At 66.0% G+C, this 54,977-nt stretch carries 61 protein-coding genes (2 of these 61 running past the window's edge); 30 read left to right on the top strand and 31 right to left on the bottom strand.

Annotated elements, in window-relative coordinates; all coding sequences use genetic code 11:
• The 4 genes from ACQPW1_RS38735 to ACQPW1_RS38720 form a co-directional block, all read left to right on the top strand.
• A protein-coding gene (locus ACQPW1_RS38735) for an SDR family oxidoreductase (RefSeq protein ID WP_433657692.1) crosses the window boundary here: on the top strand, positions 1-188 show its 3' portion. 622 nt of this gene lie to the left of the window's left edge; the window shows 188 of its 810 coding nt (coding positions 623-810); its start codon lies off the left edge, out of view; the stop codon is at positions 186-188.
• Between the two features lie 32 nt (positions 189-220).
• Positions 221-868 carry an isochorismatase family protein gene (locus tag ACQPW1_RS38730; RefSeq protein ID WP_433657690.1) on the top strand — a complete coding sequence of 216 codons (648 nt, stop codon included), beginning with the start codon at positions 221-223 and terminating at the stop codon, positions 866-868.
• 48 nt (positions 869-916) lie between these two features.
• On the top strand, positions 917-2,224 hold the full coding sequence (locus ACQPW1_RS38725) for a lysine N(6)-hydroxylase/L-ornithine N(5)-oxygenase family protein (RefSeq protein ID WP_433657688.1): 1,308 nt from the start codon (positions 917-919) through the stop codon (positions 2,222-2,224).
• A gap of 187 nt (positions 2,225-2,411) precedes the next feature.
• Positions 2,412-3,128, top strand: coding sequence for a hypothetical protein (locus tag ACQPW1_RS38720; protein ID WP_433657686.1), 717 nt, complete (start codon positions 2,412-2,414; stop codon positions 3,126-3,128).
• An 80-nt stretch (positions 3,129-3,208) separates the two neighbouring features.
• On the opposite strand, the gene ACQPW1_RS38715 is transcribed toward ACQPW1_RS38720, so the two are convergent.
• Positions 3,209-3,559 carry a winged helix-turn-helix transcriptional regulator gene (locus ACQPW1_RS38715; protein WP_433657684.1) on the bottom strand — a complete coding sequence of 117 codons (351 nt, stop codon included), beginning with the start codon at positions 3,557-3,559 and terminating at the stop codon, positions 3,209-3,211.
• 88 nt (positions 3,560-3,647) lie between these two features.
• Between ACQPW1_RS38715 and ACQPW1_RS38710 the strand changes: the two genes are divergently transcribed.
• Entirely contained in the window at positions 3,648-4,061 is a 414-nt protein-coding gene (locus ACQPW1_RS38710) for an ester cyclase (protein WP_433657682.1), read from the top strand.
• Positions 4,062-4,149: 88 nt separating this feature from the next.
• On the opposite strand, the gene ACQPW1_RS38705 is transcribed toward ACQPW1_RS38710, so the two are convergent.
• Entirely contained in the window at positions 4,150-5,130 is a 981-nt protein-coding gene (locus ACQPW1_RS38705) for a LysR family transcriptional regulator (protein WP_433657681.1), read from the bottom strand.
• An 853-nt stretch (positions 5,131-5,983) separates the two neighbouring features.
• Between ACQPW1_RS38705 and ACQPW1_RS38700 the strand changes: the two genes are divergently transcribed.
• Both ACQPW1_RS38700 and ACQPW1_RS38695 read left to right on the top strand, forming a co-directional pair.
• Complete coding sequence (locus ACQPW1_RS38700) at positions 5,984-6,874, top strand: hypothetical protein (protein ID WP_433657679.1); 891 nt, start codon at positions 5,984-5,986, stop codon at positions 6,872-6,874.
• 43 nt (positions 6,875-6,917) lie between these two features.
• On the top strand, positions 6,918-7,865 hold the full coding sequence (locus tag ACQPW1_RS38695; protein ID WP_433657677.1) for a CAP domain-containing protein: 948 nt from the start codon (positions 6,918-6,920) through the stop codon (positions 7,863-7,865).
• Between the two features lie 211 nt (positions 7,866-8,076).
• Here the strand turns inward: ACQPW1_RS38695 and ACQPW1_RS38690 are convergent, their stop codons facing one another.
• From ACQPW1_RS38690 to ACQPW1_RS38680, 3 genes are all read right to left on the bottom strand, one after another.
• Complete coding sequence (locus ACQPW1_RS38690) at positions 8,077-9,042, bottom strand: lipase family alpha/beta hydrolase (RefSeq protein WP_433657675.1); 966 nt, start codon at positions 9,040-9,042, stop codon at positions 8,077-8,079.
• 261 nt (positions 9,043-9,303) lie between these two features.
• Positions 9,304-10,461 (bottom strand): GDSL-type esterase/lipase family protein, encoded by a 1,158-nt coding sequence (locus tag ACQPW1_RS38685; RefSeq protein ID WP_433657673.1) that lies wholly within the window; start codon positions 10,459-10,461, stop codon positions 9,304-9,306.
• A 29-nt stretch (positions 10,462-10,490) separates the two neighbouring features.
• Entirely contained in the window at positions 10,491-11,552 is a 1,062-nt protein-coding gene (locus tag ACQPW1_RS38680) for an amidohydrolase family protein (RefSeq protein WP_433657671.1), read from the bottom strand.
• A gap of 113 nt (positions 11,553-11,665) precedes the next feature.
• On the opposite strand from ACQPW1_RS38680, the gene ACQPW1_RS38675 reads away from it, so the two are divergent.
• The gene (locus ACQPW1_RS38675) at positions 11,666-12,241 is read left to right on the top strand and encodes a TetR/AcrR family transcriptional regulator (RefSeq protein WP_433657669.1); all 576 of its coding nucleotides are present in this window, start codon (positions 11,666-11,668) and stop codon (positions 12,239-12,241) included.
• A gap of 110 nt (positions 12,242-12,351) precedes the next feature.
• On the opposite strand, the gene ACQPW1_RS38670 is transcribed toward ACQPW1_RS38675, so the two are convergent.
• Entirely contained in the window at positions 12,352-12,864 is a 513-nt protein-coding gene (locus ACQPW1_RS38670) for a mycothiol transferase (protein ID WP_433657667.1), read from the bottom strand.
• Between the two features lie 647 nt (positions 12,865-13,511).
• On the opposite strand from ACQPW1_RS38670, the gene ACQPW1_RS38665 reads away from it, so the two are divergent.
• Entirely contained in the window at positions 13,512-14,762 is a 1,251-nt protein-coding gene (locus ACQPW1_RS38665; protein ID WP_433657666.1) for a lipase family protein, read from the top strand.
• Between the two features lie 72 nt (positions 14,763-14,834).
• Here the strand turns inward: ACQPW1_RS38665 and ACQPW1_RS38660 are convergent, their stop codons facing one another.
• The 3 genes from ACQPW1_RS38660 to ACQPW1_RS38650 all read right to left on the bottom strand — a co-directional run bounded on the left by ACQPW1_RS38660 (position 14,835) and on the right by ACQPW1_RS38650 (position 16,969).
• Positions 14,835-15,554: a DsbA family oxidoreductase gene (locus ACQPW1_RS38660; RefSeq protein ID WP_433657664.1), complete on the bottom strand. Its 720-nt coding sequence runs from the start codon at positions 15,552-15,554 to the stop codon at positions 14,835-14,837.
• A gap of 63 nt (positions 15,555-15,617) precedes the next feature.
• Positions 15,618-16,382, bottom strand: a complete 765-nt coding sequence (locus ACQPW1_RS38655; protein ID WP_433657662.1) for an acyl-[acyl-carrier-protein] thioesterase — start codon at positions 16,380-16,382, stop codon at positions 15,618-15,620.
• Complete coding sequence (locus ACQPW1_RS38650) at positions 16,382-16,969, bottom strand: PadR family transcriptional regulator (protein WP_433657660.1); 588 nt, start codon at positions 16,967-16,969, stop codon at positions 16,382-16,384. The genes ACQPW1_RS38655 and ACQPW1_RS38650 overlap by 1 nt, the downstream gene beginning before the upstream one ends.
• A 154-nt stretch (positions 16,970-17,123) precedes the next feature.
• Here ACQPW1_RS38650 and ACQPW1_RS38645 point away from each other — a divergent pair, with 154 nt between their 5' ends.
• Entirely contained in the window at positions 17,124-18,122 is a 999-nt protein-coding gene (locus ACQPW1_RS38645; protein WP_433657658.1) for an AurF N-oxygenase family protein, read from the top strand.
• Positions 18,123-18,140: 18 nt separating this feature from the next.
• Here ACQPW1_RS38645 and ACQPW1_RS38640 read toward each other — a convergent pair whose 3' ends face one another.
• The 4 genes from ACQPW1_RS38640 to ACQPW1_RS38625 form a co-directional block, all read right to left on the bottom strand.
• Positions 18,141-19,445: a class I SAM-dependent methyltransferase gene (locus ACQPW1_RS38640; RefSeq protein ID WP_433657656.1), complete on the bottom strand. Its 1,305-nt coding sequence runs from the start codon at positions 19,443-19,445 to the stop codon at positions 18,141-18,143.
• A 101-nt stretch (positions 19,446-19,546) separates the two neighbouring features.
• A complete protein-coding gene (locus tag ACQPW1_RS38635; RefSeq protein ID WP_433657654.1) occupies positions 19,547-19,828 on the bottom strand; it encodes a twin-arginine translocation signal domain-containing protein in 282 nt (93 codons plus the stop codon).
• Complete coding sequence (locus tag ACQPW1_RS38630) at positions 19,825-20,406, bottom strand: MauE/DoxX family redox-associated membrane protein (protein WP_433657652.1); 582 nt, start codon at positions 20,404-20,406, stop codon at positions 19,825-19,827. Before ACQPW1_RS38630 ends, ACQPW1_RS38635 begins: the two co-directional genes overlap by 4 nt.
• A 122-nt stretch (positions 20,407-20,528) precedes the next feature.
• Entirely contained in the window at positions 20,529-21,743 is a 1,215-nt protein-coding gene (locus ACQPW1_RS38625; RefSeq protein WP_433657650.1) for an ArgE/DapE family deacylase, read from the bottom strand.
• A gap of 162 nt (positions 21,744-21,905) precedes the next feature.
• Here ACQPW1_RS38625 and ACQPW1_RS38620 point away from each other — a divergent pair, with 162 nt between their 5' ends.
• Together ACQPW1_RS38620 and ACQPW1_RS38615 are read left to right on the top strand one after the other, a co-directional pair.
• On the top strand, positions 21,906-22,133 hold the full coding sequence (locus tag ACQPW1_RS38620) for a hypothetical protein (protein WP_433657648.1): 228 nt from the start codon (positions 21,906-21,908) through the stop codon (positions 22,131-22,133).
• A 94-nt stretch (positions 22,134-22,227) separates the two neighbouring features.
• Complete coding sequence (locus tag ACQPW1_RS38615; RefSeq protein ID WP_433657646.1) at positions 22,228-23,253, top strand: ArsR/SmtB family transcription factor; 1,026 nt, start codon at positions 22,228-22,230, stop codon at positions 23,251-23,253.
• Between the two features lie 14 nt (positions 23,254-23,267).
• Here ACQPW1_RS38615 and ACQPW1_RS38610 read toward each other — a convergent pair whose 3' ends face one another.
• Positions 23,268-24,272 (bottom strand): LacI family DNA-binding transcriptional regulator, encoded by a 1,005-nt coding sequence (locus tag ACQPW1_RS38610; RefSeq protein WP_433657644.1) that lies wholly within the window; start codon positions 24,270-24,272, stop codon positions 23,268-23,270.
• A gap of 138 nt (positions 24,273-24,410) precedes the next feature.
• Here ACQPW1_RS38610 and ACQPW1_RS38605 point away from each other — a divergent pair, with 138 nt between their 5' ends.
• From ACQPW1_RS38605 to ACQPW1_RS38570, 8 genes are all read left to right on the top strand, one after another.
• Positions 24,411-25,427, top strand: a complete 1,017-nt coding sequence (locus ACQPW1_RS38605) for a sugar ABC transporter substrate-binding protein (protein ID WP_433657642.1) — start codon at positions 24,411-24,413, stop codon at positions 25,425-25,427.
• Positions 25,424-26,398: an ABC transporter permease gene (locus ACQPW1_RS38600; RefSeq protein ID WP_433657640.1), complete on the top strand. Its 975-nt coding sequence runs from the start codon at positions 25,424-25,426 to the stop codon at positions 26,396-26,398. Before ACQPW1_RS38605 ends, ACQPW1_RS38600 begins: the two co-directional genes overlap by 4 nt.
• A gap of 7 nt (positions 26,399-26,405) precedes the next feature.
• Complete coding sequence (locus tag ACQPW1_RS38595; RefSeq protein ID WP_433657638.1) at positions 26,406-27,191, top strand: ATP-binding cassette domain-containing protein; 786 nt, start codon at positions 26,406-26,408, stop codon at positions 27,189-27,191.
• The gene (locus ACQPW1_RS38590; protein ID WP_433657636.1) at positions 27,188-28,138 is read left to right on the top strand and encodes a ribokinase; all 951 of its coding nucleotides are present in this window, start codon (positions 27,188-27,190) and stop codon (positions 28,136-28,138) included. Before ACQPW1_RS38595 ends, ACQPW1_RS38590 begins: the two co-directional genes overlap by 4 nt.
• A gap of 16 nt (positions 28,139-28,154) precedes the next feature.
• Positions 28,155-28,544: a D-ribose pyranase gene (rbsD, locus tag ACQPW1_RS38585; protein ID WP_433657632.1), complete on the top strand. Its 390-nt coding sequence runs from the start codon at positions 28,155-28,157 to the stop codon at positions 28,542-28,544.
• 209 nt (positions 28,545-28,753) lie between these two features.
• Positions 28,754-29,686, top strand: a complete 933-nt coding sequence (locus ACQPW1_RS38580; RefSeq protein ID WP_433657630.1) for a DMT family transporter — start codon at positions 28,754-28,756, stop codon at positions 29,684-29,686.
• 68 nt (positions 29,687-29,754) lie between these two features.
• A complete protein-coding gene (locus tag ACQPW1_RS38575; RefSeq protein ID WP_433657628.1) occupies positions 29,755-30,450 on the top strand; it encodes a SanA/YdcF family protein in 696 nt (231 codons plus the stop codon).
• A 6-nt stretch (positions 30,451-30,456) separates the two neighbouring features.
• Positions 30,457-30,918, top strand: a complete 462-nt coding sequence (locus ACQPW1_RS38570) for an SRPBCC family protein (protein ID WP_433657626.1) — start codon at positions 30,457-30,459, stop codon at positions 30,916-30,918.
• Between the two features lie 5 nt (positions 30,919-30,923).
• Here the strand turns inward: ACQPW1_RS38570 and ACQPW1_RS38565 are convergent, their stop codons facing one another.
• A complete protein-coding gene (locus ACQPW1_RS38565) occupies positions 30,924-31,544 on the bottom strand; it encodes a TetR family transcriptional regulator (protein WP_433657624.1) in 621 nt (206 codons plus the stop codon).
• Positions 31,545-31,619: 75 nt separating this feature from the next.
• On the opposite strand from ACQPW1_RS38565, the gene ACQPW1_RS38560 reads away from it, so the two are divergent.
• The 3 genes from ACQPW1_RS38560 (at position 31,620) to ACQPW1_RS38550 (ending at position 33,124) form a co-directional block, all read left to right on the top strand.
• Positions 31,620-32,255, top strand: a complete 636-nt coding sequence (locus ACQPW1_RS38560; RefSeq protein ID WP_433657622.1) for a DedA family protein — start codon at positions 31,620-31,622, stop codon at positions 32,253-32,255.
• A gap of 113 nt (positions 32,256-32,368) precedes the next feature.
• A complete protein-coding gene (locus ACQPW1_RS38555) occupies positions 32,369-32,707 on the top strand; it encodes a hypothetical protein (RefSeq protein ID WP_433657620.1) in 339 nt (112 codons plus the stop codon).
• Between the two features lie 27 nt (positions 32,708-32,734).
• On the top strand, positions 32,735-33,124 hold the full coding sequence (locus ACQPW1_RS38550) for a VOC family protein (protein ID WP_433657618.1): 390 nt from the start codon (positions 32,735-32,737) through the stop codon (positions 33,122-33,124).
• Positions 33,125-33,187: 63 nt separating this feature from the next.
• On the opposite strand, the gene ACQPW1_RS38545 is transcribed toward ACQPW1_RS38550, so the two are convergent.
• A complete protein-coding gene (locus ACQPW1_RS38545) occupies positions 33,188-33,916 on the bottom strand; it encodes an LppP/LprE family lipoprotein (protein WP_433657616.1) in 729 nt (242 codons plus the stop codon).
• Between the two features lie 345 nt (positions 33,917-34,261).
• Between ACQPW1_RS38545 and ACQPW1_RS38540 the strand changes: the two genes are divergently transcribed.
• Positions 34,262-35,161, top strand: a complete 900-nt coding sequence (locus tag ACQPW1_RS38540; protein WP_433657614.1) for a serine hydrolase — start codon at positions 34,262-34,264, stop codon at positions 35,159-35,161.
• 1 nt (position 35,162) lies between these two features.
• Here the strand turns inward: ACQPW1_RS38540 and ACQPW1_RS38535 are convergent, their stop codons facing one another.
• The 7 genes from ACQPW1_RS38535 to ACQPW1_RS38505 all read right to left on the bottom strand — a co-directional run bounded on the left by ACQPW1_RS38535 (position 35,163) and on the right by ACQPW1_RS38505 (position 39,330).
• Entirely contained in the window at positions 35,163-35,657 is a 495-nt protein-coding gene (locus tag ACQPW1_RS38535; protein WP_433657612.1) for a group II truncated hemoglobin, read from the bottom strand.
• Between the two features lie 90 nt (positions 35,658-35,747).
• A complete protein-coding gene (locus ACQPW1_RS38530; protein WP_433657611.1) occupies positions 35,748-36,323 on the bottom strand; it encodes a hypothetical protein in 576 nt (191 codons plus the stop codon).
• Positions 36,320-36,832: a F0F1 ATP synthase subunit B gene (locus tag ACQPW1_RS38525; RefSeq protein WP_433657610.1), complete on the bottom strand. Its 513-nt coding sequence runs from the start codon at positions 36,830-36,832 to the stop codon at positions 36,320-36,322. The genes ACQPW1_RS38530 and ACQPW1_RS38525 overlap by 4 nt, the downstream gene beginning before the upstream one ends.
• Positions 36,833-36,838: 6 nt before the next feature.
• Complete coding sequence (locus ACQPW1_RS38520) at positions 36,839-37,096, bottom strand: F0F1 ATP synthase subunit C (protein WP_040742384.1); 258 nt, start codon at positions 37,094-37,096, stop codon at positions 36,839-36,841.
• 46 nt (positions 37,097-37,142) lie between these two features.
• A complete protein-coding gene (atpB, locus tag ACQPW1_RS38515; protein WP_433665455.1) occupies positions 37,143-37,910 on the bottom strand; it encodes a F0F1 ATP synthase subunit A in 768 nt (255 codons plus the stop codon).
• 26 nt (positions 37,911-37,936) lie between these two features.
• Positions 37,937-38,338 (bottom strand): hypothetical protein, encoded by a 402-nt coding sequence (locus ACQPW1_RS38510; protein ID WP_433657608.1) that lies wholly within the window; start codon positions 38,336-38,338, stop codon positions 37,937-37,939.
• Positions 38,339-38,754: 416 nt separating this feature from the next.
• Complete coding sequence (locus ACQPW1_RS38505; RefSeq protein WP_433657606.1) at positions 38,755-39,330, bottom strand: DUF2165 domain-containing protein; 576 nt, start codon at positions 39,328-39,330, stop codon at positions 38,755-38,757.
• 236 nt (positions 39,331-39,566) lie between these two features.
• Between ACQPW1_RS38505 and ACQPW1_RS38500 the strand changes: the two genes are divergently transcribed.
• Genes ACQPW1_RS38500 through ACQPW1_RS38485 form a run of 4 tightly spaced genes read left to right on the top strand, consistent with a single transcriptional unit; the run spans position 39,567 to position 43,319 of the window.
• The gene (locus tag ACQPW1_RS38500) at positions 39,567-41,411 is read left to right on the top strand and encodes a hypothetical protein (RefSeq protein WP_433657604.1); all 1,845 of its coding nucleotides are present in this window, start codon (positions 39,567-39,569) and stop codon (positions 41,409-41,411) included.
• Positions 41,408-41,590, top strand: coding sequence for a hypothetical protein (locus ACQPW1_RS38495; RefSeq protein ID WP_433657602.1), 183 nt, complete (start codon positions 41,408-41,410; stop codon positions 41,588-41,590). The genes ACQPW1_RS38500 and ACQPW1_RS38495 overlap by 4 nt, the downstream gene beginning before the upstream one ends.
• A complete protein-coding gene (locus tag ACQPW1_RS38490; RefSeq protein WP_433657600.1) occupies positions 41,587-41,985 on the top strand; it encodes a hypothetical protein in 399 nt (132 codons plus the stop codon). Before ACQPW1_RS38495 ends, ACQPW1_RS38490 begins: the two co-directional genes overlap by 4 nt.
• Positions 41,982-43,319, top strand: coding sequence for a hypothetical protein (locus tag ACQPW1_RS38485; RefSeq protein WP_433657598.1), 1,338 nt, complete (start codon positions 41,982-41,984; stop codon positions 43,317-43,319). Before ACQPW1_RS38490 ends, ACQPW1_RS38485 begins: the two co-directional genes overlap by 4 nt.
• Here ACQPW1_RS38485 and ACQPW1_RS38480 read toward each other — a convergent pair whose 3' ends face one another.
• From ACQPW1_RS38480 to ACQPW1_RS38460, 5 genes are all read right to left on the bottom strand, one after another.
• Complete coding sequence (locus tag ACQPW1_RS38480) at positions 43,320-44,597, bottom strand: ABC transporter permease (protein WP_433657596.1); 1,278 nt, start codon at positions 44,595-44,597, stop codon at positions 43,320-43,322.
• Complete coding sequence (locus tag ACQPW1_RS38475) at positions 44,597-45,754, bottom strand: ABC transporter permease (RefSeq protein ID WP_433657594.1); 1,158 nt, start codon at positions 45,752-45,754, stop codon at positions 44,597-44,599. Before ACQPW1_RS38475 ends, ACQPW1_RS38480 begins: the two co-directional genes overlap by 1 nt.
• Positions 45,755-45,773: 19 nt before the next feature.
• Positions 45,774-47,330 (bottom strand): ABC transporter ATP-binding protein, encoded by a 1,557-nt coding sequence (locus tag ACQPW1_RS38470; protein WP_433657592.1) that lies wholly within the window; start codon positions 47,328-47,330, stop codon positions 45,774-45,776.
• Between the two features lie 27 nt (positions 47,331-47,357).
• Entirely contained in the window at positions 47,358-48,452 is a 1,095-nt protein-coding gene (locus tag ACQPW1_RS38465) for a BMP family lipoprotein (RefSeq protein WP_433657590.1), read from the bottom strand.
• Positions 48,453-48,586: 134 nt separating this feature from the next.
• On the bottom strand, positions 48,587-49,729 hold the full coding sequence (locus tag ACQPW1_RS38460; RefSeq protein ID WP_433657588.1) for a metallophosphoesterase: 1,143 nt from the start codon (positions 49,727-49,729) through the stop codon (positions 48,587-48,589).
• A 245-nt stretch (positions 49,730-49,974) separates the two neighbouring features.
• Here ACQPW1_RS38460 and ACQPW1_RS38455 point away from each other — a divergent pair, with 245 nt between their 5' ends.
• The gene (locus ACQPW1_RS38455; RefSeq protein ID WP_433657586.1) at positions 49,975-51,117 is read left to right on the top strand and encodes a diguanylate cyclase domain-containing protein; all 1,143 of its coding nucleotides are present in this window, start codon (positions 49,975-49,977) and stop codon (positions 51,115-51,117) included.
• A gap of 133 nt (positions 51,118-51,250) precedes the next feature.
• Here the strand turns inward: ACQPW1_RS38455 and ACQPW1_RS38450 are convergent, their stop codons facing one another.
• On the bottom strand, positions 51,251-51,967 hold the full coding sequence (locus ACQPW1_RS38450) for a hypothetical protein (protein ID WP_433657584.1): 717 nt from the start codon (positions 51,965-51,967) through the stop codon (positions 51,251-51,253).
• Positions 51,968-52,746: 779 nt separating this feature from the next.
• On the opposite strand from ACQPW1_RS38450, the gene ACQPW1_RS38445 reads away from it, so the two are divergent.
• Positions 52,747-53,481 (top strand): hypothetical protein, encoded by a 735-nt coding sequence (locus ACQPW1_RS38445; protein WP_433657582.1) that lies wholly within the window; start codon positions 52,747-52,749, stop codon positions 53,479-53,481.
• Here ACQPW1_RS38445 and ACQPW1_RS38440 read toward each other — a convergent pair.
• Together ACQPW1_RS38440 and ACQPW1_RS38435 are read right to left on the bottom strand one after the other, a co-directional pair.
• Positions 53,468-54,388 carry an aldose 1-epimerase family protein gene (locus tag ACQPW1_RS38440; RefSeq protein ID WP_433657580.1) on the bottom strand — a complete coding sequence of 307 codons (921 nt, stop codon included), beginning with the start codon at positions 54,386-54,388 and terminating at the stop codon, positions 53,468-53,470. The two genes, ACQPW1_RS38445 and ACQPW1_RS38440, sit on opposite strands and share 14 nt — an antisense overlap.
• 56 nt (positions 54,389-54,444) lie before the next feature.
• On the bottom strand, positions 54,445-54,977 hold the 3' portion of the coding sequence (locus tag ACQPW1_RS38435; RefSeq protein WP_433657578.1) for an SPFH domain-containing protein. The gene runs 313 nt beyond the window's last position; the window shows 533 of its 846 coding nt (coding positions 314-846); its start codon lies off the right edge, out of view; its stop codon occupies positions 54,445-54,447.

The raw sequence follows: 54,977 nt of genomic DNA, 5'->3' as shown, positions 1-54,977 counted from the left end.
TGTCCGAGTCCGCCCGCGATCACGTGCTGGCCGGCGACCCGGAGAACTTCCGCCTCGGCATCCCGCTGCGCCGCGTGGCGCGCCCCGAGGACGTCGCCGAAAGCATCTACTTCCTGACTTCTGCCCGCGCCCGCCACATCACCATGCATGACCTGCGCGTCGACGGCGGCGCGACGTTCGACGCCTGACACCGTCCTAACCACCGAACAGGAGAAGACTGTTGGCTATCCCGCCGATAGCGCCGTATTCGATTCCGGCGCGCGAGGACGTCGAGGCGAATCAGGTGCCGTGGTCGTTGGATTCGTCACGTGCCGCGCTGCTGATCCATGACATGCAGCGGTACTTCATCGATGCGTATCAGCCGGGCCTCGACCCGATCTCGACCGTCACCGCGAACATCCGGCGCCTGCGCGAGCGGTGCAACGCGGCCGGCGTTCCGGTGATCTACACCATGCAGCCAGGCGACCAGCATCCCTCGCGCCGGGGCATTCTCGCGGACTTCTGGGGCAGCGGGCTGACCAGCGGCCCCGACACCGAGGTTGTCCGTGACCTGGCACCGGGCCCGGCCGATATCCAGGTCACCAAGTGGCGCTACTCCGCGTTCCAGCGGACCGACCTGCGCGAGTTGCTGAATCACTACAACCGCGACCAGCTCGTCATCACCGGGGTGTACGCGCACATGGGCTGCATGCTCAGCGCCGCGGACGCGTTCATGAACGACATCAAGCCGTTCGTGGTGCTGGACGCGACCGCCGACTTCGGGCGCGATGAGCACGTGATGGCCATGAACTACGTAGCCCGCCGCTGTGGCGCGGTGACGACGACCGACACGCTGGAATTCGAGCTGCGGCAATCGAATGCGGCCTGACGCGGGCTTGCTGAGTTACACGGAGGACATCATGAGCGAGCGTCAGGAATGACGGGTCAAGCCGCCGATGAGATCGTCGATATCGCCGGGATCGGTTTCGGGCCGTCGAACCTCGCGCTGGCCATCGCGATCGAGGAGCACAACCAGAACCTCGCGCCGCCACAGCGGCTGACCGCTCGGTTCGTCGAGGCGAAAGAACGCTTCGAATGGCATCCCGGGATGTTGCTGCCGGGCGCGACGATGCAGATCTCGTTCCTCAAAGACCTTGTCACGCAGCGCAATGTGCGCAGCCGATACAGCTTCTTGAACTATCTGAAGGAGCACGACCGGCTCGCCGACTTCATCAACCTGTCGACGTTCCGGCCGACCCGGCTGGAGTTCCAGGACTACTTGCGTTGGGCCGCACGGACGGTGGACGTCAGGGTGCACTTCGGCACCACGGCGGTCTCGGTCGCGGCGATGGGCGACTGCTTCGAGATCCGGCTCAACGGTCGTGCCGACGGTGTGCTGCGGGCCCGGAATATCGTGGTGGCGGTTGGCCTTTCGGCGAAGATGCCGGACGGCGTCGCCGCGTCCGGGCGGGTCTTCCACAGTCACGGGCTGCTGCCGAGCCTCGCCGCGCTGCCGCGGTTGCGGCACAACAGGTTCGTGGTGATCGGGGCGGGGCAGAGCGCGGGCGAAGTGGTCGGGCACCTGCACCAGAACTACGGAAGTTCTTGTGTGCACGCCGTTTTCGGCAAATACGGCCTCACCCCCGCCGATGACAGCTCCTACGCGAACCGGATCTTCGACCCCGCGGCGGTGGACGATTTCTACGCCTCGTCGCCGGAACTGCGGCAACAGCTGATGAGCTATCACCGCGGCACCAACTACTCCGCGGTGGAACCGGCGCTGATCGAGCAGCTGTACGCGCACGAATACGCCGAACGGGTGTCCGGCACCCGGCGGCTGTTCATGCACGGCGCCTCGGCGGTCACCGGCATCGCCGATTCCGACGGCGGGGTGCGGGTCGATGTCACGCACGGGCCGACCGGCCTCACCGAGACGCTGGTCTGCGATGCGGTGGTGTGCGCCACCGGTTTCCGGCCCGGTGATGTGCGGCGGCTGCTCGGCGAGTTGGCCGGGTCCGTGGCGTTCGAGGATGCCGGGCCGCAGGTCACCCGGGACTACCGGCTGGTGCCGACGGCGCCGCTGCCCGGCGACATCTATCTGCAGGGCGGAACCGAGCACACGCACGGTCTTTCGTCCTCGTTGCTGTCCAATATCGCGGTGCGTACCGGCGAAATCGTCCGGTCCATCGCGCGTTCCGCAGCAGGCGCGCGCGCCGATAGCGCCGCCGATCGGGCAGGGGGGTAGCGCCCGCGTCGGATCCGTTGGCCACCGACCGGTGGCGATTCGCGAAACCCGATGCCCGTTGGGGGCATCGGGGGCGATGACACGCGCCAGTAGCCGGTTTCGACGCCGAAAACGTACCTGTTGACAGCTTTAGGAGTGCCTATCCTAAGCTCACCCCATCCCGACCACACCTAAAAAGGATCTAAGAATGTTGATGAGGAACTTTGCCGCGACGGCGACGCTGCTGATCGCCGCGCTCGGTGTCTCCGCCGGCACCGTGAACGCGGCTCCCGCCGCGGACGCCGACGCGCCGATCAATTTCACCTCCCAGGCCACCGACTCCCAGGCGATCGTTTCCATCGACGCGGGCTCCATCGTCGTCGAGGGCGATGCGCTGAAGATCAAGGCCGCCAACGGCAATGTCGTCGCGGGTACCCCGCTGAAGTTCCGGCTCGACGACTTCGAGTTCCCGATCGCGGCCGACATCGCGGGCCGCACCGCGACGCTGACCCCGCAGCTCGAAATGGACAAGGCCGCCTACAAGCCGGTCGCCCTGCCGTTCGAGGACAAGGCACCGTGGAAGACCGAGTACGACCGTGAGCAGGCCGCCTGGTCGCGGATGACCGCAACGATCAGCCTCGGTGCCAGCATCGCCACCCTGGTCGGTGGCCTCGGCGGCGCGGCTGTCGGTTGCGTTCTCGGTGGTGCGGTCGGCGGCGGCATCGTCGCGGGCACCATCGTCGGCCTGTTCGGTCCGTTCGTCGGCGGCATCATCGCCGGCTGCCTCGGTGGCGCGGCCGCCATGGGCGCCCTCGGCACCATCGCGGGTCAGATCTTCATCACCGCACCCGTCGCAATCGGCGCGGTGATCCAGTACTTCACCACGATCAACCAGCCGTTCACCCCGGCTCCGGCCCCCAAGTAGGCCAGTTCCGCACACAGATCAGGCCCCGCTTCGGCGGGGCCTGACCCGTTTGTCCGGTTATCGCTCTCGCGGAACGACTTTCACGCTGTCGCCGGAGCCGGTGTGGCCACGTAAGGAAGGTCGTTTTCGGCCCAGTCGGCCATGCTGGCCAGTACCGATTCGAGGCGTTGTCCGGCCGGGGTGAGTTGATATTCCACCCGCGGTGGCACTTCGGCGTACGCGGTGCGGGTGACCAGCCCGGTGAGTTCGAATCGCTGCAACCGCGCGGACAGGGTTTTGGGGCTGATGCCGGGCAGCCCGGCGCGCAGTGCGGTGAAGCGTTTCGGGCCGTCGAGCAGTTCCCGCACGATGAGGGTCGCCCATGGTCCGTCGAGAACGACGAGGAACCGCGCGATCGGGCATTCCGGCAGCGGGTGAGGTAGCTCACTCATCATTTCTCCATTAGTTCATTTGAGGTAACTGATTCCTCAAGGGAACTATAGGCGTGTACCAGCTACAACGCCAACCAAGGGAGAAGCAATGACCACGACCATCAGCCAGGCTCGCGCGGTCGCCACCCGCAACTACCTGCTGTATGACACCGGGGATGTCGCCGGGGTCGACGAGGTTTTCGCGCCCGACGTGATCGATCACAATCCGGTGCCCGGGACATCGACGGGGATCGAAGGCATGCGGTTTCTCGTCGGCGAGGTGCGCAATGGGTTCAGCGATACTCGTCACGAAATCGTGTTCCAAGAGGAACTGCCGGGCGGTTGGGTGGTCAATCACTGGCGGATGACAGCCGTGCACACCGGCGACGCGTTCGGGTTGGCCGCCAGCGGGCGACCGGTCTCGCTGACCGGTACCGACATCGTCCGGGTCGTCGACGGCCGGATCACCGAGATCTATCACGTGGAAGAACTGCTGCAGATGCGACTGCAGCTGACCGCGTAACGTCCGCCGCCCGATGAGCGCCGCTATCGTGCGGCGCTCACCGGGCGCGAACTGAATTCAGTTGCGGCGCTGCGGGATCGACTTTTCGTCAGGAGGGCAGCGGGCCGACCGGCACCGGGGTACGTTGCGCCACTTCGGGTTCCGGTCGCCGGATCTCCAGCAGTCCTGCGGCCCCGAACTTTCGGACGAGTTCCGAGTCGCTGATGACCTCGAGGAACTTCTCCACGTGCAGTGACTTGTCGCGCGCGTGCACCGTCAATTCCCGGCGAATCGGACGGGACAGTCGAATGATCGACAGCAGCCGGGCCGATCCGTGCAGTGCCATCTTCGGCACCAGCGCGACGCCGACACCGTGTTCCACCAGGCTCAGCGCGGTGGTCACGTCAGGTGCGCGGACGGCGAAACGGACATGCACGCCCGCTCGGCCCGCCTCGCGCGAAACGGTGTCGGTGAGATCGGAATTCGCGCCGCAGCGGATCCACGGCGCCTCGACCAGCTGCTTCCACGAGCCGTCGAAGCTGCTGCGCTGGCTGGGATGGCAGACGACGACGAGTTCTTCCTCGCCGAAGCAGTGTACGACCCGCGAGCTGGACTGCTCCAACGGTCCGACGGCGACGTCGAGGGCGCCCTCTTCCAGAGTCGCGTTGAGCTCGCGGATGTCGGTGAACGACCGGACCTCGATGCTGTCGATATTGCGTTCGTGCCGCATCCGATAGATGAGCGGCGGCAACAGCTTCTGGGCGATGGTCGGCGTCGTGCCGACGGTCATCACGCCGTCGCCGAACGTCTGCCCCATGGCCATCGCCTGGCGGGCGGACTCGACGACATCCGAGGCCTGCGCGAAGAACTCGCGACCGAACTTGGTGAGCCTCGACCTGCGTGACCGCGGATCGAACACCTTCCGGCCGAGCGAGGACTCCAACGCGTCGATCTGCTGCGACATCGCGGACGGCGTTATTCCGAACCGCCGTGCGGCGGCCGAGAGCGAGCCGAGTTGCACCGCGTTCACAAAGTAATCGAACTGGCGGAGCGTGATCGTATTGGAAGTTAGCAAGGGATAATCAGACATCGGCAACCTTTGTATCGAGCCGTCGGCTCATCTGCAGCACCTTCGGTCCATCACTGAAAATTAAGTGAGCATTCCGTCACCGAGTCATGGCACCTGCCGGTCGACACGGACCGGCAAACACATCACATTCTTTCGTTAACTGTGCGTTCATCCGCGAATTGTGGAGAGAGTCTGAAAGACCGCATTCGGGGTGTTACGCCGACTTGTGTGCAAGCAGTATCTACTGCGGCGATCGTTACGTCAAACGTTACGCCAAGCTAAACCTTCCTGTTGCCCAGATCACCTTGTAACTTCAACTGCATAACTCGTTCGAGCCTCGACCTGGGGATCGACCTTGGGAAACGGTCACTCGCCAAGTGAGGGCGCGTGACCTTCCTTCGCGGTCGCAGGATGCATGTCACGCACCCATTTTGACCACAAATGGCCTTGGTTAGGTGCTGATTCAAGATAAAACTGACATGACTTTAGCTGGCCTAACAACAGTGACCCGAGGCCATTCGTAACTCATAACCCCGGCGTCAATCACGGTCCGTGACGAGGCGTCGAACTAGATCGCGTGTGGCTGTACTGTGATGCTGCGGTGATCTGCTGACGCGCCGTGTGTGATCTGGCCGTTATCAGTCATCGTGCCACAGTTAATCGCATCTTGATTCGATGTAAGAATGTCCGTTCTGCTTGTTCGTCACACCGGCCGAGTTCTACGCTTCCGAATGGAAGCCGACAGCCCGAAGTGCCGCGTACTTGACCGCAGAGCGGCGGTCGAACGGCTCCCGACCGGCAAGTTCGAACCAGGTCGTACCAAGCGGTGGGCTGTCGGCTTCGCCAGCGATCGATCTTTCGAAGGAAGGCAGTCATGGGGAAGCACAGCGCGCCGAGAAACAATGTCGTCCCTGCCCGTTTGGCGATGCTCTCGACGGCGACGCTGATCGGCCTGGCTGTCTCGGCGAACGGCGGTGCGGGGCAGGCGATCGCGGACGACACGAACTCCACCACCACCTCGGGTGACGGAGTGTGGGTCGCGCCGCCGAAGCAGGCGCCGGCCACGGTGCTGCCCGTCTCCTACCAGCACCAGGCCCGCCCGGACCGCATCGCGCCGGTCGCGGCCGAGCCGCCGTTGCGCCGCGCTGATCGACCGACCGCCATGGGCGGGAATGCGAAGCCGGACCGGTCCGCCAAGCCGGGCGGCGCCGATAAGCCGAGCACCGCGGCACCGCTTGCCAACCTGGTGGATTCGCTCGCCACCGGCAGCGCGGCGTTGCCCGCACCGCTGCGCGCGGTACTGGAGGACCTGGCCAAGCAGGTCGGGCCGGTACTGGCGAAAGGCCTGATCCAGCTGATCACCAGTGGCAACGCGCCGAGCCCGCAGGCTCGGCACGAGGCCCCGGCACCCGCCGGGCGAGCTGCCAACGTTGTCGGCCACAACGCCGGCTACACCGACGTCGACAACACTGCCGACGCCGACACCGATGTCGAAACCGACGCCGATGTCGACGACACCGAAGCCGAAGCCGACGCCGACGCCGACGCCGACGTTGACACCGACGCCGACGCCGACGCCGACGTTGACACCGACGTCGACGCGGACGCAGATGTCGACTCCGACACCGACATTGATACCTACACCTACACCTACACGGACACCGAAGCCGACTCCGACACCAGCACCGTCGCCGACGCCGTCGTCATTCCCGACGCCGACGCGGATTGGCGCCCGCTGGCGCTCGGCCCGACCACGGTCGGCTGACCCTGCATTTGTTCTATAAGCTCGACAACTCTCGAAGGAAATTGTGCGTTTCTCCCCGGCTACAATGCTGTCTTTTTCCACCGCTGTAGGCGCTTCGGCCATCGCCATCTGCGCCGTTGCCGGCGCCCCGGCCGCCATGGCCGCGCCGCAATCGCAATCCGCCGCCGACGAGGTGGTCAGCCTCACCAATAATGAACGCGCCAAAGCGGGTTGTGCGCCGCTGAAAGCGGAAAGCCATCTTACCCAAGCCGCGCAAGGCCATTCGGAAGATATGGCCGCCGGCGGCTTCATGGACCACAACTCCTCGAAGGGCGATCCGGGCGACCGAATCAGCGCCGCGGGTTACAAGGCGCAGACCTGGGCGGAGAACATCGCCGCTGGTCAGCGCAGCGCGTCCGAGGTGGTCAACTCGTGGATGAACAGCGCGGGCCACCGCGCGAACATCCTGAACTGCGGGCTCAAGGACATCGGTGTCGGCTACGCCAAGGGCGGAAACGGCACCGCCTACTGGACGCAGGACTTCGGTACTTCCAACCGGCAGGGCGACGAGAAGCCCGCCGAGCCCGGTAAGCCGGATAAGCCGGGTAAGCCTTCGGACGGCGGCGACAATAAGCCGGGCAAGCCCGGCGACGGCGGCGATAAGCCGGGCAAACCGGGCGGCGGCGATAAGCCGGGCAAGCCGGGTGGCGGTTCGCCTTGGGATCCGTGGAACCCGTGGGGTGACGGTTCGGACAATGGCGACGATTCGTCGGGCGACCCGTGGGGCGACGGTTCCGATGACAATTCGGACAATGGCGACAATACTCCGTGGGATCCGTGGGGCGACGGCTCCGATTCCAACAATGGTGGCGACTCCTGGGATCCCTGGGGCGATTCCTCCTGGGACCCGTGGAACAACGCTTCGAACACCGGCGGCGATTCGCCGTGGGATGCGTGGAGTAAGGACTTCGACAAGCTCCTCGGACAGCTCGCCGGTAAGGGCGGCTGGTAGCACTCCTCACTAGCGGTGCCGCCGGACTCAACGAGGAGTCCGGCGGCGCCTTTTTGTCCGCTGACAACGTGAGCGGCGGTCAGCGGATTTCATCGTGTCCGTGCCGTCGGTAGTGCCGGTGGCACGTGGCTCGATCACAAAGCCCGCCGCACCAGGTGTTTCGGTGCGACGGGCGGTGAGTTGTGTTGCTGTGCTGCGTAGTTCGCGGAACTCAGCTGTTCGGCGGCGTGCTGATGCAGGTGGGGTAGGCGGCAGTGCTCGGATCCAGCGCGTTGAGTACGAGCTGAGCCACCACCTTGTCGTAGGGCAGCAGCAGATGGTCGGTCAGATCGCCGGGGCAGTAGTCCTGCACGACGTGATTGGTGACGCTGGGACTCTGCACGATCCCGCTGGTGTACGGCACCACGAATTCGTCGTGGCTGGTGACGATGTTGGTGTAGGTGACGCCGGGAACCGTTGGGCCACTGGCGCTCAGCTTGCGCAGGAACTCCGAGCCGGTCTGAATCTGCAAGCAGGCGGCGCAGACCGGGTCGACGACGGCGCCCAGCGCGGGCGTCAGTCGCAGTCTGGCGGCAAGCGCGGCGAAGAGCGCCGCGAACCCCAGCGAGTTGGTGCCGTTCCAGCCGGGGCCGATCGAGATGAAACGATCGATCTTGTTCGCGCCACCGAGGAACTTGGCGTAGTAGTCGGTGACCAGGCTGCCTTCCGAATGCGCGACGATATCGACGCTTTGCGCACCGGTTGCTGCCCGCACCTTGATGATAAAGTCGCGGACCTGCTGCGCGCTCTGCTCGATCGGCAACAGTCCGCCGAGTGCGCCGAGCGGTGCGGGCATGCCGGGGATCGAACCGTAGGTCAGGGAGTACACGCAGTAGCCGTTGTTCGCGAGCAGCGGGGACAGTGCGCCCCAGTCCAGCCGCACGGTCTCCGGCCCGCCGTGCACCAGCACGATCGGATTCGGGTGCAGCGCACTGGGTTTGCACGTCCAGTCGTTGGCGCCGAGCGGCGCCGCACCGGGGTGGTCCGCCTCGGCGTCCACCGCATCGTTGAACAGGTAGGAGACGGGATACGGCGGCCGCGACCCTGGATTGTTCGGCTCGCCCGCAGCGCTGGGCGCGGTGAGCGCTCCGGCGAGAATCGCGGCAATGGTCATCCAGACGACAGGCTTGCGGCGCATAAGCTGGACCCCTTTCTGCGAATCAGTCCAGACCCACCATCTGTCCGCGAAGTGACCACGACAACACAGGTCGGTTGCCATCCTATTGTCTTTGTCACCATTGGCCGACAAACGTCAGCGCAGCTTCATTTGCTTAAGCGTCGCAACACATTTGGCATAACTGACAACGCGACGCGCCTTTGTTCGGCAGCAGCATTCGCCACCGTACCGGTCGGAACCACCCAGGGGTGATTCCGGCCGGTGGCAGCTTGCCCGATCAGCTCAGGCAGTGAACAGTCCGGCGTCACCGAATGCCAAGTCGGCGAAGCGATCTCCGATGCGGCGGTGGGTGGCGGGGTCCGGATGGAGCTGGTCTGGCAGCGGCAGCTCGACGAAATCCGCTTCGCCGTACAGCGACCGACCGTCGAGGTAGTGCAGGTTCGCATCGTCGGCCGCGCGCTGCTTGGTGATACGGGTGAGTTCGTCCCGGATGACGTTGAGGGTCAGTCGTCCGGCCGCGCGGTCGGCTGGATCGCCGGTCGCGCGGAAACTCACTCTCGTGCCGTCGAATTCGAGGGCACCCGGACCGGGGGTGTCCTCGTGGATCGGGCAGAGAATGGGGGAGACGACCAACAGCGGTGTGCTCGGGTGTCCCTCCCTGATGGTGTCGAGGAAGCCGTGCACCGCCGGTCCGAAGGCGCGCAGCCGCATGACATCGGTGTTGACGATATTGATGCCGATCTTCAGGCTGATCAGATCCGCCGGGGTGTCGCGAATGGTGCGCGCGACGAACGGATCGAGCAGGCTGTTGCCCCGCAGACTCAGGTTGATCAGCTCGACCCCGCCCCGCGCGGCCGCCACCGCGGGCCAGGTCGCCGTCGGGACATCGGCGTTGGCGCCGTGGCTGATCGAACTGCCATGGTGCAGCCACGTTCTGCGGCCGCGGTCCGGTGTCACCTCGACCGGCGCGTCGGTGCGCAGGCCGACCAGCTCGGTGATTTCGGTGTGCGGCAGCCAGATTTCGATGTCCTTCGGCTCGGCCGACAGGTCGGTGAATCGGACGGTGCCGACCGACCCCTGCTCGGCGACCTTGGACTGGGTGGCCATGTCGACGATGTGCCGGGTGCCGCCGGGCACGCTGGCCCGACCCGCGTGCCGACCGTCGACCAGCAGTTCGTACACGCCGTCCGGCGGTGTCGGGGCGCCCTGGTAGACGGTCCGCGTCGGCAGCACGTCCAGCTCGATGACGGTCGCGCTGGTCCGGAAGACGACCCGGACGCCGGTCGGCTGGGCTTCGACCATCGCCAGATAGTCGTCGGGGAACTGCTTGCGAGCCCAGGCGGGCAGCCGGTGCGGCAGCACGCCGTGCGCGGTGCGTTCGAGATCGAGGGCGCCACGCAGGATGGGGGATTCGATGGGGGTGGTGATCCAGTTGGTCATTGGGGTGTTCCTTAGTGAGGTCGCGGAGGTCAGTGCGCCAGCCGATATGTTCGGCGGGCCGTTTCCGAGAACATCGAGGCCAGTTCGGTTTCCGAGGCGCCGGAAGCGAGCCGCTTGAAGGTGTTCCACAGCGTCGCGTATCGAGTTCCCATTTTGTCCACCGGGAAGTTGCTTTCGAACATGCACCGGTCCGGACCGAAGGCGTCGATGCAGGTGTCGAACCACGGATGCCACAGGGCGGCAAGCTCTTCCGAGGTCGGCGGGGTCGCCTCGGTGCGGTAGTCGAAGGCGGCTGCTGTGGCGAGGATGCCGCCGAGCTTGCAGACGACGTTCGGCCGTTCGGCCGCCTCCCGGATGCCGCGCGCCCAAGTCGCGAAGTGTTCGGCGCGGTCGGTGGCGTAGGGGCCGAAGCCGAGCGGCGCGCCGCAATGGTTCAGCACCATCCGCAGCTCGGGGATCGCGTCGGCCAACTCGGCGGCGTCGGCGAGCTGAGGGGACAGGATCCACAAGTCGAGCGTCAGGTCACGGTCGGCGACCACGCGGGCGCAGTCCCGGATGGCCGGTTCGGCGAGCATGTGCGGACGGTTGCCGGGATGGCTGAGCTTGATCTCCTCGCTCGCATCCCAGCTCGCCCCGAACCGAAGGCCCCGGAATCGACCTGCACCAGCGGTGATGTGGTGCTCGATGACGTTGTCGACAATGTCGGCGCCGAGGGCGAAGTCGGCCCGCCCGATGATTCCGGCGGCCACCTTGGTGGGCCCGCCGGCCGCATCGCTGGCCGCGGCCAGGTTCGCGACGAACTCCGTCTCGCCGACCGGCCGCAATTCCGTCGGTCCCTCGGTGCGGTAGGCCGACATCGCCTCGGCGTGCACCGTCGCGATCACGTTGTGCCCACTGCCCGTGTCCGCCGCGAATTCCGCTAGGAGATAACGGAATCCGGGGTGGTACCAGAGGTGATGATGCGGGTCGACGATGGGCAACTCGGGCCGCAGGATCTGCTCCTGCGGCTGCCGGGCCAGCCAGCTCTCGTCGGGCGGGAAGACCCGGCCGAACTCGGTCGGGCGCGCGGTATGGGAAACCGATGCGTTCATGGTGGAGGTCTCCCCTCAATCGTACTCGCTAGCTGATTTAACAAGTCGATACGCTAAACTACCTAGAGACATTAGGCAAATGAGTTAGGCCTACATGGAATGAGGAGAACTGCATGGCACGCGCAAGGCTGACGGACGAGAGCCTGATCCAGGCGGCAGCCGAGCTGGCCGACGAGGTCGGCTTCGACAACGTGACCGTCTCGGCGCTGGCCCGCAGGCTCGGCGTCAAGGACGCGAGCCTGTACTCACGCCTGGAAAATGCCCGCGACCTGCGGGTCAAGGTGGCGGTCCTGGCGCTGGCCGAACTCGCCGACAAGGTCGCGCACGCGCTGGCGGGTCGCGCGGGCAAGGACGCGCTGGTCGCCTTCGCCAACGCCTACCGGGACTACGCGAAGAAGCACCCGGGCCGCTACGCCGCGACGCAACTAGACCTCGACCCCGCGACGGCCACCGCCAGCGCGGCCATGCGGCACGCCGAGATGACCCGCGCGATCCTGCGCGGCTACGACCTGGCCGAGCCCGACCAAACCGACGCGATCCGCCTACTGCACGGCACCTTCTACGGATACGTGACCCTTGAAACAACGGGCCGCTACGACAGCCACCCACGTAATGTCGAGGACTCCTGGTCCAGAGCGCTCGATGCGCTAGACGCCGTTCTCAAGAACTGGCCACCGACACCCCGCTAAGAGGAGTCGGGGCCGCTGGCCGTCGCGTTCGGTGCGCGGCGGGTCCCGCCGAGCGGATCCGTCACGCACCCGCTGTCAGGGATGACCCTGAATTGGGTACCTGTGTGGGTTTACCTGCGGCGCAGCAGGACTCCGCGGATGAAGGCGGCCTGGCCGGAGTGCTGGATGTCGTCGTCGACGACGCTGATCAGGCGGACGGCGAGGGTGACGGGGGGATTCCAGCGGGTATCGACGACGCGGGGGAGGTCGGCGTCGGTAAGGCCGGAGACGTATTTGATGGTCTGTTCGTGCACGGCGTCGTAGTAGCCGAGGAGTAGATCGGCGGACACCGCACCGAGTTGGGCCACCTCGTCCTGGTTGTTGCCGTAGCCGGTTGCGGTGTCGTCGAACGGCAGGCCGAAGCGCTCGGCCCAGCCCGCCGCCGTCCACGCCTGTTCGATGTCCGCGACGTCGGCGATGTGGTCGTCTTGCACGCGGGTCAGATGCCAGATCAGCCAGGCGATCGAGTTGGCGCCGGGCTCCAGCTGGACTGCCAGTTCGTCGCGGGTCAGGCCGGACACGGCTCCGTGCACGTTCTCCTGGACACGGCCGAAGGCATCGATCAACAAGTCAGCGCTGGTCATGATCGAGTCCAATCGTGGGGTAGGCGTTCATTATTCCCGCTCTCGGTGGTCTGCCGCACAGGGGTGCGGCTCCGGCTATCGACCAGCGACGGGTCGCGCATGGCCCCTTCGACGGGCGGCCGTGCGTGCGTGACCCACGCGCAGTGAATTCCGCCGGAGCACCTCGTTAGGGCAACGTGAATTCTTCGCGTCGATAAGCGCACGGATAGACCGTCATCGCCCTCGCCATTACGCTGACCCGACGACAGCAACGGGATAGCCAACTCGGGAGCGTGCTACGTTCGGATAATCACCGATAATCCTCGGAAAATCATTTAAGGAAAACTACAAACGATTTCAAGTCGGTCTACACAGCGCCGACAGATCCTTTTCGCCAAGGTCTCAGATTGCGAGTTCGATGACGAACGCGGATCAAAACCCCTGGCCAGCAGGCTAAGTGCCCGCAGCAACGGCTTGCCGCGCGTTGTCGTCATTACGAGCGTAGCGCAACTTTAATTCGTATTAAGAACTGCATGTAATCTACGACACTTTCGCACCGGCACGGACGCGACAAGCGGCCGTTCGACGATTATTGTCGTTTCGCGCACGTGAAATGCAGCTCACCGGATCACCTGAAAATTCTCGCGATGCAGTGGAGGTATAGCCCAGTGGGTAGACGACTTTTTCGGTTGGCAACCGGTGGCACGAAACTCAGACCGATCCTCGCCGCCTTCGGCGCGCTGACGATCAGCGCCGCCATGGTTTCCGGCGGCACGGTCACCGCTAACGCCCAGCCGATCTGGCCGAACCCGGACCCGGACCCGTTCTACGCCGCGCCGGCCGATATCGGCAGCAAGGCCAACGGTGACGTGCTGGACAGCCGCCCGATGCCGCCGCTGTTCTACTTCCCCGGCGCCTCGGTCACCCTGATCAAGTTCCGCTCGACCAACTCCCAGGGTCAGCCGATCGCGGCAACCACCACGGTGCTGACCCCGGTCGGTCACCGCGCGGACGCGCCGCTGCTGTCGTTCCAGCACATCATCAACGGGCTCGGCACCCAGTGCGCGATCTCGCACGGGCTCTACGCCAACGACACGAACTTCATCGTCCCGTTCGCGCCGGCGCTGAACGTCGCGCTGCTGCGCGGCTGGTCTGTCGCGCTGCCCGATCACCTCGGCCCGAAGAGTGCTTACGGCGCAGCGAGATTGGGTGGCCAGATCACGCTCGACGGTGTCCGTGCCGCACAGCGACTGTCGCAGCTCAGCCTCGGGAAGAGCCCGGTGGCATTGGCCGGTTACTCCGGTGGCGGCATGGCGACTGCTTGGGCCGCCGCGCTCGCGCCGAAGTACGCGCCGGAGCTGAACATCGTCGGCGCCGCCGAGGGTGGTGTCCCGATGAACCTGCAGACGATGGGCTGGGCCATCGGGCACAACCAGCACCCGGCATTCGGCCTCGGCTTCGCCGCCGTGCTCGGCTTGGAGCGGGAGTACCCGGACCGGCTGCCGGTCACCGACGCCCTGAGTGAGCGCGGGCGGGCCGCAGCCAGGGACATCGCCAACAGCTGCACCAATGACCTGATCGCGCGTGGTGTCGGGCACAGCTTCGACGATTACGCGAAAGACAATGTGATGGCTCACGATCCGAAGGCCTGGGAGGTGGCGGACGAGAACAGCGTCGAGCTTTACGGCGGTGTGCCCGATGCGCCGATCTTCGAATGGCATTCCCCGCAGGACAACCTGATCCCGCTGGACGCGATCGCGAACACGGTCAACCGCTACTGCCGTGCGGGGGTGCGGGTGGAATCCGAACTCTTCCCCTCGCCGGACCACCTGACCACCGCTGTCATCGGCTTCCCCTCGATGCTGAACTGGCTCGACGGTCGATTCGCAGGCAGGCCCGCGCCGAGTAACTGCGCGTAAGCAGACGGCAAATGCCCCTGATCGGTAACTACCGATCAGGGGCATTTTCGTCGGATATGCCGGTCGGACAGGTCAATCGCGCGCAGGCAGCTCACAGCCGTCCGGACCGCACGCATCCCCGCCACCGATCGTCTGGATAACGGGCGCGCGATCGCCCCACGCCTGATCGAGAGCCTGGGCGAACACCGAAACCGGCTGCGCGCCGGAGACGCCGTACTTGCGGTCGATCACGAAGAACGGAACGCCGGTCGCCCCGAGCTGCGCCGCTTCCTGCTCATCGGCCCGCACCGCGTCGGCATAGGCGTTCGGATCGGCGAGCACCGCACGCACGCCGGACTCGTCGAGTCCCGCATCGACCGCGAGCCGTACTAGGCGCTCATGATCGGCGAACAGCGACTCCGCCTCCGCGAAGTTCCCGCGATAGAGCGCGTCGAGCAGCTCCTCCTGCTTACCCTGCGCCAGCGCGAAGTGCAGCAGCCGATGCATGTCGAAGGAGCTGCCGTAGTCGCGCCCTTCGGTCACATACGGCAGCCCGAGCTCGGCCGCCTGCGCCCCGATACCTCGCTCGTTGGCCGCGGCCTGCGCCTCGCTGATCCCGTATTTCTGCGCGATCTTCGTGATCACCGGACCCGACTCGTCGGCGGCCAGGCTCGGATCCAACTCGAACGAGCGATGCACCACCTCGACGTCGTCGCCGTGCGCGAACTCCGCCAGCGCCTGTCCGAACCGCTCCTTGCCCAGGTAGCAGAACGGACAGTTGATATCGGTCCAAATCTCGACCCGCACGTTCATCCCTCTGTCTCGTCTCGACCCCCGTCTAAGCAACACCCGGGCAATCCGATCTGTTCCAGCCAGTCAGTTGATGGGCGTGACCTGGGCGAGGGTTCGTGGGGTGCCGTCTACTTCGAGTTGTAACCGCACCGCCGAGTCGGTGGCGTGAGTGCGCAGCATGACTTCGTTGCCGACGGTGATCGCGCCGACGTGTTCGACGATGGCGCGGTAGGGGGTGGTGTGGGCGGTCGGGTGGTTGGCGAGTCCTTCTTCGACGGCTTGCCAGTGGATGGCGTTGTTGACGTGGCCGTAGCGGTCGAAGTCCGCGACGCGTAGTGGGAACGGGGTGGGGGAGGGGGTGGTGTCGGTGATCTGTTGCAGGGCTGGTTTCCAGCGCAGGCGGTGGTCGGTGGTGACGGCCAGCATCGATGCCATGAAGCGGTCGGTCATTCGGGCGGGTCTGCCCGCGACCGGGTCGACATTGATCAGGAACTGTTCGACCTCCGCCAAACCGCCTTGCTCGCTTCGGATTTGGATGCGAGCGGTGAACCAGCGGTTCGAGAGGGCGGATGGCCAGCGGCGTAGCTGTACGCGGTCACCGAACTCGATCGGGTGGAGCACGTCGATCACGGTGCGCGACACCAGCCATGCGGGATGCAGGTCGCCGTCGTCGACGGCCTGTAGGTGTTCGTAGCCGAGATCCATTGCGTAGCGGGCGATTGCGTCGAGCCGCAGCCGTTGTTCGGTATCGGTGTCGGCCAGCCGCACCGGCCACGCCGATTCGAACGCGGTGTGCCCGTCGGGACACGGCGGGAGGGGAGCGGCGATTCGGCCGATCTCGGTGCCCATCAATGTTCCTTCCGCGCTTGCGATGTCGCCGAGCTCTGCGATCGTGCCCGCAGGACGTCCGCGCTCCGCTTGCACCAGTCGAGGGCTTCCTGCTCGAAGGCCCTGCCGCGCAATCCGACGAGATATGGCCCTACCCAAGGACTTCGGGCCAGAAAGGTGTCCTCGTCGAGGTCGCCGCGGGCCCGGCTCAACCGCCGCTCGAATTGCTCGATCTTGCCCCTGGCTTCGGCCGCCCGGTCCTCGAGCTGCTCGATCAGTCGCCCGGTATCGCCCGCCTCGGCCGCCTGCATCTTGACGAGCAGATCGTCGCGTATCGCGGACGGCTTGCTCGGGCCCGCGATGAACGCGGACATCTCGGCCGTGCCCGCCTCGGTGAGCGTGTACACCCGCTTGTTGGGCCGACCGCGTTGCACCACTTCGCGTCCCACCACCAAACCGGCCGATTCGAGCTTGGCCAACTCGGTGTAGAGCTGCTGGGGCAGTGCGTGCCAGTAGTTCGAGATGTTGACGTCGAACAGCTTCGCCAGCTGATATCCGGACAGCTCGTTGCCGAGTAGAGCCGCCAGTACCGCGTGCCGCAGTGCCACTCCATGCCTCCCGAGGTCAACCGCTAATCAAAAAATTACCTAGATCAATAATTGATTATGCCACTCGGTTGGTTTCCGGTCTAGATCTGAGTGAGACAGACTGTTACTGTAAACATGTGTCACATTAACCTCGACTGGATATGAGGTAGACGTCATGGCTACAAAGTCGGCAACGGCGCCGTCTCGGACCGCGGCGCAGAGCGCGTATGCGGGAATCCTGACGACGCTCTCCGAAGGGTCGGTGAACAAGCACTTCGACCCGTATACCGAGATCGATTGGGATGCACCCGAATGGGCGGTAGTACCGAACGATCCGCGCTGGATTCTGCCCGCGGACAGTGATCCGCTCGGCGCGCACCCCTGGTACCTGGCGTTGCCGGAGGCGCGCAAGATCGAGATCGGGATGTGGCGGCAGGCCAACGTCGCGAAGGTGGGGCTGCAGTTCGAAGAGGTGCTGATCGGCGGCGTGATGAACTATCTGTTCGCCGTGGTGCCCAACGGATCCGGTGAATTCCGGTACCTCAACCACGAGGTCGCCGAAGAGGTCAACCACACCTTGATGTTCCAGGAGATGGTGAATCGGATCGGCCTGGACGTGCCCGGCATGAGCCGATTCATGAAGACGGTCGGACCGCTGGTGCCGCTGCTCGGACGGTTCTTCCCGACCACCTTCTTCGTCGCCGTGCTCGCGGGCGAGGAGCCGATCGATCACGTGCAGAAGTCGGTGTTGCGCGCGGGCGAGAACGTGCACCCGATCATGCGTGACGTGATGCGGATCCACATCGCCGAGGAGGCGCGCCACATCGCCTTCGCGCACGAGTACCTGCGGCAGCGGGTCCCGAAGCTGGGATTCGTGCAGCGCAGCACGCTGTCGCTGGCCTACCCCATCATCATGTTCATCGCCTGCGACCTGATCGTGAAGCCGCCGCGTTCGCTGTTCCACGCGTTCGACATTCCGCTGCGCATTCGCCGAGAGTTGTTCTGGCGCAGTGCCGAAGCGCGCGCTCGTCGTCGCGACTTCTTCGGTGAGGCCCGGATGCTCGCGACCGACATCGGACTGATGAACCCGGTGGCGAAGCTGACCTGGCGGCTGCTGCGCATCAACGGCGGACAGTCCAGGTACCGCGGCGAACCGGTGCGCACCCGCTCCTGAACCCGCTGGGCCCGGCGCTCACATCCACGCGCGCCGGGTCCCCGGCATTCCGGTGCGCCCCTGCGGATCCGGCACCACACCGAGCACCTGGTGCAGCCCGAGCCCGCCGTCCTCGAAACCCAACGCCGAGGCCGCCATGTAGAGCCGCCAGATCCGGGCCCGCCCTTCGCTGGCGAGCGAAACCGCTTGATCCCAAGCACCTTCCAGATTGGCGACCCAGTTGCGCAGCGTCAGCGCGTAGTGCTCGCGCAGCGCCTCGACGTCGCGCACCTCGAATCCGGCCCGCTGCATCGCCAACGCGACCTCGCCGACATCGACCAGCTCACCGTCCGGAAAGACGTAGCGGCCGACGAAGGAGCGACTGCCCATCACGGACCCGCCCGCGGAGGAGATCGCGTGGTTGAGTAGTCGGCCCTCGGGTCGGAGCAGGGCACGCAAGGTCTCGAAGTACGCCGCGGCCCGCTTGGTGCCGACATGCTCGAACATGCCGATAGATGAGATGGCGTCGAACTGCTCGCCCCGCAGATCGCGATAGTCGGCCAGCCGGATCTCGACGTTCGCGGACAGCCCCGCGTCGGCGACCCGCTTGCGGGCCAGCTCGATCTGCGCGCTGCTGATCGTCACGCCGACCACCTGCACGCCGTAGGTCGCAGCCGCGTGGATCGCCATCGATCCCCAGCCGCAGCCGACATCCAACAGTCGCATCCCGGGCCGCAGATCGAGCTTGCGGCAGATCAGGTCATGCTTGGCCCGCTGCGCATCCTCCAACGAGACAGTGCCGTTCGCACCGACCTTGCCGTCATCGCTGTCTGCGACGAACCGCGCACACGAGTACGTCATGCTCTCGCCCAGCACCAGCCGATAGAAGTCGTTCCCGACGTCGTAGTGATGACTGATCGCCACCGCGTCCCGTCGCTTGGTGTGCAACGGTCCGCGCTGGGGGCGCGCCTCTTCCGGCGGCAGCTCCGGACGGCGCCCGAGCGCGCCGAGCTGCCTGGCCGCACCGATGGCCTGCCAGGCCGCGGGGAGGCCGAGTTTCGCATCACCGGGCGCCGTCGTCGCCAGCGACCGAAGGATCTTGAAGATGTCCCCGTCCAGGTCGACCAGGCCGGACACGAACGCCCGCCCGATACCGAGTTCGCCTGGCGCCCAAACCATATGGCTCAGCGCGTCCTTGGAGTTGATGCGGATCGTCCCCGCGCTCGCCCCCTCGGGTTCGATCGAGCTGCCGTCCCAGAACTCGAACCGCACCGCGGTCTGTGACCCGAGCGCGGCCCGCGCCAAGGGTTCGAACACCGCCGCGACCGTCGTCTCGTTGCCCATCACTCCACTATGGCCCGAGCCGCCCGCCGACCAGGTCAACGACTGGCGGGAATTCCGACTCGTGCGGATCGGCGGGTGACGAGAACGTCTGCTCGGTCAGCTCAGCGGCAGGTACTCGGTGCGGTGTGCCACTCCGCGTGGTCGTCAGTGCACCAGCAGGCAAGCACGCCGCCGTTCAGCTTCATGCATTTGCCGTCTTTGTAGCCGTTGCATTTACATCTCGCGGCGCACGGCGCATTGCCGGTACTGCCACCGCACAGCGTCGATGCTGGTGCGGCGGCATGGGCGAACTCGGGAAAGATCGCGGCGAGTGTGGTGGCGACGGCGCCACCAACCACTCCGAGACCGGTGCGCTGGAGAAAGGACCGCCGGGAATTGGTCATTGTGGTGGCGTCTCCGCTCGAGGGGCATCGGGTCGAATGGCCGCTACCGGAACACGTTCGGTGTCCCGAGCCGACCGGGGGTGGTGCTGCCGCCAGGACAACAATGCGACGACCGCGAACAGCGCAGTGACGGCCAAGGTTTGCGTCGATGCGCCGAACATCGTGATGGTTGCGGTGAGGCCGTGCCTGGCCAGCCCGGCGAGCGAGGCGATGAGCACCAGGTTGCGGACGACGATCCGCCACGAGATGAGCTCGCCGAGCGTCCCGAAACATCCGCAGGAGACCTGCAAGCGACGCATCAGCGCACTGATCACGGCCACCGTCACGGCCACCAGGATCGCGGCCGCCGCCAGCACGCTCACGCGACCGAAAGCGCCTAGTACCAAACAGATTCCGACGATAGCCTCGACGATCGGCACCGCCCACGCGATCGGCCCGATGAGCACTCCCGGGACTAGCTCATAGGACGCCAGCCAGTCCTGCCGCCAGCGGGTGGTCGCGGAAAGCTTGGCGAAACCGGCGGCGATGAACAAACCGCCGACAATCGTGCGTACGAAGAGTTCGATTCCGATCCACACATGTTCTCCCGCCACTCGGAGGAAAACGCAAGGGAAGCCGAAAGTTAACTATCGCACGGCTACCGTCGAGCCACCGGGTTTCCGGGCGAAATGCGACCTGACCGGGCAAGAACTGCCCAGCATCACCGCAACAACTCCCGCGCATAGAGGGCGTAAACCGCTGCGGCCGCCCGCATCTCATCCTCACCGACGTACTCGTTCGGCCCATGGGAGACGTCGAGGCGCCCGGCGCCGTAGGCGAAGGCGGGGATGTCGAGTTGGGCGTACCAGCGGGTGTCGAGGATGCCCGCGCACATCTCGAAGGCGGGTTGCACGCCCGTCACCTGCGAGATGCATTGGGCCAGCGCCTGTCCCGCCGGATGATCCGGATCGGTGCTCGCCGACGGCTGGAACTGGGTCAGTTCGACGGTCACCTCGGCGCCGATGCCGTCGGCGGCGGTCTCGATGATCGTGGTCAGGTTCTTCAGCTCGACCTCGAGGTCTTCCTCGGGATTGAACCGGCTGTCGATCGTGAACCAGGTCGTGCCGGGGACCACGTTGAAGTTCGACCCGCCGCCGGACAGCCCACCGACGACGACCATCGATCCGCGCGCATCGTTGCTGTCCATCGCGAACGCGGTGTGTTTGTCCATCATCGTGCGGACGTACTTCTCCAGCGGTGCCGCGATCCGCACCATGTGCTCGAACGAGTTGATGCCGAAGTTCGCCTGCCCGACATGCGCCTCGCGGCCGTGCACAGTGACCCGCAGGCTCACCGCCCCGCGCGCGGCGTGCCAGATCCGCCCCGCGCTCGGCTCGGCGGTGACCATGGCGACCGCGGCCGGATCGATCAGACCGTGCTGCCGCAGGTAACCCGACCCCGCGACACTGCCGGTCTCCTCGTCACACACGAGGTGGACGACGATCTTGCCGTCGCCGAGCAACCCGAGTTCCCTTGCCGCGGCGGCGCCGTACAGCATGCTGACGATCCCGCCCTTCATGTCGGCGGTGCCCCGCCCGATGATCCTGCCGTCCACCCGCCGAGCGGTGAACTGCTCGCGATCCTGGACCGGGACGACATCGAAATGCCCATGGAAATATAGGGTTTTCGCGCCGTCACCGACTGTCGCTCGGACGATGCACGGATCCTCCTGCGCGTCTACCGCGGGCACACCGATGATCTCGCCGCCAAAGCCCAGGCCCGCCATTGCGGCGTTCAACGCACGGGCACAGTCACGCAGGCCCCGACCGGGCGGATTCTCCGTCTCGTGCGCCACGAGAGTGGCCAGCAATTCGGCCATCTCGTCGGCCCGTGGTTCGAGCCAGGCGCGCACCTGGGCGGAGTAGTCGATCGTCACGAAGTCGAGTGTCGCCGACCGCGGATGATTCCGTGCCGGTTCACCTGCGCGAGGTTCGGCCGTTCCCGTCGATTGCTGGGTGTTTCGGCCTGAACCGAATCATGGTGACCGCACCACCTCCGCCTTCATAGGCTCTGAACAGTGACAACGAGGAGTGCGAAGATGCTGAAAGACGGAGCGGTGCAGGCCGAAGGCGGCGTCGCGATGATCGTGGCCCGGATGGCCGACGGTGTGGCGGCGGAATGGAAATGGGGGCAGCAATGGTTGGCAACGATGTGGTCGCGGCGAGACGAGCCGGTAGCGAAGGAGTTGCCGATTCCCTCGAATGCCGAGGACCTTTTACTGGGACTGGACCCGCTCATCGCGGTACGGTGGCGAGGTTCTAGGTGATCGGAGGCGCCGTGACGCGGTATCGAGTCGGCGCGGCGTGGGGCAGCGGCGCGGGTGGTTCGTCCATTGCCCAGCGCACGCGAGGTGGCCGCGGATGAAGCGGATCTATTGCACGCCAGACGATCTGCTGCGCATCCGCATCGGCGCCCCGCTCGGCGCCATCGCGGAGACAATGCTGGCCACCCGGGTGGTGCAGCGTAGAAACGTCGCCGGTTTCGCGGGCTGGCGCAGCCAGGTGCGCGGCGCCATTCCGGCCAACTTCGGTGTGCTCGCCGACATCTTGCCCGCCGACGATTCGTTTCTCGATCTGATCACGCCGACCCGGGGTGCCCGGTCGATATCCGCGGGCATCGAGGCGTTGCACCTGGCCTCCCGCGACGAACTGCGGCTGGAGTTGGACAGCGTCGTCCGCAGCCGGGCGCGGGAAGGGCAACCGCCCCTTCCCGCATGGACGGCCGAGCTGTCGGATCGCGATGGCACCGCGCGCCGCAATGTCGCCGACGCCGTCGAGGCGTTCCATTCGGTGGCGTTCGCCGGACGCTGGTCGCACATCCAGACCTATCTCGAACAGACCGCCGAGCGGATGGCGCGCACGCTCGCCACCGAAGGCGTGGAACGGATGTTCGCCGACCTGCACCCGTACGTGAGCTGGCGCGCGCCGGTGCTCGAAATCCACCGCCAACTCGATTGCACCCACGATGAGCACCTCGACGGCCGGGGGCTGGTCATCATCCCGTCCTTGTTCGCCTGGCCCCAGCCACTCACGCTGATGTCCCTGGTGGACAAGGACGCGCCGATGACGTTGATCGTCCCGGCCCTGCGCGACATCAACGATTTCACCGCCGCGTGGGGTCCGCGCGCGACCAACGAGGCCCTGACCGCACTGCTCGGCCGCACCCGCGCGGCCGCGCTACAGGTGATCGCCGAGGGGTGCAGCACCACCGAACTCGCTCGCCGACTGGGGGTTTCGCCCGCCACGGCGAGCGAGCACGCATCGATCCTGCGTGAGGCCGGGCTGATCGACAGCTGGCGGCACCGCAATGCCATGCGGCACGAGGTGACCACCCTCGGTGCGGCGCTGCTCGACGGCAACCTCGGCAGCAACGCTCGCATCGCGTAATACCTTGCGATAGTTCAGAATTCGTCCGAGCAACCGCAGGAACCACGCGTCTTCAATTCCGCGTCGAGGCTGACCACGCCCGGCTCGGCCGACCCGGTGTCGATCTGTTTGAGCAAGAGCTCGACCGCCAGTTCGCCCATCTTCCGGGTCGGCTGGACCATCGTCGTCAAACCAGGCCTGGTGTAGCGGGCATACTCGATACCGTCGAACCCGACGATCGCGAGATCGTCAGGGACGCGCAGGTTCGCGTCATAGGCCGCGCGCAGCATGCCCATCGCCTGTAGATCGCTGGTCACGAAAACCGCGGTAGGTCTGGTCGCACCGCTCATCAGCTCGCCCAAGGCGCGATAGCCCGCAGCGCCGCCGAATTCGGCTCGCACGACGACACTTTCGGGCAATCCGGCGTCGGTCAGCGCCTGCCGATAACCCGCCACGCGTTCGTCGGCGGTCGAAACGTGTGGCCCGCTGAGGCAGGCGATCTCCTGGTGACCGTGGGATATCAAGTGCTCCACGGCGATTCGCGCACCGGCGAGGGAGTCGCACATGACGTGCGCACAGCGGGTCGGATCGATGATCCGGTCCACCGCCACCAAGGCCATGCCGGCCGCCGCACAGGCATCGGCGATGCCCGACTCCCAGGACGACGAAATCGCAAGCAGCCCTTCGACCCGACGGTCGATGAACGCGCTCACGTAGGCGCGTTCCCTGGCCTCGTCGCCCGCGGCGTTCCCGACGATCAGCGGGAAGCCCCGCGCGAACGCGGCCGCCTCGACGACCGCGGACAGCTCGGCGAAGAACGGGTTCGCCCCATCGGGGATGACCATCCCGAGCGCGTGCCCGCGATTCATCCGCAGGCTGCGCGCCGACATGTTGGGCCGATAGCCGAGCTGTTCGATGGCGGCTTCGATGCGAGCGCGTGTCGCGGGCGCGACGCTGCGTGGACCGCCGTTGAGGACATAGCTCACCAGCGCTGGTGAGGTGCCTGCGAGCCGGGCCACGTCGGCTCGGGTGACTGCCATCGGGTCACTCCTGTCGTGCTGGCAATTCGTGCGAGCTGTCGAAGAACCCTTGACAGTCTCGTGATGCGGGTCACACACTACACATCAACTCGTGTTGTCAACACGAGTTGAACTCGTACAGGATAGGTCGAATACCAGATGAGCACTCGATACCGGATCGGGCTTGTGGCCCTGGCTCTCGTCAGCGCGGCTGCCCTCACCGCGGGCTGCGGCCGCGGCGGCGACGCCTCGTCCGACTTCAAGATCGCCGTAGTCACCCGCAACTTCACCAACCCCTACTGGGCGGCGCTGCGCGACGGCGCGTTGGCCGAGGGAAAGCGGCTCGGCGTCGACGTCGCAGTGCAGGCGGGCCAAACCGAGACCGACTCGGACGGCGAGAACGCGCAGATCTCCACGCTGGCCGCGCAGGGCTACGACTGCTTCGCCGTGGTGCCGGTGAACGCGACCAACGTGATCACGCCGCTGGTTCCGGTGGCCCGCAAGAACATTCCCATCCTCAACCTGGACACCCAGATCGACGCGAACGCCTCGAAGCAGGCCGGCGTCGCCTACGCGAGCTTCATCGGCTCCGACAACCTCGCGGCGGGCAAGATCGCGGGCGAGAAGATGCTGGAAGCGCTCGGCAGCAGCGGGAAAGTGATTGTGCTGCAAGGCATCGCCGGTGAGCAGAACGGCATCAACCGGGACAAGGGCTTCACCGATGCGGTCGCGGGCAAGCTGGAGATCGTGCAGCGCGCGCCCGCCGACTACGAGCAGGACAAGGGCCTCACGGTCACCGAGGCGATCCTGAAGGCGCACCCCGACATCACCGGCATCTTCGCCGCCAACGACACTATGGGTCTCGGCGCCGCGCAGGCGATCAAGAACGCGGGCCGCACCGGGCAGGTCAAGGTGATCTCGGTCGACGGCATCCAGGCGGCGCTGGCCGCCGTCAAGGCGGGCACCGTGCATGGCACGGTGACCCAATACCCTTACGCCGAAGGTGAACTCGCGGTTCAGGCCTGCCTGGCGAAGCATCAGGGCAAGAGCATTCCGGATCGGGTGGTCGCGCCGATCGCGTTCATCGGCCAGGACAACGTCGATCAGCAGATCGCCGCGTTTCCCCGGCCCATCACCACGTTCGACAATCCGCTGGCCGGGCTGGTGAACAAGTGACGAGCATCGCCGACGTCGCGCGCGCCGCGCCCGGTCGGCTGGGTGAGCGGCGCATCCCGGCCAAGCTGGCGGACTACGCGGCCCCGATCGCGCTGGTGATCGTGTGGCTCGGGTTCTTCATCGCCACGCCGAACTTCTTGACCGCCAACAACATCGACGACTTGCTCGTCGCGTCGACGATCCTGACCGTGCTCGCGCTCGGTCAGCAGTTCGCCGTGGTGGTCGGCGGGATCGACCTGTCGGTCGGTGCCACGCTGCCGTGGTCGGCGGCGCTGCTCGGCTACTTCACCAGTCACGGGTATCCGGTAACGACCGGCATCGTGGTGGCGATTCTGGGCGGGTTGCTGGTCGGAGTGATCAACGGGGTGCTGATCGGGCACTTCCAGATGACCGACTTCGTGGTCACGCTCGGCTCGTTGAGTGTGCTCAGCGGCTGCACCCTGCTGCTCACCAGCGGCAACAGCGTGGCGGTGAATTCGCCCTTCCTGCAGAGCCTCGCGTTGGACGGCGCCGGCCCGCTGCGCTGGTTCTGGCTGCTGGCGTTGGTCGCGGCGCTCGGGGTGGCGGGCATTCTGTTCCGGACCAGGGTCGGCACGCACCTGCTCGCCACCGGCGGCAATATCGACTCGGCCAGGGAGACCGGCATTCCGGTGCGCCGGATCCGGTTGCTCGCCTACAGCGCCTGCGGGCTGCTGTGCGGTGTCGCGGGGGTCATGCTGGTCGCCCGCAACGGCGGCGCCGACCCGTCCCTGCAGACCACCTACCTGCTGAGTTCGATCGCGGCGGTGGTGCTCGGCGGTTCGTCGCTGAGCGGCGGCAAGGCGTCGGTGCTCGGCACCGTGTGTGGCGCGATCCTGTTCACCTCGCTGATCAACGGATTCACCATCCTCGGCATCTCGCAGTACTACCAACCGATCGCGGTGGGCGCGGTATTGCTTCTCGCAGCGGCTATTTCGCGATTCCGGAAGTAGGCATGTCATGACCAAGCCGATGCTCGAGGCGCGCGGCCTGACGAAGTCGTTCGACTCCGTCCGCGCGCTCGACGATGTCACCCTGACCATTCCGGAAGGCGAGGTCACCGCACTGGTCGGGGACAACGGGGCGGGCAAGTCCACCCTGGTGCGCTGCCTCACCGGCGTGCACCCACCCGACTCCGGGGAGATCCTGTTCCGTGGTGCGCCCGCGCGGCTCGGCTCGCCGGAGGATGCCCGGAAGATGGGCATCGAGACCGTGTATCAGGATCTCGCCCTCATCGACGATCTGACCGTGTGGCAGAACCTCTTCCTGAACCGGGAACTCGTCTATCCGTCCTGGCCGATCAAGATCGTGAATCGGAAGGCGATGATCAGCAAGAGCGGGGAGATCCTGCGGGATCTCGACGTGGACGTGCCCTCGGTCCGCACCACGGTGCGGCGGATGAGCGGTGGTCAGCGGCAGAGTATCGCGATCGCCCGCGCGGTGGCCTGGGGTAAGTCGATGGTGATCATGGACGAGCCGACCGCCGCGTTGGGTGTGCGCGAGACCGCCGCGGTGGAGAAGCTGGTCCGTGGTCTGCGCGACCGTGGGGTCACGGTGCTGATCATCAGTCATGATCTGGCGCAGGTGATGCGGATCTGCGACAACGTGGTGGTGCTGCGCCGGGGGCGCTCGGTGGCCGCGCATCGGGTGGATGAGATCGATGGTGACCGGTTGGTCGCGCTGATCACCGGGGCCGCGGCGGGCAACCTGGAGGCGAAGCCCGCTGCGGAACAACAGGTCTCGTGAGCGGGGCGGTCACGGTCATCGGATCGATGAACCAGGACGTGGTTTGCGAGGTGGCGAGACTGCCCGGACCGGGCGAGACCGTGCTGGCGGTCGGGTCGCGGACGAATCCGGGTGGCAAGGGAGCCAATCAGGCGGTTGCTGCGGCGAAGGCGGGCGGGAGTGTGGAGTTCGTCGGGCGGGTCGGTGGTGATTCGGTTGCTTCGGCGCTGCGGGACTCGATGGCCTCCGCCGGTGTGAAAACGACTGGGCTGCAGGAGGTTCCGGGTGTGCGGACCGGGCGGGCTTACGTCACGGTGGCTGCGGGGGAGAACCAGATCGTTGTGGATCCTGGTGCCAACTCGGCCTGGGAGTCCGATGCCGAACTGGCCGTGATGGTCGAGGCCGAGTTAGTCGCGTCGGCGGATGTGGTTGTCGCGCAGCTCGAGATACCGCTGGCTGTTGTTGTTTGGGCTGCGGGTTCAGCTCGCCGGGTCGTTCTCAATGCGGCTCCGGCGGCTGAGCTCGACGACGAACTGCTGTGTCGGTGTGATCCGCTCGTGGTCAACGAGTATGAGTTGGCCACGGTCAGCGGTGCGCCGACCAGAACCAGGGAGGAAGCAGGTCGAGCCGCACGGTCGCTGTGTCTACGTGGAGCTCCGTCCGTCGTTGTCACGTTGGGTGCTGCCGGTTCGATGCTGGCTCGCCGGACGGCGGAAGGTGTCGAGGTCACGTATCAAGCCGCGCCACAGGTGGATTCGGTTGATTCGACCGGTGCAGGTGATGCGTATGTCGGCGCTTTGTGCGCCGCGCTCGCCGACGGGGCCGACTTGATCGATGCGGTCGCCTTTGCCACGGCCGCCGCCTCTCTGTCCGTCCAGTCGCCGGGCACCCAGACCTCTTATCCCACGCGGGAACAGGTCCGCGCGGCGCTCGCCGCCATGCCGACCGCCCATCGACTCGAGTACTAGCCAGATTGGAAGTCCTTTGCGCACCGGTGGATTGATTCACGCCGAACTGATGTCGGCACTCGTCGCCCTCCGCCACACCGACACCTTCGCCGTCAGCGACTCGGGCCTGCCCGTACCGCCCGGCGTACCGGTGATCGATCTCGGAATCAGTTACGGCATGCCGCGATTCGCGCCCGTGGTCGAGCTGATCCTCGACGAGGTCACTGTCGAGGCTGCCTGGGGGAGTGCCGACGTAGTCGCCGCGAACCCGGAGGCAGCCGATCTCCTGACCAATCAATGGCATGCCGAGTTGCTCGACCACGAAGAGTTCAAACGGCGAATCGGTCAGTGCCGCTTCGTCGTCCGAACCGGCGAGGCGCGTCCGTATGCCAACGTGCTGTTCCGGGCGGGCGTGCCGTGGTTGTAGCGCGGGGATCGGCCATCACGATGTGTGCTGATCGGACAGACTCTGCGCCCTGATCCGGGCCGTTGCGGGGCCGTGCCGCCGATGCGGGAGACAAAGACGACCCGACGTCGAAGTTCCATTCGATCGCCGTCTCGTTAGTGACGACCATGACAGGTGCGGTGTCCGAAAACCGCGTGAGTTCGTGGCGGCGGTGATCTAGCGTTCGATAAATGGAGCAAGTCGTTCGCTCGGGCGATCGGAAGGCCGTTGTCGCGGCCGCGGTCACCGTGGTGCTGTGGGCCTCGGCCTTTGTGTTCATTCGTGCTGCGGGCGAGGACTTTTCGCCGGGCGCGCTGGCGTTGGGTCGGTTGTTGACCGGGGCCATCGCGCTGGTGGCGATCCTGATCGTGACGGGTGAGGGGATGCCTGCGCGGGGTGCGTGGCGCGGGATCCTCATCTCCGGGGTGCTGTGGTTCGGGGTCTACATGGTGGCGTTGAACTGGGGTGAGCAGTACGTCGACGCGGGTACCGCGGCGATGGTGATCAACATCGGTCCCATCTTGATCGCGGTGCTGAGCGGGCTGGTGCTGCGGGAAGGGTTTCCGGCGCGGCTGATGGCGGGGATCGGGGTGGCGTTCGCTGGAGCGGTTGTCGTCGGGCTGGCGAATTCGGGTGGCGGGAGTTCCGCGGTGCTCGGGGTGGTGTTGTGTCTGACCGCCGCGGCGGCGTGGGCGGTGGCGGTCGTTGCACAGAAGCCCGCGCTTGTTCATGCGTCGGCGTTGCAGGTGACCACCGGTGGGTGTGTCATCGGCACGATCGCCTGTTTGCCGTTCGCGGGGCAACTGTTCAGTGAGGCTGCCCGCGCGCCGTTGTCGGCGACGTTGAGCGTGGTGTATCTCGGTGTGTTTCCTACCGCTTTGGCGTTCACCACTTGGGCTTACGCGTTGTCGCGCACCACGGCGGGGAAGATGGGCGTGACGACCTACGCGGTTCCGGCGTTGGTGGTGCTGATGGCGTGGATCGCGCTCGACGAAGTACCCGGGCCACTGGCCGTGGTCGGCGGTTTGCTGTGCCTGTCCGGTGTGGCGATCACCAGGTCACGGGCGGACAAGCCGGTGGAGCCCGAAGATGCGGTGGAACAAGAGGTATCGAACCCGACGTAAGGGCAGCAACGATACGGCGGTCGTACGTCGTGACCAGCGATCTATCTGGTCGCCTACGCTGGTTGCGGATGACGACCCGAGTGTGGCGACGCGTGCGTCGTCGGCACTCCCGACTGGAAGAGGCTGCCTTGCTGGACGACCACAAACCGCCGGGCGGTGGGACGCGGCGCTGGGTGCGTCGACTGCTCGGGGTGACCGCGGTCGCGGCGACCGGGCTGGTTCTGGTCGTGGTCGGCGCGAATGTCCGGCTGTGGATGGTGTCGTCCGGCCACCGTTTCGGCCCTGACGCCGCACCCACGGTTCCGGTGGTGATCGTGCCGGGGGCAAAGGTCGGTCCGGACGGTACGCCGATGGCCTATCTGCGTGGTCGCCTCGACGTCGCGATCGAACTCGTGCAGGCCGGAAAGGCCCGCGAGATCCTGGTATCCGGCGACGCGGCCGGAACCTCGGGCGACGAGATCGCCTCGATGACAAAGTATCTCGTCGACCACGGCATCGATCCGGCACGCATACGATCCGACGGCGAAGGCTTGTCGACGCGCGCCACCTGCGAACGCGCGAAGCAGTTGTTCGGCATCGATCGCGCCATCATCGTCTCCCAATACCGGCACGTACCGCGAGCCGTCGCGCTGTGCCGAGCCGAAGGCATCGATGCAGACGGCGTCACCGCCTATTGCGACTGCCGCCAGACGACATTGATACGCAACAACATCCGAGAATGGCTCGCCGCACCCAAAGCAGTCGCCGCATTGATCGGCCGCTGATTCCCTATGCGACCCATAGTGGTAACCGTAGGCGCCGAGATTTCCGCTGCGCCACAACGACTCTGGGACCTCCTCACCGACTGGGAAAACCAGGGTGAATGGATGCGCGAAGCCTCCGACTTCGAGGTGCTGTCCCCCCAACGATCCGGCATCGGCGTAACCGTAGCGACCACCGTCCGAATCGGCGGCATCGCCACCCGCGACCGCATCCGCATCGACGTATGGCAGCCACCGGATAGATCAGGCAGCAGCCATCTCGGAATCGTGCACCTCGGCTGGATCAAAGGCCGCGGCGACATCCGACTCACCGAACTACCCAACGCCCGCACGCGCCTCGACTGGACCGAACAACTGCAACCTCCACTCGGCCTCGCCGGAGCAGCCGGAATGCGGCTGTTCGCACCACTTTTCGCCTGCACCTTCCGCCGAGACCTCGCACTGCTCGGCGCACTGGCGGAGCGAGCCTGACGGCTTCAAATCTCCAGCCCGTCCTCCAACATGGCAAGACAGTCGTCGAGCAACTGCCGATGCCGGAGCATGAAACCCTCCGACAGATCATCGGCCGCCGCCGTCCAGGCCGCGATAGCCACCCCGATGATGGCGCCGGAGAGAGTGGTGATGGCGAGATCGGTCGTCGGTCGTCCGAGCCGCCTCGCGAGTTCTGCGGCCAGCATCGGGATCGAGGCCGCCATCTGGGCGGGCACCCGGGCCCGGAGTTCGGGCACCGTCCGCAGCAGCTGTTCCCGCTCGGCGCTGATCGCATGGTCCGCGGGCGCCGCTGAGTCGCTCAACGTACGCACCGTATCCCGCAGTGCCCGAACAGGATTGACGCCTTCCAGGGATTCGGGAAGCGCGTCCACCACCGCGACATCGGCCACGTCGTGCAGCACGACATCGGCCTTGGTCGGGAAGTAGCGAAAGAAGGTCACCCGCGATACCCCTGCGGCCGCGGCGATCTGGTCGATCGTCGTCGCCGTGTACCCCTGCTCGCGAAACAGTCGCAACGCTTCGCGCTGCAATGTGGCCTGTGCCAGCGCCTTTTTCCGCTCGCGGTGTGACACGGTGGCTGCGGTCGAACGGTTCGGTGACGTCACAAGCAGATCCTCTCCTTCGGCGAGCACTGAATACGAAAATGATACTAGTAACAAAAGATACTAGTATCAGGAGGCATGAACGACCAGCTGTTGGACCTAGCACGCGACGTAATGGGTTCGCCCACCGTCTATCTCGTCGTCCTCGCGATCGCCGCGCTCGACGGTGTTCTCCCGATGTTCCCCAGCGAGGTAGCCCTGCTCGTCTCGGGCGCCTTCGCGGCCACCGGAACCCCGAACATCGGACTGCTGATACTCGCCGCATCGGCCGGAGCGACAACCGGCGACCAGGTGAGCTACCGAATCGGCCGACACGCAGGCCGTCCGTTCCTGCGCAAATTCCCCGCAGGAACCAAGCGGCACAGGGCAATCCGCTGGGGAGCCGGTGTGCTGGAACGCCGCGGCCCAGTCATCATCGTCATCAGCCGCTTCCTACCCGGCATGCGAACCATCACCACCCTCACCGCAGGCGCGGTCGGCGTCACGCCCCGCACCTTCACCACCTTCGACCTCGCTGGAGCCCTGCTCTGGGGCACATCCGGCGCGCTGCTCGGCTACTTCGGCGGCAACACCTTCCAGGAATCCCCCCTCGCAGCTCTCGCCTTCGCAATAGTCCTGGTAACAGTGATCATCACCCTCGGCGAAGTAAGCCGCCGCCTACAACCAACCCCCACCGCCCAACCCGCCAAGACAGAACCTCCCCCCGCCGACTGACAGTCAGATCCGCACCCTCTCTCGGTATCCGCACCCTCCAGGGCCCAGGAAGGAAGGGGGGCGTCTATCAGATGATCTTTCGGTTTCGGAGTCAGGAAGAGCATCGGGCTTGGATGGAGTCTGCGGAGCGGTATCGGTTGGTTGCTCGGATCGATGAATTGCTCGATGACGGTGGCACCGAATCGGTGCGGGCGGTCGATGGGTGGGAGGGGTGGTTCGTCAATTCCGGTTATGCGCCGCCGGTTCCGCCTAAGCGCTGGAAGATGGCGGTGGTCACGCTTGTGGCGCTTTACCCGACGGTGCTGATTCTCGGCATCGTATTGCGGCCGCTCACCGGTGGGTGGCCGTTGCCGCTCGGCATGTTGCTGACGATGGGGCTCACCATCCCGGCGATGACGTGGGCGATCATGCCGACCCTCACGACCCGGCTCGGACCCTGGCTTCGCCGCTGAAATCAATGATCTACCTGGAGGTTTGGCATGTTGAGTAAACAACCGGTCGATGCGCTGCTGTTGGTCACCGATCTCGAGGTTGCCAGGGAGTTCTATGAGCGCAAGCTCGGCCTGGAGGTGCTCTTCGAGGACGGCGAACAGTTCATCACGTTCGGGTGCGGTGGTGACAGCAGGGTGGTGGTCACCAAGAGCAGCGTCGGCACCAAAGATGAAGCGACCAAAGTGAGTTGGCGCGTCGACGACATCGCCGCGGAGGTCGCGGAACTGCGTGCGCGTGGAGTCGAGATCCTGGAATTCCCCGACCTGAATACGGTCGACGGCATTGCCGATGTCGGCTTCGCCCTCGCCGCATGGTTCGAGGATCCGAGCAAGAACTCCCTCGGCCTGCTCCAGCTCAAGGGCGATATCGCGAACTGAACCGAAACCAGAAAGCCCCTGCCCTTCGAAAATGAAGGTGCAGGGGCCTTTTCGCGTCTGGGTTTACTTGTCGGGGTCCGGCGGGAACTGTCCCTGTGCCGTGACGGTGGTGCCGTTCAAGGTGTACGCCACGACTGTCGGTCCGCCCGACGGGCAGCACAGCGCGTCCTGGGGCAGTGCCCAGCGGTACTGCACCGAGACCGTGTTCCGGGTCTTACCGATCACCGAGGTGTAGGCGTAGTACTTGGACGTTGCCGTCCCCAGGTATGTGCCATTGGTGAAGTACAAGACGTGATACCCGGGGTGACTGCCGTTCCAGTCCACCAACATCCAGGACAGGACGCCGGAACATCCCGCGTCGATCGGATCATTGCTCGCCTCCAGGATGACCCACGGGTATCCCTCTTTGTTCGGCGCCAATCGGGCTACCGCGTTGCGGGCGAGTTGTGAATTCGAGTCGAAGCACAGGCCGTGCCCGCTGCCATTGGGTCCCTCGTTCGCGGGCGGCGGCAGGGCAGGCACGGGTTCCTTCTGATTGATCGGCACGCTGGCGGGCGGCGGTGCGTTATTGGTCTCCGGTGTATTCGTTTGCGCCTGCGGCGGAGTAGCGGGCTGATCGGTATCGCCCGGCTGCGCCGGGCCGGGCGCGTTGCTCGAGGCCCCGGGCGACGCGGGTGCGGCCGACGGAATCGGTGTCCTGCTCGCCTGTGGCGTCGGGCTGGAACCGCATCCGCTCGCGCCGAGTACGACGCTCGCGGCTAGTGCGGCAAATGCCCATGACTTGACGTTCATTGAACCCCCGGAATCGGTGTGGTTGGCATGTAGTTATCCGGTACTGCTTTGTCCTCGCAACTGCTCCGGTCTCCCGAAGCACGAACGCGGTCCTCCATCCGCGAGCCTGCGAGGACAAACTGGTCATCGGACCTATCGCGACGCGTGTTACTTAGTTTCACGCCCACCGAGGGACGACAAAGATAGTGCCCCCACTGTCGGGGGCACCGACGTGAGAGCGCGAATTGACGCCGCTGCCGAGTGTCGCGTTGCTCGTGCGCCGTCCGCTGGGAAAGATGCTGAGCGTCGAGCACTACCGGTGACCTGCGTTTTCCGTCTAGCGGCACAGCGAAGGATGGACGTTTCATGCGGAAGTCGAGGGTTCCCGTGGTGCTGTCCGGACTGCTGATTGCCGGCTCACTGGTCGCGGCCGCCCTGATGTACGAGCCGCGCGGGACCGAGCGCGAGACACCGGTACCCCAGCCCCCGGCGCGCGAGGAGATCGGAGCATCGCGCGGCTTCGATCCCGCGTTCAAGTCGCGCATCGCACAGGCCGAGGCCTATGCGAAGAGCCGTCCCGGTTTCACCGGGATCGTGGTGCGCGACCGCCGCACAGGCGCGGTGTGGCGCAATGCGAATGCGGCGACACCGATCTGGGCCTGTTCCACCCCGAAATTGGCGATCGCAGTGGACCTGCTGCTGCGCGACGACCTCGGCTCGATCACGCTCGGCAACGAGGACCGCGACCTGATGCATCGCATGCTGCATGCCAGCGACAACGACGCGGCAACGACCCTGTGGGAGCGCTACGGCGGGGAGAAGTCGTTCGCGCCGCGGTTCCGATCGTTCGGCATGGCCGGCATCAAGTTCGCCGACGGGCATCCGGATTCCTGGGGTTGGATTCTGGCCACCGCGAACGATCTCGAGCAACTCATCGACTTCGTGCTGGAGAAGTTGCCCGCGCGGCACCGCAACTACATCGTCGGCGAGATGCGCTCGGTCGACGGTGGGGAATCGTTCGAGACCAACCAGCAGTGGGGTGTCTGGGGTGCGGGCGACCGTGCGGCGCCGGGCAACAAGAACGGCTGGTCCGACGACAACGACGATGATTCGTGGCTGGTGAACTCCGTCGGATTCGTCGGTCCGCGTGAGCAATTCACCGTCGCCCTGATGAACAACACCCAGGTGGTCGAGGACGGTTACCAGGTCGGCCGGGAGACCGTCACCAAGGTCAGCGAAATCCTGTTCAAGGACTACTTCAGTTAGCCTACGGCCGGTACGGCGGCGCTACGCCCCAACCCCAGTGCGGCATAGGCGCTTCCAGCGGCGGCTTGGCGCCGGGCTGGGAATTCGCGTGGGCCAGCCGGGTGCCCCACTCGATGTAGGAGGCGAAGGCGGCGCGGAATTCCGGGTCGTCGGGCAGGCCCACCTCGTCGGCGGCGTCCATCAGCAGATTGACCCACCGGCGGCGCTGCGGCTCGGTGATCGCCTTGCCGAGGTGCTCGCGAACCATGTGCGCGTAGCCGCCGCGCTGAGTGCTGTAGGCGTCGGGCCCGCCGAAGACTTCGGCGAGCCACATCGCGACGTACTTCGGATGTCCGGGGTCCATGCCTTGGAACAGCGGGCCGACCAGATCGTCTTTCAGGACTTCCCGATAGAACACCTCGGTCAGTGCTTCGAAAGCCGCGGTGCCCCCGGCCCATTCGTACAGGCTCGGCACCGCGTCGGCGGCTGCCTCTGCTCCGCTGGTTGCCTCCGTCATTGCTGACTCCGATCAAGAACTTGTGCTGCCACAATCAGGCGAACGCCATCCTAACGGGCATGGACGGCGTCGGTCGCGCCTATTTACGGCTCAGTTCCACTGCGACTGGGTGCGGGTCCGGCCGGACGATCCGGTGTTCGCCATCGCCTGGAGGTCGTCCAGGAACCTTTCGACGGCGTCCGACTTGATCTGCGGCGATTGGACCTGCTCGCGCACGCTCTCCGTGGTGTGCGTCATCACCTGCTTGGAGAAGTCGGCCTTGAGGTCGCGGATCAGCTGCCTGCGCATCAGCTCGATCTGGTCGCGGCCTTGCTTGCCGACCCGTTCGACCTCCGCGGCCGCGGTCTCCCGCATCTTCACCACGATGCTGTCGGCGTCGGCGTGCGCGTCCTCGATGAGCTGGGCGAGTTCGGCTTTCGCCTCGGCCAGCCCCTCGTCGTACACCTGCTTGGCCTTGCTGAGCCGGGCCGCAGCCTGCTCGTTCTCTTCGATCTGCTTCTGAATGTTGTCCTGCGCCTTGGTCATCATCTTTTTGACCGGCGGCGCAACGTATTTGACGATGACCCAGATGATGACCGCGAAGCCGAACAGCTGGCTGAAGAACACCTGCCACTCGAAATGGATCTGGTAGATGCCTTCGGCAAGGATGTCGCTGCTAGGAGTCATGACGACGCCCGTCCTGTCTGCTGGCCTCGGCTTGTTTGGGCCCGTCGCTGATCATCGGCACCGACCACCCGGTCGGCCAGTGACCGAGCGAGTGGCTCGACGGTCTCACGCAACTCCGCGGCGATCTGATCCGCCTGCGCCCGCAGTTGCGCCTCGGCCTCCGCGACGATCCCGTTGGCTTCCTGCTGCGCCTGCCCGCGCATTTCCTCGAGAATCTCCCGGCCCTCGGCTCGCGCCTTGCTCCGGATCGCGGCCGCTTCCGACCGCGCCTTCTCCAGTGCCGCTTGGTGTTTGGCTTCGGCCTCGGCGAACAACTGCCTCGCCTCTTTGGTCGTCGCCAGGGTTTCTGCGGCCCGCTCTTCGCGTTCCTCCAGCACCTTGCGGATCGGTGGAACAACGAAGAACCAGATGACGCCGAGCACGATCAGGAAGATCAGCAGCTCGACGAAAAAGGTGCCGTTGGGGATAAGAAAGTTCTCCGCGGCAACTACATCGGTTCTCGGAGACATACCCGGTTACTTGCCGGGAGTCGCGAATACGAAGAGGGCCATGAAGGCTAGATTGATGAAGTACGCCGCCTCGACCAGACCGACGGTCAGGAAGAAGATGCCGCGCAACCGACCCTCGGCCTCCGGCTGACGGGTAACACCATTGATCAGCGCCGCGCCGGCCAGGCCGTCACCGATGCCTGCGCCGATGGCGCCGCCGGCCATGATGATGCCGCCGCCGATGAGGGCGCCCTGGATGATGGACGCGGTGGTTGGGTCTGCCATTTTCTACTTCCTATTCTCGGATGTGGACTCGATCGGCACTTACCGATCAGTGGTGTTCGTCTTCCAACGACATCGACTGGCTGAAGTACAGGACTGTCAGCAGCGCGAAGATGAAAGCCTGAATTCCGCCTACGAACAAGTCGAACAGTTTCCAGACGGCATTGGGACCCCAGCTGATCCAGAAGGGGAAGAGCGTGATCACGGACAGCATCACGCCGCCCGCGAACATGTTTCCGAACAATCGCAGGGACAGCGAAAGCGGCTTGGCGATTTCCTCGATGACGTTGATGAACACCATCGGGCCCCAGCCGGTGTGACCCTTCAGCAGCGCCTTCACGTGTCCGAATGGACCGCGCCGCGCGATGCCTGCGGATTGGTAGGCGATGAACACGAACAACGCGAGCGCGTAGACGAAGTTGACGTCCGAGGCGGGCGGCGCGAGCAACTCACCGTCGCCGATCTGCACCGGCAGCACGGACAGCCAGTTGGACAGCAGGATGTAGACGAACAGGGTGACCGCGAGCGGCAGCGCGAACGGCGCGACCTTCATGCCGATGGCGCTTTCCACCTGGGTGCGCATCTGTACCGTCACGGTTTCGAAGAACAGCTGCACGCCGTTCGGCACCCCGGAGGTGATCTTGAGCCGCAGGTAGAAGGCCAGGCCGAGCACGATGAGCGCCGCGACCGACGTCGACACGATGGTGTCGACGTTGAAGGACATACCGAAGACGTGTGCGACCGCGTGGTGGCCGACCTTGATCTTCGGTTCCTCGGCGGGAGCCTCTTGGGCGAGCAGCGTGACGCTCGAGGCCATCTGGGCAAACGAAATGGCTGGGATCGTCATGGCGTCTGGCGAAGCCCTTTCAATTCAGGCAGGACAGTGTTGAGAACCAGGGCGACTTGAAAGAGAGCCAAGCCGAAGAAGATACCGACGCCATTGGGTCGTGCGAAGAAAGCCACCAGGATGGCGACGGCGGTAATGCCGAGCAGTCGTAGCGCCGAGGAACCTACCAAACGCTGCTTGCTCGGTGCTTCGGAACTGGCTATTCGGGTGATGGCCCACAACGTGATTTGGGCATTCAACCAACCAGTCGCCAGTCCGGCGCAGATGAAGGTACCGAGCAGCAGTCGGTCTATCAGGCCGGTTATCCCCAGGGCCAGCACACCCAGAGCGATCGCGGCAATGGCCGCGCGCCGTATTTGGATCTTATTCACGTCCACACCGACACCGCCCTCGCCCATACCCCCACCTCATAGTGGGGGACGTGATGAATCGATAGCATACACATGCCAACCTCCCTGCGTGGCAAGGTTTTTGATCTTTCTTGACTTGATCTTGAAATTGGCTACAGACATCATCTGGTTACTTTCGCGAACCGTTCTTCGCGCACATCTAGTACACGTGCGGCGCCATTCATGAAGTCCCGCAGAGCCTTTTCGAAACGAGTTGACGTGGGAAAAGCCCGTCGCCCACGGAATTAACTCGGACGCGATCGATGGAGCCGGGGTCTGCGTGCGAGGAGTATAGCCACAAGGTTGGTAAATCAGTGGCAACACAGCGACATCCGGCAGGGGGCTTGTCGATGACATGTCAGCGCCGATTTCGGTTTGCCCCAACTTGTGCGCTTCGCCCGTTTTGTCCGACTTTTGGATGCTGATTACTTGCTGTCGGCGACTGCCTGGTCCAATGGTCGAGGTAAGTCCCGCTCGGGCAAGTGCACAATAATCAGCCCGACCGCCGCGATCAGGAAGTTCTGCAGCGCAGCCGAAGACGCGTTGACCTCTTTGTTCGCCCACATCCGGAACCATTCGCCGGCGACCGTCAAGAATCCGCCGAGAAACAGCAGCAGCACCATGGTCCAGCCGAGGCTCGACAGCTTGGCGGCGACGCCGGGACCGACGCGGAGGCGGCGCGGCCGGCCGCTCAGTTCGCGCAACCACGCCACCGCGGCGGCCAGCAGCACGAAGGCGATCAGGAACTCCCAGATCACGACCAGGATGTAGGCGACCAGCGCGACATTGCCGCTGGTGATCGCCCGCCAATCGGTGCCGGAGTTGTGGATGGTGGATCGCATAGACAGCACGGCGGCCACGCCGCGCCGGTTGGTGACGGTGTCGGTGCAGTTGGTGAACGCGACGAACAGGTAGTAGAAGCCGGTGATCGTCGCCAGCGTCGCGACCGCCATCCGTCGGCTGCCCACGACGTCGAGCATTCGGGTACCACTGAGTGTCATCTGCCCTGCCTCGGATCGACTATCGACGAGTAGTGCGGGAACGTCCCGGTTTTCGCTCGCCGGACATCGCGGGGCGGGTCGACAAGATCGACAAACTGGGAGCCGACCCCAGTTTAGGGGCGGCCGCGCTGTGAGTGGTCCCAGAACTGGCGGCGACGCGTGATCGGCTGCATACCTCGGTGTTCGGTGGGCATTCGCCGTTGAAGAGACTTCGAGTTACACAGAAAGCGGTCGCGATGAGGCCTGAGTTCGCGGTGGTAGCAAAGGGTTCGGAGGGCGGCGGGGCCGCGTTGAACCAGGTCATCGGATTGACTGCCGCCGCGGTGCTGATCGCGGCGGGCCTGTTCTGGCTGGCCTATCTACATCGCACCCGCCGGATCACCTGGCTGAAGACCGCGGCGGATCGGCTGGGCCAGTGGGGGAACCGGCCCGGTTGGGTCGCGTTGCCGATCGCGCTGTTCATCACGACCATCCTCACGGCCATGTTCGGCTTCATCTGGGATGTGAGCCTGCACATCGGCAAGGGTCGTGACCCGGGGCCACTGGCCAATCCGGCGCACTACTTCATCTTGGTGGGCCTGTTCTTCCTCTTCATCGCGGGGATGCTGGCCGTCATCCTGCCGCTGGACGAGAAGCCGGGTCCGGCGGCCATCCGGATCACCCGCACCTGGCATGCCCCGGTCGGCGGGGTGCTCATGGCGGCGGTCGGCTTGTATGCCCTGATCGGCTTCCCGCTCGACGACATCTGGCACCGGCTGTTCGGCCAGGACGTCACGCTGTGGGGACCGACGCACCTCATGCTGATCGGCGGCGCCGGACTCTCGCTGGTCGCGGTACTGCTGCTGGAGTTCGAAGGCCGACTGGACCGGCCCGATCCGGATCGCGCCGACGGCCCGTTCCTGTGGTTGTTCCGGTCGCTCGCGTTCGGTGGCCTGTTGATCGGATTGTCGGTCTTCCAGGTCGAATTCGATTTCGGGGTCGAGCAGTTCCGTCTGGTCTTGCAGCCGATGTTGATCACCGTCGCGGCCACGGTCGCGCTGATCTCGGCGCGCTACACGCTCGGGCGGGGGAGCGCGCTGGTGGCCGTGGTGTTCGCGTTCCTGGTCCGCGGTGTGGTCGCGGTGCTGGTCGGTCCGATCCTCGGCGAGCCGCACAACGTGTTCCCGCTGTACCTCGGTGTTGCGGTGGTGGTTGAGCTGATGGCGCTGTTGCCACTCATCGATAGGGCCGTGTGGTGGGGCGCGGTCACCGGTTTGGTCGCCGCCACAGTCGGAATCTGGCTCGAATCGCTGTGGGTAGCGGGCATGTTCGTCGATCGCTGGCCGACGAGCATGTGGCCGGAACTGCTCGCGATGACGGTCCCGGTCGGCGTCGCGGGCGGCGCGCTCGGCGCCCTGCTCGGAATGATCCTGCGGGGTGAGCCGTTGCCGCGGCCCCCGCTGCGGCGCGGCATTGTCATCGCCGCGGTGCTGATAGCCGCCGCGGCGACGGCGAACGGGTTGCGCATCGACGTCCCCGAGAATGCCGCCGCGGCAGTCCGATTGCAGGACGTCGAACCCGCGCACGGCAGCCGGATGGTGACCGCCGACGTCACGCTGACTCCGACGGACCTGGCGGGCGACGACCCCGAGTGGGTGCAGGTGCTCGCCTGGCAGGGCGGTGTCGGCTCGGCGAGTCCCGGTCGTGGCCTGGTGATCGATCAGTTACAACGGGTGGGGCCGGGCCACTACGTCAGCACGAAACCTGTTCCGGCCTCGGGCAACTGGAAGACGGTGCTGCGGGTGCAGGACGGCCGGGTGCTGACCGGGTTGCCGGTCTACCTGCCGGACGATCCCGGCATCGATGCCGAGGAGGTGCCCGCGCTCGGCGAGTTCACCCGGCCGTTCGTCTCGGAAACCACCGTGTTGCAACGGGAACGCTCGTCCGACTATCCGTCCTGGTTGTTCACGCTGGCGTCGTTGATCGTGCTCGTCTGCTCGTTGGTGATCATCTGGGCGCTGGCCTGGGGCGCGGCCCGGATCGACCTCGCCTACCGGGCCGACGTGCGCGCGGAGCGGCTGGCGCAGGCGGCCCGCCGGTGACGTATGCGCAGCGTGTCGAGGTGCTCGCCAGTCATTCGATGTTGCTGGCGATCCCGGCTTTCGTGCCCGCATTGGCGGTGGTCGGCGTCATTCTTGGCATAGCGATGCGTGATCGGCGATCGGAGCGCCGCGAGGCCGAGCGGGACGCCGAGCCGCATGATCGGGAGGAGAATTCATGATCCGCACAGCCCGAATCAGTGCAGTTGTCGCGCTCATCGCCGTGTCGGGCCTGGTGGCCGCGTGTGGCACGTCGGTCGATTCACCGGCCGCTCGCACGGCGGCGAGTGTCTCGGTGGACATCCCCGCCGACGTGACCATCGCGGTCCGCATCGCGGGTGGTTCCGTCACGCCGACGAACACCAGGACCGAGGCCAGGCTGTACCAGCCGATCGTCATCAAGGTGGACAGCGACGCCGCTGACGAGCTGCACCTGCACTCGGAGCCGAGTCAGACGTTCGCGGTCGAACCGAAGTCCGGGCAGGAGTTCCGGTTCATCGTCACCGTGCCGGGACGGGTCGACGTCGAACTCCATCACGCCGGTAAGACGGTGACCACGCTGCTGATCCGGCAGTGACCCGGTCGCTCGCGCACGGGCTCAACGGCTCGGCGGATCTGCCGATTCCCTTGACCTACGCGCTGATCGGTGCGGCATGGGCGTTGACGTTCTCGTTCGCGATTCTGCTGGTGGCCTGGCGGCGGCCACGGCTGGATCCGGACGCGCCGGGTCGGCTGTTGCCGTCTGTCGTGCGAGCCGTGATCGATTCTCGGGTGGTTCGGATCGTGCTCGGGATGGTGGGCGTGGCCGCCGCGGTCGTGGTCGGGCTGGTTGCGGTGTTCGGTTCTGCTTCGCCGCAACGCAATCCGGTGCCAGGGGTGTTCTACGTATACGTCTGGGTCGGGGTGATGCTTGCGTCGCTTGTGATCGGCCCGGTCTGGAAGGTCGTCTCGCCGATGCGTGCGCTGCATCGGTTCGGATCCTTCGTTCTGCGCCGAAGTCCCGATGCGGGCTTCCGCCAGTACCCGTCGTCGTGGGGATGCAGACCTGCGGTGCTGGGGCTGTTCGCCTTCGTCTGGCTCGAACTCGCTTCCCCCGACCCGGGTTCCGTTGCGGCGGTGGGTTGGTGGCTGTTCGGATACGCCGTGGTGACGCTGGCGGGTCTGGCGGTGTTCGGGACGGTGTGGGCCGAGCGCGCCGATCCCTTCGAGGTGTACAGCAGTCTGCTGGCGCGGCTCAGTGTTTTCGCGCGCCGCTCTTCGGGCGAACTGGTGCTGCGTGCTCCGCTCAGCAATCTGGCGGGGACCCCGGTGCTGCCCGGATCGGTGGCGCTCGCGGCAACCTTGCTGGGCTCCACCGCTTTCGACAGTCTTTCCGCACTGCCCGGTTGGCGGAACCTCGTCGATTCACTCGGTGGCGGTTCGGTTTTCGGCGCGACGCTGGTTCGCAGCATCGGCCTGCTCGCCGTCATTCTGATCGTCGGTGTCGTCTTCACCGTGGCCGCCCGCGCGACCGGTGGTCTCACCCGCGACGAACGCGCCGAGCTGCCCGGCCTACTGGCACACAGCATCACACCGATCATCGCCGGTTACATCGTCGCGCACTATCTGACTTTCCTGGTGGAGAAGGGGCAGGCCACGCTGTTGCTGTTCGCCGATCCGTTCCAACAAGGCTGGGACATCGGCGGACTGGCGCACTACCAGGTGCACTACGTGCTGTCCGACCATCCCACGGTGCTCGCCACCACGAAGGTGCTCGCCGTGCTCACCGGTCATGTCCTCGGCGTGACGGCCGCGCACGACAAGTGCCTGCGGCTGCTACCGCCGAAACATCGTGCCACCGGCCAACTCGCGCTGATGCTGACCATGGTCGGCTACACCTTCACCGGTCTGTACCTGCTGTTCGGCGGTTGATCACCCAGGGACGTACGGTTCGCCGTCGGCCTTCGGTGGTCGCACCTGCCCGACCGCGCCCGCCACGGCGATCACCGTCAGCAGGTACGGCGTCATCTGCAACACCTCGGTCGGAATGGGCGTCGCCAGCACCTGCAACTGGCCCTGCAAGGCCTTGGTGAAGCCGAAAAACAGTGCGGCACAGGTCGCGCCGAGCGGATGCCAGCGCCCCATGATCACCGCGGCCAGCGCGATGAACCCGTTGCCCGCCGTCATCTCCTTGGTGAAACCGCCGGTCGATCCGATGGTGAAGTAGGCGCCGCCGAGCCCGGCGATCGCACCCGCGAGGAGAACGGCCTGGTACCTGACCCGCAGCACCTTGATTCCGACAGTGGCGGCGGCCCGCGGATGTTCGCCGACCGCACGGACCCGCAGTCCCCATCGTGTCCGATAGAGCACGAACCCGAGCACGGCGACCGCGACGACCATCGCGTACACCAGCGCGGTCTGATCGAACACCGTCGGCCCGATGATCGGGATAGACGACAACACCGGAATCGCCAGCGGCTGCATGGTTCCCGGGTTGTTGAATCGGGCCGGGCCGTCCGTCAGGTCGGTGAACTGATCGAACAGGAAGCCGGTGATGCCGGTCGCGAACACCACTAGCACCACGCCGAGCACGATCTGGTTGACCAGATATCGGATGGAGAACACCGCGAGCAGCCAGGCGATGAAGACACCCGCGAGCACCGCGCCCACCGCTCCGACGAAGAAGCTGCCGCTGACCGTCGCGATGATCGCGGCCGCGAACGCACCGGCCAGCAGCTGACCCTCGATGGCGATGTTGATGACGCCGGCCCGTTCACACAGCACGCCCGCCAGCGCGCCGAGAATCAGCGGCGTCGACAGCGCGAGGGTGCCCTGAATCTGGTTGGTGAGCGGGAAGATCTTGCCCGAGGCCGCCCAGCACACGAACGTCACCACGAACGCGACGCCGAACACCGTGAACAGCACGGCGGCCCACCGGCCGGTCAAGCCGCGCCACAGGTGCGCGATCGCGATCGCGAGGGTGATCACCGACAGCAGCAGCGCGGCCGGTTTGGCGGGCACGTTGAGATCGGACGGACCCACGGCATCCGGTGCGCCCAAGCGGAAGTCGACGGTGCCCGATTTGGTGAACACCGCGAGCGCGACGGCGGTGACGGCCAGGCTCAACAGCAAGATGCCCAGGCGGAGCCGTTGCTGATGCTTCTCCGGTGACTCGAGCGCGCGGGCGGGGCCGGTTGTGGTCGTCACCATCAGTTCCACCCTTTCGCGAGCACGGCATCCGCGCGCTCGGCCCGGATCCGGAAGACGGTGCGCACCAAGGCCGGTGCCGCGACCAGCACGACGATCACCGCCTGCAACACGGTCACCAGGGTGAGCGGTGTGCCGGTGGCCGCCTGCATCTCGTTGCCGCCCGCGTTCAGCGCGCCGAAGAGCAGCGCCGCGTACACGGTGCCGATCGGACTGCCGCGACCGAGCAGTGCCACGGTGATGCCGTCGAAGCCGAAGGATCCGGCGATTCCGTTGGTCAGCGGCAGGTCGGTGCCGAGTACCTGCTGGGCACCGGCGAGTCCGGCGAGGCCGCCGGCGATGAGCATCGCCAGCACGTACGTACGGCCGACGTTCATTCCGGCCGTACGCGCCGCGTCGTGGTTGGCGCCGACCGCCCGCAGCTGGAAACCCAGCGTCGATCTGGACAGCAGCCACCACACGAACGCGGCCGCGGCGAGGGCGACCAGCAGCCCGAGATGCAGTCGGGTATCACCGAATCGGGGGAGCTGCGCGGTCTCGTCGACCACCGGGCTGATCGGCTCGTTGCGGCCCGGTCGCTGCAACCACGATGTGGTGAGTAGCCAGGTGAGTGCGTAGAGCGCGACGTAGTTGCCCATGATCGTGGAGATGACCTCGTGCGCGCCGGTGCGCGCCTTCAGTAGTCCGACGATCCCACCCCACAGCGCGCCACCGGCGATACCGGCCGCCAGGGCGACCACCACGTGCAGCACCGGCGGCAGATGCACCGCGAAACCGACCCAGCCCGCGAACAGTGCACCGGCGATGAGCTGACCCTGTGCGCCGATGTTGAACAGACCGGCGCGGAACGCGAGCGTCACCGCAAGGCCGGTGCAGATCAGCGGGGCGGCGGCCACCAAGGTCTCGGCGATCTGATGCTTGCCGCCGAACGCGCCGAGGAACAGCGCCTTGTAGGTATCCGCCACCGCGGTGGTCGCCGCCGACACCGTATCCATCGGCCGCGCAAAGAAATAGCCGATTGCACCCGTCACATTCGGATCGCTGATGATGATCAGCAGCGCGCCGACGACCAGCGCGAGCAGTACTGCCAGCGCGCTGACGATCAGTTCCCGTATCCAGGGCCGGTCGCGCCCACCCGCCGCCCGACCGCCACCCCTCATCGAATCGCTGCGCGATGCTTTAGCCAATGTCCCTCCCCGGCTGCGCGCCCGCCATCATCAGGCCGAGCTGATCGCGTGGGGTGTCCGGCCCAACGATGCCGACGATCCGACCGCGATACATGACGATGATCCGGTCCGAGAGCGCGTAGATCTCGTCGAGTTCGGTGGAGACGATCAGCACCGCGGTGCCCTGATCACGTTCGCGGACAATGCGTTTGTGCACGAACTCGATCGATCCGACGTCCAGGCCGCGGGTGGGTTGACCGGCGATGAGCACCTCCAGCGGCCGGGACAGCTCCCGGGCCAGGACGACCTTCTGCTGATTGCCGCCCGACAGGGTGCTCACCGGATCCGCGGTGGAGCGGACACGGATGTCGAACTCCTCGACCCGTTGTGCGGCATTGCGTTTCACCGCGGACTGGGACAGCACGCCGTGCCGGGAGAACTCCGGCCGGTCGATCAGATCCAGCACCAGGTTCTCGGCGACGCTGAACGTGCCGATGCAGCCGTCGTGCGAACGATCCTCGGGCACATAACCGATTCCGGCGTCGAGGTGCTGCCGCGGCGATCGGCCGACGACTTCCCAGCCGCCCACGGTGACGGTGCCCGCCACCGGCGTCCGTAGTCCGAGTAGCGCGCTGACCAGTTCCGACTGGCCGTTGCCGACAACGCCTGCGATGCCGACGATTTCGCCGCCGTCGACGCGGAAGGACACCTCGTCGACGACCACGGATCCGGCCGCGTCCACCACCGTCAGATCGGTGACGACCAGGGTGGGTCCGGTCGGCGCGGCAGGTGTCTTGGCGACCACCAGTTCGACCGACCGGCCGACCATCAGTTCCGCGAGTTCGGCTTCGGGCGTGGCCGGTTCGACGGTGCCGACCACCGTGCCGCGGCGGATGACGGTGATCCGGTCGGCGATCCGGGTGACTTCCTTCAGCTTGTGCGTGATGAAGATGATCGAGGTGCCGTTCGCGGCGATGGAGCGCAGCACCTCGATCAGTTCATCGATCTCCTGCGGGGTGAGCACGGCGGTCGGTTCGTCCAGAATCAGCACTTCGACGTTGTTGGCCAACGCCTTCAGAATCTCCACCCGCTGCTGCTCGCCCACCGAGAGGTCGGCCACCAGCGCGTCCGGGTTCACCGGAAACCCGTAGCGTTGCGACACCTCCCGCACCTGCGTGCGGGCCGCGGCCCGATCGAGCACGGCGAAACCCTTGGTCGGTTCCCGGCCGAGGATGATGTTCTCCGCGACGGTGAACACCGGGACCAGCATGAAATGCTGGTGCACCATGCCGATTCCGGCGGCGATGGCATCACTGGGCGACAGGCAGGTGACTGCCTTGCCGTCTAGAAGGATCTCGCCCTCGTCAGGCTGTAGCAGCCCGTAGAGCATGTTCATCAGCGTGCTCTTGCCCGCGCCGTTTTCGCCGAGCAGGCAATGGATTTCGCCCGGTTCGACCACCAGGTCGATGTGGTCGTTGGCCAGCACGGGGACGGCAGCCGGCGAAGCCGGCGGGGTGGGTGAGTACCGTGAGCCGAATCGTTTGGTGAGACCGCGTAATTCGAGCCGCATATCGCTCCCGTGATTGACGGCCGCGGCTCACTTGGCTGCGGGCTGGGCCTTCGACGTGAGGGTGATCTTTCCGCTCGCGATATCGGCTGTGAGCGCGGTGATTTCGCTCTTCAGCTCAGCCGGGATGGTGGCGTCGAACTCGTGGTACGGGGCCAGGCTGACGCCCTTGTTCGCCAAGGTGCCGACGTAGGCCTGATTGCTGAACTGTTTGTTGTAGGCCTCGGTGATCGTCTTCGTCACTGCGACATCCATCAACTTCTCCACGCTGCTCAGCAGCGACGAACAGTACTCGGCGGCGCTCACGCAGCCGTCGGTGTCGACCCAGATCGCGGTGACCTTGCCGCCGGAGGAGTGCGCGGCCTCCAAGGCGCCGAGGCCTGCCGGACCCGCCACCGGGAGAATGATGTCGGCGCCCTGGCTGATCAGATCATTGGCCTTGGTCTTGCCGATGTTCTTGTCCTGGAAGTCGTTGGTGATCACACCCTGCTGGGTGGCCTCGTCCCAGCCGAGCAGCTGGACCTGCTTGCCCTTCGCCTTGTTGTAGTAGGCGATGCCCTCGGCGAAGCCGTCCATGAAGATGGCGACGGTAGGGATGTTGATCCCGCCGAAGGTGCCGACCTTGCCGGTCTTCGTCTGGGCCGCGGCCAGATAGCCGGCCAGGAACGACGGCTGGGCGGAGTTGAAGGTCAGCCCCTGCAGGTTCGGCAGCGGCGGGTTCTTCGCGGTGTCGGTGTAGGCGTAGTCGACGATCGCGAAGTTGATGTCTGGGTTGGCCTTGGCCGCGGCGTAGGTGGCGTCGCCCTGCTTGAAGCCGATCGTCACGATGATGTTGCACTTCTGCCGGACCATCGTGTTGATGTTGGTCGGATAGTCGTTGTCCGACTTCGACTCCAGCTGGGCCTTCGAGATGCCGAGTGCGGCGACCGCGTCGGTGACCCCCTTGAAGGAGGTCTGGTTGAACGACTTGTCGTCGAACCTGCCGGAGTCCGAGACCATGCAGGCCTTGAAGTCCTTGGCGCCCGCTTCGCCGTTCTTGCCCTGCTCGGACGGCGGACTACCGCACGCCGCGACGGCCAGTACGAGAACACCGGCAGCGGTGAGGGTCTGCGACAACCTGCCCATTTTGCCTCCTGAAACGCGATACCCCGCAACCCAACTCACCGAACCTGCCGAGGGAGTGCAGTGGTGGAGGGGAGTTTAAGACGCGGAACCGATCTTGGCTCGGTTTCCGCGTCATCGGGACAATCGGGACAGGGCTATTCGCTGGCGGGGGCTGTGCGCAGGACCAGGACGGTGACCTCGCTGGGGACGAAGACGCGCAGTTGGGGGCCCCAGAAGCCGGTGCCGCGGCTGGTGTAGAGCTGGGTGCGGTCGCCGTGGCGGCTCAGGCCTGCGACGACGGGTTGGTCGAGGCGGACGAGGTAGTGGAACGGCCAGATCTGGCCGCCGTGGGTGTGGCCGGAGATCTGCAGCGCGACTCCGGCGGCCGCGGCGGCGGTGATCTGCTTGGGCTGGTGGGCCAGCAGCACCACCGGCAGCTGCGGGTCGGCACCGGCGAGGGCGGTGGGTAGGTCGGGGCCGTGGCCGGGCAGGCCGACGCCGGTGGGGTCGTCGATGCCCGCGATGACCAGTCGGTCGCCGCCGCGGTTCACCGTCTGGTGTTGGTTGTGCAGTGGCTGCCAGCCGATCGAGGCCATGTGGTCGATCCAGCCCTGTGCGTCGCCGAAGTACTCGTGGTTGCCGGTGATGTAGAACCGGCCCAGTGGCGCCTCGACCTTGCCGAGCGGGTCGACCTGCGGGTGCCGTTTCGCGACCGAGCCGTCCGCGAGATCGCCTGCGTGACAGGCGATATCGGGACGCTGTTCGTTCACGACCGCGACGACCTTCTCCGACCAGCGCAGTCGATCCAGCGCGGCGAAGTGCGTGTCGGTGACGACAACCAGGCGCAGTCCGTCGAGGCCGAGTCCGAGCCCGGGGATCGACACGTCGACCGTGCGCACCCGCGGCACCCGCCGTGCTTCGATGATTCCCCAGACCACCAGGGCGACCGAGACCGCGAACACGCCCGTCGCGACGATGCGCGAGCGGGCCGGATCGTGCACGCCCCCAACGGTCAGCCCCAACCCGACGACGTTGCCGATCACCGACCAGCTGAACACCACCCAGGCCACGCCGAGCAGCGTGTCGCCCACGATGGACGCGGCATCCGATTGCGCGGGTCCGTGTCCGAGGAACATCGCCGCGGGCAGGCCGACGAAGGCGAGTACGAACACCGCGGTGCCGAGCCAGAACAGCGGGCCGGTGCCCTCGGTGGGCGCGCCGACCAGGGTCCACCACGGGACCAGGAACAGGATGGCGGGGATCGCCAGAAACAGGGCAACGCGGGGCACGTATTTCAAGAGACCATCCTCGTCGGCAGGGGTGCTGCTGCGCGCGGTCCCTCCGCCCGGCGCGGGCGTTATCGACGATAACAGCGCGCAGCCGCGGCCCACCGGTAGCGGATAGGTGCGCAGGCGCACGGACCCGAACCAGCGCAACCCTCGGTTACAGTTAATCGTCAGCTATTGCGCAAGTTATGCGGGCGGTAGGCCCAACCGGCCGACGGCACGATGCCGACACCGGGCCGACACAAGGCGGTGACTCGATGGGTGACGTTCGGCCGATCCTTCAGGCATGGTGGCGCGACCGGGTCGACTACCGCTGGGTGGTCGCCACGTTCCGCGCTCGATCCGCGCTCGCACCGATGAAGATCATGGTCGGCTCGGGCGGCCTCGTGATGGTGGTGATCACGGTGCTGGCCTTGGTTTCGCATGCGGGCCAGTCCGGGACATTAGGGGTGACGCAAGCAATCATCGCGGCGACGCTGGCGGGGCTCTGGACGTTGCGCTGGTGGTTGCTGCCGTGGCCGAGTGCGGCGGAGTCACTGGTATGGGTCGCGGTGGTGGACCTCGCGGTCACCGCCAACAACGTGATGGTCCAGGATCGTCTGCTCGGGGCACTCGGGATCGTCCTGCTGGTGACCACCGGCGGTTATGTGACGATCTTCCACGGGCTACGGATACTGGCCGTGCATATCGGCTGGTCGGTGCTGTCGATCGTGCTGGTCGCGACCCTGCTGGTGATCGGCTGGCCGGGGGAGAATCCGCACGCTACCGGCGACCTCGCGCTCGGTGTCGGTGTCGCGTTCGCCAACATCGCGGTGGCCTGCGTGGTGCTCCCCATCGTGCAGTTCTCGCACTGGCTGCTGCGGCTGGACGCGCTGTCGGATCCGCTGACCATGCTGCTGAATCGGCGCGGCCTCGACGTCCACCTGGCGAACCTGGCGAGTTCGACCGCCGATCGTGCGGTGTATGTGGTGCTGTTCGACCTGGATCGATTCAAATCCGTCAACGACAACATCGGGCATGCGTTCGGCGACGAGGTGCTGGTACGGACCGCCCGCTGCCTGCGCGCCGCCGGGCCACCCGGCGCCGTCGCGGCGCGCACCGGCGGTGACGAGTTCGTCGTCGTCGGTTGGCTGGCGGACGGGGCCGTCGGCGCCGTCGCCGAGCGGCTGCGCGACGCGATCGAGACGATGGCCGGTCTGCCGATCACGATCACCGCCAGCGTCGGGGTGGCGGTCGCCGACCCGGTGCGCGACGCCGATCCGCGCACCGGTTCGATCTATCGGAGCCTGTTCCGGCGCGCGGACTCGGCGATGTATCGGGCAAAGCAACTCGGCGGCAACGCGGTTGTCGTCGCCGAGTCCGCGCCTGGGTACGTCACCACGGTCCAGAAATCGGAGTAGCACGAGTCACGGGCGAGTCGATCGTGTGCCCAGCGGGTCCGCACGGTCGCGCCGGGGCGGTCGTGCGGACCTGGTCTGAAACGTGTTGGGCGGAAGGGCAATCGGCTCGGCTATGCGGCCGGTTCGTGCCGGATCAGCAGGAGCCGCTGCCGCTGCCGCCTGTGCCGGGTGCGCCTGCGACGAGGCCCGCGCCACCGCTGCCGCCGTTGCCGCAAGCGCCGAGAGTGCCGGTGCCGGTCTTGGCCCCGCCGTTGCCGCCATCGCCGCCTGCCCCGCCGGTGCCGAGGACGCCGCTGCCGCCGTTGCCGCCGCGTGCGCCCGCACCGCCGTTGTTGGTTGCGCCGGAAGCGTTGCCGCCGTTGCCTGCCCTACCGCCGCGTCCGCCGGTATCGACGGACACCGCGTTACCGCCGAGGCCGCCCGCGCCGCCGGGCGCGCCTGCCGTGCCCGACCCGCCGGTAGCGCCGGCACCGCCGTTGCCGCCCGCGCCACCTGCCCCGCCGGAGCCGCCATTGGGGCCGCCGAGTCCGCCGAGGCCACCTGCGCCACCCGAACCGAGGACGCCGAGTCCGCCGTTGCCGCCGATCCCGCCCGCGCCGCCTGCGCCGCCGCCGAATCCCGCGCCGCCGTTACCGCCGGTGCCGCCTGGGCAGTTCGCAGTGCCTGCGCTGCCGTTGCCGCCGACGCCACCTGCTGGCATCGAGGCCGTGCCGGGGGCGCCGTTGGCGCCGTTCATGGCATTGCAGGCGGCGAAAGCCGGTGGGGCAATGGCGATCATGGCGCCTGCGGTCAGGACGAGGCCGCCGAAGAGGGCGGCGATACGAGTGCGTGCGGTGCGATTGCTGGTCATGATTATGCTCCTATATTGCTGATGCGCTGCGGCCGATATGAATCGGTCTTGGTGGCGCGTGTTTCTCGATTGCTCCGCTGCGGAGAGAAATAAGGCGAATGGGCAGCGCGTCACGGCGCATTCACCGGCTCGCCGTTTATGGGCAAGCCAATTACTTCGCCGGTTTCGTCAGCGGTTTGTGGAGATCGGAACTCCGCGTCGGGCATGGCTGTCGCCGAGTTCGGGCTGTCATATGTAATCCGTTGCTACCGAGGCTGTTACGGATGGCCGCATAGCGTGGCCATCATCGCTGTGGAACGTCTTGGCGCCGGTTATGAAGCACTGACATTTGCGAATACATATCCATACTGTGGATCATCTGCCAGCAGTGGACGTCAATCGGATGTCACCATGGGCTGGAGCAGCGAATTCAGCCTACGCCTTTTCGGCGTCGATTACTACGGAGTCTGCGCTGGGTAAAGCGGTTTACGGATTTTCACTTTGCAATTTCGAGAATTGGGTAGGCTATTGCTTCCGGCGTCGGCGATTTTGCTGGAGCCGTCCGGTCGGGGTGGCGGCGTAATCGAGTGTCCAGACGGTGAATAACGGGCGGTCAGCAAGGGGCCGGTTTGTGACAACTATTACCGCGTGAACAACCCTTTCCTTTGTTGACGCGTCTTGAATTCTGGCCATAACGTGACGCCTCAGCTTTTTCTCTCGGACGAGGTATCAGTACGATGGATGTTCGACACGCTGCGCTACCGCGTCTGTCCAGATTTGTTCTGGGAGTAGTCATTTTGATGTCGGCCGGGACGGCAGTCGTGGCGTCGGTCGCGAACGCCGATCCTGATCCGCAAGATCTGGACACCCTGTTCGGCGGGATGGGATCGCACCAGGTAGAGCAGACGGCCGCCACGGTGACTTGCCCTGGACCTGGGGCGTTGAGCGGTGAAAACATGGTCGTGCCGCGGCGCTGTCAGGGCACATTCCCGTTCGGATCCGGATCGCCGGTGGGTGTCGAGTACTACTATCCCGCCGATATCGATCGGCTGGGCAAGGCGCCCGCGGTCGTGTTCACCCCCGGCATCCTCGCCGACCCGGGGTTCTACGACGCGATGCTGAAGCAGTGGGCCAGTTACGGTTTCATCGTCGCGGTCTCCTTCGACTACCTCAACACCCTGTCGGAGATGCAGTTCGTCGGACTGGGTGGGCTGAAAGAGCGCGACCTCGATCCGGCCTCGCCGCTGGCCGGGAAGGTCGATTTCAGTCGAATCCTGTTGGCCGGTCAGTCGGCCGGTGCCGGTAGCGCATTGCTTGCCTCGAACATCGCGCCGCGATTCCGCGCGCTCGATCCCACCTTCCGAGTGGTCGGATCGCTGGCCCTGGAGCCGGGTCCGTTGGCGCCCACCAACTTTGTGCCTACGCCCACGTTGATCATCCAAAACGCCAGGGGCTCGGTGGTGCCCGCCGGGTGGTGGGTGGACTGGTATCAGTACCCGGGGCAAGCCGTAATTCGTCTGGTCAGGGACGAGTGAGCCGGGCGCCCCAGCTGGTCTGCACGGTCGCGCCCGGGGTCAGCCGGATCAGGCCGTCGCCGCTCTGAAAGGCGTTGGGCGGGCAGGTCATCGGCTCGACGGCGAGGCCGGTGCGCTGGCGTGCCGGTGCGAGGGTGTCGGCGGTGAACAGTTGGATGACCGAATAGGAGTCGTCCGCCCAGAGCTCGGCGACGGCGCCGTCGTTGCCCTGCAACCGAACCCAGGCTCGTCCGGCGTCGTCGCGGGCCAGGTCGGTGAACGGTTGATCGATCGTCAACGCGCCCAGCGGTTTCGGTGTGGCGAAGTCGAATGACGTGCCGCGGACGGGCTCGGTGCCGACCGGGAGCTGGCGGTCGGGGTCGGTGACAATCCGGGTCGCGGCGTCGAAATGCAGGATCGCGTCATCGATCCGGCCGTTCCCCGGCGAGAGGTACGGGTGCTGGCCGCAGCCGTACGGCGCCGCGGTGTCGCCGAGATTGGTCGCGGTGGTGGTGACGGTCAGGCCGTCGTCGGACAGGGCGTAGCAGATGGCGACGTCGAGATAGAACGGGTAACCCTTGCGCGGGTGCAGCGTGGTCCGCATGGTGACCTCGTTCTCCTGCGCGTCGGTCGCCCGCCACGGCCGCCAGCGCAGTAGCCCGTGGATCGCGGTGTGCTTCGCCGGTTCGGTCAACGCGAGCTGATGGTCGACGCCGTCGAAGCGGTACTTGCCGTCCGCCAACCGATTCGGCCACGGAATCAACGCGGCACCGTGACCGCCGTCGGACATCGCCAGCACGTCGTAGGGCTCGAGCACATCCCGGCCACCCACCCGGTACTCCCGGATACCGCCGCCGACCTCGACGATCACGGCCCGTTGGTCTCCCCGGCCGATCGAGAACTGCTGTCCGGAAGGTGGCGGAGTCATAACTGAGGACGGTACCGCGCCCGCCGTCGACCACCTTGCCGATCCCGCGAACGGCCTCAATCCGACGTGGTCGCGGCTCCGTTGGGTACCGGCGGCGCGGTCCGGGCCTGGGTTGCGGCGTGTAGCGCGGTGGCTGCCGTGGTCTCGCGGGCGAAGAAGGTGCCGACGTCGCCGATCGCGCTCATCAGCTGGGCCGGGAAGACGACGGCGGTGTTCTTGTCGACGCCGAGGTCGATCAGGGTCTGCAAGTTGCGCAGCTGTAGCGCCAACGGGTGCGCCATCATCGTGTCGGAGGCGTCACCGAGCGCCGCGGCGGCCATCGATTCACCCTCGGCGGCAATGATTTTCGCGCGCTTCTCCCGCTCGGCCTCGGCCTGACGGGCCATGGCCCGCTTCATGCTCTCGGGCAGTTGGATGTCCTTGAGCTCGACCAAGGTGACCTCGACACCCCATTCCAGGGTGGTCGTATCGAGGATCTCCCGAATGCCCGCGTTGATGATGTCGGTCTCGGCGAGGGCCTGGTCGAGGGTGTGCTGTCCGACGACCTTGCGCAGCGTGGTCTGCGCGATCTGATCGATTGCCGCGTAGA

The organism is Nocardia sp. CA-128927, from assembly GCF_050955855.1.
Classification (GTDB): Bacteria; Actinomycetota; Actinomycetes; order Mycobacteriales; family Mycobacteriaceae; genus Nocardia.
This window is presented reverse-complemented; position numbering and strand designations above follow the sequence as displayed.

Bases quoted from the DNA above. Each gene is read 5' to 3' on its own strand.
- ACQPW1_RS38685 (WP_433657673.1), bottom strand. From the start codon at position 10,461: ATGACCAACTGGATCACCACCCCCATCGAATCCCCCATCCTGCGTGGC.
- ACQPW1_RS38725 (WP_433657688.1), top strand. From the start codon at position 917: ATGACGGGTCAAGCCGCCGATGAGATCGTCGATATCGCCGGGATCGGT.
- ACQPW1_RS38480 (WP_433657596.1), bottom strand. From the start codon at position 44,597: ATGGTGACGACCACAACCGGCCCCGCCCGCGCGCTCGAGTCACCGGAG.
- ACQPW1_RS38635 (WP_433657654.1), bottom strand. From the start codon at position 19,828: ATGACCAATTCCCGGCGGTCCTTTCTCCAGCGCACCGGTCTCGGAGTG.
- ACQPW1_RS38445 (WP_433657582.1), top strand. From the start codon at position 52,747: ATGTCGGCCGGGACGGCAGTCGTGGCGTCGGTCGCGAACGCCGATCCT.
- ACQPW1_RS38715 (WP_433657684.1), bottom strand. From the start codon at position 3,559: ATGAGTGAGCTACCTCACCCGCTGCCGGAATGCCCGATCGCGCGGTTC.
- ACQPW1_RS38440 (WP_433657580.1), bottom strand. From the start codon at position 54,388: ATGACTCCGCCACCTTCCGGACAGCAGTTCTCGATCGGCCGGGGAGAC.
- ACQPW1_RS38540 (WP_433657614.1), top strand. From the start codon at position 34,262: ATGCGGAAGTCGAGGGTTCCCGTGGTGCTGTCCGGACTGCTGATTGCC.
- ACQPW1_RS38455 (WP_433657586.1), top strand. From the start codon at position 49,975: ATGGGTGACGTTCGGCCGATCCTTCAGGCATGGTGGCGCGACCGGGTC.
- ACQPW1_RS38595 (WP_433657638.1), top strand. From the start codon at position 26,406: ATGACCAAGCCGATGCTCGAGGCGCGCGGCCTGACGAAGTCGTTCGAC.
- ACQPW1_RS38670 (WP_433657667.1), bottom strand. From the start codon at position 12,864: ATGACCAGCGCTGACTTGTTGATCGATGCCTTCGGCCGTGTCCAGGAG.
- ACQPW1_RS38500 (WP_433657604.1), top strand. From the start codon at position 39,567: ATGAGGCCTGAGTTCGCGGTGGTAGCAAAGGGTTCGGAGGGCGGCGGG.
- ACQPW1_RS38710 (WP_433657682.1), top strand. From the start codon at position 3,648: ATGACCACGACCATCAGCCAGGCTCGCGCGGTCGCCACCCGCAACTAC.
- ACQPW1_RS38505 (WP_433657606.1), bottom strand. From the start codon at position 39,330: ATGACACTCAGTGGTACCCGAATGCTCGACGTCGTGGGCAGCCGACGG.
- ACQPW1_RS38605 (WP_433657642.1), top strand. From the start codon at position 24,411: ATGAGCACTCGATACCGGATCGGGCTTGTGGCCCTGGCTCTCGTCAGC.
- ACQPW1_RS38640 (WP_433657656.1), bottom strand. From the start codon at position 19,445: ATGGGCAACGAGACGACGGTCGCGGCGGTGTTCGAACCCTTGGCGCGG.
- ACQPW1_RS38615 (WP_433657646.1), top strand. From the start codon at position 22,228: ATGAAGCGGATCTATTGCACGCCAGACGATCTGCTGCGCATCCGCATC.
- ACQPW1_RS38470 (WP_433657592.1), bottom strand. From the start codon at position 47,330: ATGCGGCTCGAATTACGCGGTCTCACCAAACGATTCGGCTCACGGTAC.
- ACQPW1_RS38545 (WP_433657616.1), bottom strand. From the start codon at position 33,916: ATGAACGTCAAGTCATGGGCATTTGCCGCACTAGCCGCGAGCGTCGTA.
- ACQPW1_RS38475 (WP_433657594.1), bottom strand. From the start codon at position 45,754: ATGAGGGGTGGCGGTCGGGCGGCGGGTGGGCGCGACCGGCCCTGGATA.
- ACQPW1_RS38705 (WP_433657681.1), bottom strand. From the start codon at position 5,130: ATGTCTGATTATCCCTTGCTAACTTCCAATACGATCACGCTCCGCCAG.
- ACQPW1_RS38675 (WP_433657669.1), top strand. From the start codon at position 11,666: ATGGCACGCGCAAGGCTGACGGACGAGAGCCTGATCCAGGCGGCAGCC.
- ACQPW1_RS38535 (WP_433657612.1), bottom strand. From the start codon at position 35,657: ATGACGGAGGCAACCAGCGGAGCAGAGGCAGCCGCCGACGCGGTGCCG.
- ACQPW1_RS38530 (WP_433657611.1), bottom strand. From the start codon at position 36,323: ATGACTCCTAGCAGCGACATCCTTGCCGAAGGCATCTACCAGATCCAT.
- ACQPW1_RS38450 (WP_433657584.1), bottom strand. From the start codon at position 51,967: ATGACCAGCAATCGCACCGCACGCACTCGTATCGCCGCCCTCTTCGGC.
- ACQPW1_RS38690 (WP_433657675.1), bottom strand. From the start codon at position 9,042: ATGCGCCGCAAGCCTGTCGTCTGGATGACCATTGCCGCGATTCTCGCC.
- ACQPW1_RS38645 (WP_433657658.1), top strand. From the start codon at position 17,124: ATGGCTACAAAGTCGGCAACGGCGCCGTCTCGGACCGCGGCGCAGAGC.
- ACQPW1_RS38620 (WP_433657648.1), top strand. From the start codon at position 21,906: ATGCTGAAAGACGGAGCGGTGCAGGCCGAAGGCGGCGTCGCGATGATC.
- ACQPW1_RS38580 (WP_433657630.1), top strand. From the start codon at position 28,754: ATGGAGCAAGTCGTTCGCTCGGGCGATCGGAAGGCCGTTGTCGCGGCC.
- ACQPW1_RS38720 (WP_433657686.1), top strand. From the start codon at position 2,412: ATGTTGATGAGGAACTTTGCCGCGACGGCGACGCTGCTGATCGCCGCG.
- ACQPW1_RS38555 (WP_433657620.1), top strand. From the start codon at position 32,369: ATGGAGTCTGCGGAGCGGTATCGGTTGGTTGCTCGGATCGATGAATTG.
- ACQPW1_RS38570 (WP_433657626.1), top strand. From the start codon at position 30,457: ATGCGACCCATAGTGGTAACCGTAGGCGCCGAGATTTCCGCTGCGCCA.
- ACQPW1_RS38610 (WP_433657644.1), bottom strand. From the start codon at position 24,272: ATGGCAGTCACCCGAGCCGACGTGGCCCGGCTCGCAGGCACCTCACCA.
- ACQPW1_RS38465 (WP_433657590.1), bottom strand. From the start codon at position 48,452: ATGGGCAGGTTGTCGCAGACCCTCACCGCTGCCGGTGTTCTCGTACTG.
- ACQPW1_RS38680 (WP_433657671.1), bottom strand. From the start codon at position 11,552: ATGAACGCATCGGTTTCCCATACCGCGCGCCCGACCGAGTTCGGCCGG.
- ACQPW1_RS38575 (WP_433657628.1), top strand. From the start codon at position 29,755: ATGACGACCCGAGTGTGGCGACGCGTGCGTCGTCGGCACTCCCGACTG.
- ACQPW1_RS38510 (WP_433657608.1), bottom strand. From the start codon at position 38,338: ATGGGCGAGGGCGGTGTCGGTGTGGACGTGAATAAGATCCAAATACGG.
- ACQPW1_RS38700 (WP_433657679.1), top strand. From the start codon at position 5,984: ATGGGGAAGCACAGCGCGCCGAGAAACAATGTCGTCCCTGCCCGTTTG.
- atpB (WP_433665455.1), bottom strand. From the start codon at position 37,910: ATGGCCTCGAGCGTCACGCTGCTCGCCCAAGAGGCTCCCGCCGAGGAA.
- ACQPW1_RS38490 (WP_433657600.1), top strand. From the start codon at position 41,587: ATGATCCGCACAGCCCGAATCAGTGCAGTTGTCGCGCTCATCGCCGTG.
- ACQPW1_RS38520 (WP_040742384.1), bottom strand. From the start codon at position 37,096: ATGGCAGACCCAACCACCGCGTCCATCATCCAGGGCGCCCTCATCGGC.
- ACQPW1_RS38660 (WP_433657664.1), bottom strand. From the start codon at position 15,554: ATGAACGTGCGGGTCGAGATTTGGACCGATATCAACTGTCCGTTCTGC.
- ACQPW1_RS38550 (WP_433657618.1), top strand. From the start codon at position 32,735: ATGTTGAGTAAACAACCGGTCGATGCGCTGCTGTTGGTCACCGATCTC.
- ACQPW1_RS38655 (WP_433657662.1), bottom strand. From the start codon at position 16,382: ATGGGCACCGAGATCGGCCGAATCGCCGCTCCCCTCCCGCCGTGTCCC.
- ACQPW1_RS38560 (WP_433657622.1), top strand. From the start codon at position 31,620: ATGAACGACCAGCTGTTGGACCTAGCACGCGACGTAATGGGTTCGCCC.
- ACQPW1_RS38525 (WP_433657610.1), bottom strand. From the start codon at position 36,832: ATGTCTCCGAGAACCGATGTAGTTGCCGCGGAGAACTTTCTTATCCCC.